36 protein-coding genes (1 of these 36 running past the window's edge) are annotated in these 57,671 nt (G+C 47.3%); 24 read left to right on the top strand and 12 right to left on the bottom strand.

Annotated features, from left to right (window positions below; all coding sequences use genetic code 11):
• The 5 genes from uxaC to kduI form a co-directional block, all read right to left on the bottom strand.
• Positions 1-465: the 5' portion of a glucuronate isomerase gene (gene uxaC, locus A8O23_RS17340; RefSeq protein WP_066623986.1), read on the bottom strand. 933 nt of this gene lie to the left of the window's left edge; only the first 465 of its 1,398 coding nucleotides appear in the window; its start codon is at positions 463-465; the stop codon falls past the left edge of the window.
• A 129-nt stretch (positions 466-594) separates the two neighbouring features.
• Positions 595-2,016 carry a tagaturonate reductase gene (locus tag A8O23_RS17335; protein WP_066623984.1) on the bottom strand — a complete coding sequence of 474 codons (1,422 nt, stop codon included), beginning with the start codon at positions 2,014-2,016 and terminating at the stop codon, positions 595-597.
• Between the two features lie 62 nt (positions 2,017-2,078).
• A complete protein-coding gene (locus A8O23_RS17330; protein WP_066623981.1) occupies positions 2,079-3,146 on the bottom strand; it encodes a LacI family DNA-binding transcriptional regulator in 1,068 nt (355 codons plus the stop codon).
• A gap of 23 nt (positions 3,147-3,169) precedes the next feature.
• Positions 3,170-3,958: a gluconate 5-dehydrogenase gene (locus A8O23_RS17325; RefSeq protein WP_066623979.1), complete on the bottom strand. Its 789-nt coding sequence runs from the start codon at positions 3,956-3,958 to the stop codon at positions 3,170-3,172.
• A 6-nt stretch (positions 3,959-3,964) separates the two neighbouring features.
• A complete protein-coding gene (gene kduI, locus A8O23_RS17320; RefSeq protein WP_066623977.1) occupies positions 3,965-4,804 on the bottom strand; it encodes a 5-dehydro-4-deoxy-D-glucuronate isomerase in 840 nt (279 codons plus the stop codon).
• Positions 4,805-5,880: 1,076 nt separating this feature from the next.
• Here kduI and A8O23_RS17315 point away from each other — a divergent pair.
• The 19 genes from A8O23_RS17315 (at position 5,881) to A8O23_RS17225 (ending at position 36,536) form a co-directional block, all read left to right on the top strand.
• Complete coding sequence (locus A8O23_RS17315) at positions 5,881-9,198, top strand: SusC/RagA family TonB-linked outer membrane protein (RefSeq protein WP_066623975.1); 3,318 nt, start codon at positions 5,881-5,883, stop codon at positions 9,196-9,198.
• A gap of 13 nt (positions 9,199-9,211) precedes the next feature.
• Complete coding sequence (locus tag A8O23_RS17310) at positions 9,212-11,068, top strand: RagB/SusD family nutrient uptake outer membrane protein (RefSeq protein WP_066623973.1); 1,857 nt, start codon at positions 9,212-9,214, stop codon at positions 11,066-11,068.
• Positions 11,069-11,098: 30 nt separating this feature from the next.
• Positions 11,099-12,697, top strand: coding sequence for a DUF5123 domain-containing protein (locus A8O23_RS17305; protein ID WP_066623971.1), 1,599 nt, complete (start codon positions 11,099-11,101; stop codon positions 12,695-12,697).
• Between the two features lie 75 nt (positions 12,698-12,772).
• A complete protein-coding gene (locus tag A8O23_RS17300) occupies positions 12,773-14,245 on the top strand; it encodes a pectate lyase (RefSeq protein WP_066623969.1) in 1,473 nt (490 codons plus the stop codon).
• Between the two features lie 138 nt (positions 14,246-14,383).
• Complete coding sequence (locus A8O23_RS17295) at positions 14,384-15,670, top strand: DUF4861 domain-containing protein (RefSeq protein ID WP_066623967.1); 1,287 nt, start codon at positions 14,384-14,386, stop codon at positions 15,668-15,670.
• Positions 15,671-15,792: 122 nt separating this feature from the next.
• Positions 15,793-17,208, top strand: a complete 1,416-nt coding sequence (locus tag A8O23_RS17290; protein WP_066623964.1) for a pectate lyase family protein — start codon at positions 15,793-15,795, stop codon at positions 17,206-17,208.
• A gap of 13 nt (positions 17,209-17,221) precedes the next feature.
• Positions 17,222-18,163 (top strand): pectinesterase family protein, encoded by a 942-nt coding sequence (locus A8O23_RS17285; protein WP_066623961.1) that lies wholly within the window; start codon positions 17,222-17,224, stop codon positions 18,161-18,163.
• 104 nt (positions 18,164-18,267) lie between these two features.
• Complete coding sequence (locus A8O23_RS17280; protein WP_066624160.1) at positions 18,268-19,515, top strand: glycoside hydrolase family 88/105 protein; 1,248 nt, start codon at positions 18,268-18,270, stop codon at positions 19,513-19,515.
• A 20-nt stretch (positions 19,516-19,535) separates the two neighbouring features.
• Positions 19,536-20,516: a pectinesterase family protein gene (locus A8O23_RS17275; protein ID WP_066624157.1), complete on the top strand. Its 981-nt coding sequence runs from the start codon at positions 19,536-19,538 to the stop codon at positions 20,514-20,516.
• Between the two features lie 168 nt (positions 20,517-20,684).
• Positions 20,685-22,364: a T9SS type A sorting domain-containing protein gene (locus A8O23_RS17270; protein WP_153042262.1), complete on the top strand. Its 1,680-nt coding sequence runs from the start codon at positions 20,685-20,687 to the stop codon at positions 22,362-22,364.
• A gap of 150 nt (positions 22,365-22,514) precedes the next feature.
• Positions 22,515-24,170, top strand: a complete 1,656-nt coding sequence (locus A8O23_RS17265; protein WP_153042265.1) for a glycoside hydrolase family 43 protein — start codon at positions 22,515-22,517, stop codon at positions 24,168-24,170.
• A 71-nt stretch (positions 24,171-24,241) separates the two neighbouring features.
• Positions 24,242-25,993: a glycoside hydrolase family 28 protein gene (locus A8O23_RS17260; RefSeq protein WP_066623946.1), complete on the top strand. Its 1,752-nt coding sequence runs from the start codon at positions 24,242-24,244 to the stop codon at positions 25,991-25,993.
• A gap of 64 nt (positions 25,994-26,057) precedes the next feature.
• The gene (locus A8O23_RS17255; RefSeq protein ID WP_066623943.1) at positions 26,058-26,861 is read left to right on the top strand and encodes a rhamnogalacturonan acetylesterase; all 804 of its coding nucleotides are present in this window, start codon (positions 26,058-26,060) and stop codon (positions 26,859-26,861) included.
• Positions 26,862-27,382: 521 nt separating this feature from the next.
• A complete protein-coding gene (locus A8O23_RS17250) occupies positions 27,383-30,403 on the top strand; it encodes a pectinesterase family protein (RefSeq protein WP_066623941.1) in 3,021 nt (1,006 codons plus the stop codon).
• Between the two features lie 615 nt (positions 30,404-31,018).
• Positions 31,019-33,034, top strand: coding sequence for an alpha/beta hydrolase family protein (locus A8O23_RS17245; protein WP_066624154.1), 2,016 nt, complete (start codon positions 31,019-31,021; stop codon positions 33,032-33,034).
• Positions 33,031-33,429, top strand: coding sequence for a VOC family protein (locus A8O23_RS17240; protein ID WP_066623939.1), 399 nt, complete (start codon positions 33,031-33,033; stop codon positions 33,427-33,429). The genes A8O23_RS17245 and A8O23_RS17240 overlap by 4 nt, the downstream gene beginning before the upstream one ends.
• A gap of 163 nt (positions 33,430-33,592) precedes the next feature.
• The gene (locus A8O23_RS17235; RefSeq protein WP_153042261.1) at positions 33,593-34,945 is read left to right on the top strand and encodes a glycoside hydrolase family 28 protein; all 1,353 of its coding nucleotides are present in this window, start codon (positions 33,593-33,595) and stop codon (positions 34,943-34,945) included.
• 140 nt (positions 34,946-35,085) lie between these two features.
• Positions 35,086-35,847 (top strand): rhamnogalacturonan acetylesterase, encoded by a 762-nt coding sequence (locus tag A8O23_RS17230; RefSeq protein WP_239693433.1) that lies wholly within the window; start codon positions 35,086-35,088, stop codon positions 35,845-35,847.
• On the top strand, positions 35,844-36,536 hold the full coding sequence (locus tag A8O23_RS17225) for a LamG-like jellyroll fold domain-containing protein (RefSeq protein WP_082883139.1): 693 nt from the start codon (positions 35,844-35,846) through the stop codon (positions 36,534-36,536). The genes A8O23_RS17230 and A8O23_RS17225 overlap by 4 nt, the downstream gene beginning before the upstream one ends.
• Positions 36,537-36,712: 176 nt before the next feature.
• Here A8O23_RS17225 and A8O23_RS17220 read toward each other — a convergent pair whose 3' ends face one another.
• From A8O23_RS17220 to A8O23_RS17200, 5 genes are all read right to left on the bottom strand, one after another.
• Entirely contained in the window at positions 36,713-38,359 is a 1,647-nt protein-coding gene (locus tag A8O23_RS17220; RefSeq protein WP_066623930.1) for a UxaA family hydrolase, read from the bottom strand.
• Positions 38,360-38,662: 303 nt separating this feature from the next.
• A complete protein-coding gene (locus tag A8O23_RS17215; RefSeq protein WP_066623927.1) occupies positions 38,663-39,634 on the bottom strand; it encodes a Gfo/Idh/MocA family protein in 972 nt (323 codons plus the stop codon).
• Between the two features lie 179 nt (positions 39,635-39,813).
• A complete protein-coding gene (locus A8O23_RS17210) occupies positions 39,814-40,440 on the bottom strand; it encodes an HD domain-containing protein (RefSeq protein ID WP_066623924.1) in 627 nt (208 codons plus the stop codon).
• A gap of 22 nt (positions 40,441-40,462) precedes the next feature.
• The gene (locus A8O23_RS17205; protein ID WP_066623922.1) at positions 40,463-41,896 is read right to left on the bottom strand and encodes an energy transducer TonB; all 1,434 of its coding nucleotides are present in this window, start codon (positions 41,894-41,896) and stop codon (positions 40,463-40,465) included.
• Positions 41,883-42,470: an RNA polymerase sigma factor gene (locus tag A8O23_RS17200; RefSeq protein WP_066623921.1), complete on the bottom strand. Its 588-nt coding sequence runs from the start codon at positions 42,468-42,470 to the stop codon at positions 41,883-41,885. Before A8O23_RS17200 ends, A8O23_RS17205 begins: the two co-directional genes overlap by 14 nt.
• Before the next feature lie 363 nt (positions 42,471-42,833).
• Between A8O23_RS17200 and A8O23_RS17195 the strand changes: the two genes are divergently transcribed.
• Positions 42,834-44,705 (top strand): vWA domain-containing protein, encoded by a 1,872-nt coding sequence (locus A8O23_RS17195; protein WP_066623919.1) that lies wholly within the window; start codon positions 42,834-42,836, stop codon positions 44,703-44,705.
• A 399-nt stretch (positions 44,706-45,104) separates the two neighbouring features.
• Complete coding sequence (locus A8O23_RS17190; protein WP_066623916.1) at positions 45,105-47,102, top strand: tetratricopeptide repeat-containing sensor histidine kinase; 1,998 nt, start codon at positions 45,105-45,107, stop codon at positions 47,100-47,102.
• 14 nt (positions 47,103-47,116) lie between these two features.
• Here the strand turns inward: A8O23_RS17190 and pbpC are convergent, their stop codons facing one another.
• Positions 47,117-49,465: a penicillin-binding protein 1C gene (pbpC, locus tag A8O23_RS17185; protein ID WP_066623912.1), complete on the bottom strand. Its 2,349-nt coding sequence runs from the start codon at positions 49,463-49,465 to the stop codon at positions 47,117-47,119.
• A gap of 342 nt (positions 49,466-49,807) precedes the next feature.
• On the opposite strand from pbpC, the gene A8O23_RS17180 reads away from it, so the two are divergent.
• Positions 49,808-50,221 (top strand): SpoIIAA family protein, encoded by a 414-nt coding sequence (locus A8O23_RS17180; RefSeq protein ID WP_066623910.1) that lies wholly within the window; start codon positions 49,808-49,810, stop codon positions 50,219-50,221.
• 228 nt (positions 50,222-50,449) lie between these two features.
• Here A8O23_RS17180 and A8O23_RS17175 read toward each other — a convergent pair whose 3' ends face one another.
• Positions 50,450-55,888, bottom strand: a complete 5,439-nt coding sequence (locus A8O23_RS17175; protein WP_066623908.1) for an alpha-2-macroglobulin family protein — start codon at positions 55,886-55,888, stop codon at positions 50,450-50,452.
• A 480-nt stretch (positions 55,889-56,368) separates the two neighbouring features.
• On the opposite strand from A8O23_RS17175, the gene A8O23_RS17170 reads away from it, so the two are divergent.
• Positions 56,369-56,647: a hypothetical protein gene (locus A8O23_RS17170; protein ID WP_066623905.1), complete on the top strand. Its 279-nt coding sequence runs from the start codon at positions 56,369-56,371 to the stop codon at positions 56,645-56,647.
• Positions 56,648-56,701: 54 nt separating this feature from the next.
• Entirely contained in the window at positions 56,702-57,610 is a 909-nt protein-coding gene (locus A8O23_RS17165; protein ID WP_066623898.1) for a YihY/virulence factor BrkB family protein, read from the top strand.
• Positions 57,611-57,671: the final 61 nt, after the last annotated feature.

Genomic DNA, 57,671 nt, shown 5'->3' with positions numbered 1-57,671 from the left:
AGTCGTGCAGATGATCTCTACGTTCATGGCTTTAAGAATGCCCCGCACGCTGAACGCGTCGGTTTGCAGCATTTCGGTGGCTTGCTCGTAAATTTCTTTAGCCGATTCTGGCTTTAATATTTTCTCAATACCAAAAGGCCGCTTCAGTTCCATGTGCGTCCAGTGGTACAGTGGGTTGCGCATGGTGTACGGCACGGTTTGCGCCCACTTCTCAAACTTATCAAAATCAGGCGCATCGCCGGTGCAGAACCGCTCGGGTATACCGTTGGTACGCATGGCGCGCCACTTGTAGTGGTCGCCCTCCAACCAGATTTGCGTCAGGTTGTTGAATTTACGGTCGTTAGCTATATCCTCCGGCGACAGGTGGCAGTGGTAGTCAATAATGGGCATGTTCTTGGCATGCTCATGGTAAAGTCTCTGGGCCGTTTTGGTCTGAAGTAAGAAGTTGTCGTCTAAAAATGACATGTACTTTGAGTCGTTTATTGGGAAATGAAACAACAAAGGCTTTTACAGCTTTTGTGTTTTAAGCATGATTTCGTGAAAATAAGTCAAAAACAGCGACCATTATAAAAATTGCCGCTGTTTTTGGAAAGATTAGCCTACCTGAACTTCCTGTTGCTGCAAAGCTTTCAGTTCCTGAGTAACGGTGGCCTCAAAACCTTCAATCAGAGTAAGGTCGGTATCCCAGAAGTCCTGATTAGAAAGAATGGCGTTTACGGTTTCTTCCGGAGTAGCTTTAGACCAGGCGGCTTTGAAAGCGTCTAAAACATCTTGGGTGTCGTTCAACGGAATTTGCTCACCATTGAATTCGCCTTTGTAGAACAGAATGAGGGCGGCCAAAGAGCGCAACAGGCGCTGGGGCAGTTGTCCCTTTCTGGCCTGAAATTCCAAAACCGAAGGCAAAACGCGCACTTTGTATTTAGACACGGAGTTCAACGCAATGGACATCAACTCGTGGCGGATGAACGGGTTCTGGAAACGCTCAATCACGTCGTTGGCAAACTGTTCCAGCTCTTCTTTTGAAAGGTCAAGCGTGGGGATAATCTCCTCAAAAATGGCTTCTTGGATAAACGTGCCGGCTTTTTCGTCTTCCACTGATTCTCGTACCGTGCGTAAACCTTGCAGATAAGCCACCGGAACCAGAGCGGTGTGGGCGCCGTTCAGAATACGTACTTTGCGGGTGCGGTAAGGAGTAAGGTCATCTACAAATTTTACTTGTAAATCAGCTTGGTCGGTCGGGAAGGCAGCGGCTACGGAAGCCGGTGCCTCAATCACCCATAGGTGGAAAGGCTCCGCTTTCACCACCAGGTTATCTTCAAATCCGATCTCCGCTTGAATCTCTTTGATGTTGTCTTTCGGGAAGCCCGGCACTATGCGGTCAACCAATGTGTTGCAGAAGATAGTGTCATTTTCTACCCAAGCTACAAAACCTTCGGGCAGGTTCCAGTGTTGGGCAAACTGCAACACTGTTTTGCGCAGGTTCTCACCGTTTTTCTCAATCAGTTCGCACGGAATAATGGTCAAGGCTTTGTCAGCGGCACCATTGAAGTGCTGGAAACGGCGGTACAGCAAAGCGGTCAGTTTACCCGGGAAGCTGGAAGGAATGGTATCTGGCGTGGTGTCATTTGCCTCAAAGCAAATACCGGCCTCGGTGGTGTTGGAGATGATGAATTCCAGTTCTGGGTTCTCACCACGCTGTAAATACGCCTGGTAATCGTCATAAGGGTTCAATCCGCCGGAAACGCAGGTGATTAAACGGGTTTCCTGGGTGGCCTCACCCCCCTGGATGCCTTCTAATAATACGTGGTACAAACCGTCCTGCTTGTTGATCAGGTGCACTATGCCTTGGTTGATAGGCTGCACCAATTCCACGGAGCCGTTGAAGTCGGTTTTTTCGTTCAGGATGTCAACAATCCAATCCACGAACCCACGCAGGAAGTTTCCTTCTCCGAATTGTAGTACTTTAACCGGGCGTAGGGCGGTGATATTGGCGGTTTGTCTATTTAGAGGTTGCATAATGCGTTGATTTGGAGTGTCTGAAATAAGTATGAAGGTTCGGATGGATCTATGTTCTGAGTTTATTTCTTAGGTCCAGTTCCTTTTAAAGAGGATCCCCTAATAATTAGCTCCGGCTTAAGTACTGTTTTTTGGGGTACTAACTTATTGTCTCCCGATTGCTTGAAATTCTCAAAAAACAGCTCGGCCGTAATGCGGCCCATGGTAAGACTGAACTGGTCTACTGTGGTAAGGGCTGGGTCAGAGAAAGAGGTAAAAGGTTCGTTTCCGAAACCTGCTAGCGCAATATCTTGCGGCACTTTCAGGCCTTGCTCTTTTGCTACCTGCATGGCCCCCATAGCTCCGTAGTCACTGGCAGAAAATACAGCGTCTGGGCGTTGTTCTAATTTCAGCAGTTGCTTCATGCTTTCCCGGCCATCTTCAAGCTGAAGATTGCTTTTAATCACGAGCGATTCATCAAACGGAATCTCATGATCACGCAGGGCATCTAGATACCCACGAAGGCGCTCCTTGAAAATGCTCACTTTTTTAGGGCTGGTGAAGTGGGCAATCCGTCGGCAGCCCTGCTGAATGAGATGTTCCACTACTTTGTAGGCACCTAAATAGTCATCAATCATAACCTGGCTTACTTCCAGATCATCAGTGGTGCGGTCAAAAAGCACCAGCGGAATGCCTTTTTCCTGAGGTCTTTTAAAGTGGTCAAAGTTCTCCGTATTCTTCCCTATGGAGGCAATGATACCGTCTACCCGAGCACTCAGTAACGCATCTACCGTCTGTACCTCCTTGTCATAGTTGTCATACGACTGGGAGATAATGACTTTATAGTTGAGTTTGTTGGCTATCTCTTCAATTCCGCGTACTACCGAGGCAAAGAAAGAGCGGTCGGCGGTAGGAATGATAATGCCAATAATATAACTCTTGCCATTACGAAGCGCAGCGGCAATATTGTTGGGCTGGTAGTTGAGTTGCTTGGCTGCTTTCAAAACAGCCTTCTTGGTCACGTCACTGATTCTGGGGTTATCGTTTAACGCCCTCGAAACCGTTGAAGCGGTAATGTTCAGCTTCTCAGCTATGTCATGGATGGTCACCTTGTTTCTTGGTGCCACGGGTGCCGGTTCATTGCTCTTCATTGGTGATCCTCCTTATGTAATGCTTACTCCTCGTTGCTCGGTTTCCCGATTGTTGCCAATATCCCTCCGTCTACATATAAAATCTGGCCATTCACAAAGTCACTGGCCTTGCTGGCCAGAAATATGGTGGCTCCGGCTAAATCGTCTGGGTCACCCCAGCGTCCGGCAGGTGTTCGGTGAATAATGAATTCGTTGAACGGGTGGCCATCTACCCGAATAGGGGCCGTCTGGTCCGTGGCAAAATACCCAGGGCCTATTCCGTTCACTTGTATATTGTACTTGGCCCACTCAGTGGCCAGATTGCGTGTCAGCATTTTCAAGCCACCTTTGGCTGCGGCATAGGCCGATACCGTATTGCGACCTAACTCGCTCATCATAGAGCAGATATTGATGATTTTACCTACTCTGCGCTCCACCATGTACTTGCCCACCAGCTTGGACATGATGAAAGGACCTGTCAAATCTACATCCAGCACCTTCCGGAAGTCTTCCACCTCCATTTCAAGAGCCGGAATGCGTTTAATCATGCCGGCATTGTTCACTAAAATAGCAATGGGGCCTACCTCACGTTCAATGGTTTCTACATGCTCTTTGGCCTGCGCTTCATTCGTGACATCAAACAAATAACCTTTGGCATGAATGCCTTCTGCCGCATAGGCCTCCAAGGCATTTTCCATTTTAGCCGGAGTATTGCCGTTCACCACTAATGTGGCCCCGGCTTTAGCAAGGGCCTTAGCCATGGCCATGCCCAACCCATGGGTGGCACCGGTAACCAAGGCAACTTTTCCGCTTAAATCAAATAGGTTCAACATGCCTGCTTATTTAAGGTCAGTAATGGGGAATTTGTCCATGTCATTGTAGTCTAGGTTTTCGCCGGCCATACCCCAAATGAAGGTATAGTTAGAAGTGCCTGCGCCGCTGTGGATAGACCATGGTGGAGAAAGCACCGCTTCATAGTTTTTCACGAAAATGTGGCGGGTCTCCTGAGGTTCTCCTAAAAAGTGGCAAACCACTTGGTCTTCTGGTAACTCAAAATAGAAGTAGGCCTCCATGCGGCGGTCATGGGTGTGAGCAGGCATGGTGTTCCAGACACTACCCGGTTGCAATTCAGTCACCCCCATCTGTAGCTGACAGGTATCTACCACTGCATTAATCAACACCTTGCGGATAGTGCGGTGGTTTGAGTTTTCCAGCGATCCTAACTCTACCGTCTCTGCTTCTGCCAATGATACTTTCTTAGTTGGGTAAGCTTGGTGGGCAGGGGCCGAGTTGAAGTAGAAACGTGTCTCGCCGTTTGGAGCAGGGTGGAAAATCACTTCTTTCACTCCCTTGCCCACATATAAGGCTTCCTTGGTGCCTACTTCTATCACTTCGCCGTCTACCGTTACAGTGCTGGGAGACGCTACATTGATAATTCCCAACTCTCTACGATCCAGAAAATTCTCTGATCGAAGGGTAGGGAAGGTTTCTAGTTTAACCGATTGGTCGACGGGGTTCACGCCGCCCACAATTAACCGATCATATAAAGTGTATACTAACTGTACAGAATTTTTCTGAAACAGATTCTCTATCAGGAAGTGCTCCCGTAGTTTTTCAGTGCCGTAGCTCTTGAAATCCTCAGGATGGATAGCGTGACGAGTAGAATGAGTTGTGTTCATAGTTCAATAGTGTAAATTATGTAATCGGTTGCGCAAAATGCAAATATTATTGCACATTTTTTTAAGTTTTCTTTAGATTTTTCTGATTTTGATCAAAATGAAAATGGTAAATGAGGGATATTGAGGAGAGGAAATTATTCAAAACAAAGCCTGTAGGTAGATAGTTTTTGCAAAAAAAGCAATTATGGGTAATAGATGATGTGTGCTGAGAGGATAAGGTGAGAAATGCAATCGGTTGCCCTTAAAGGTGTCTTGGGTTTGAACTTTGGGTATGCTGGTATAGAAGCAATGATTTGTTTTTTGGTTAATAAGCCAGTTGCTTTCCGTCATTCTTGCTGAGAATTGTGCCGCGAGCAATAGAGGTTAAAAGGTCTAAGTTAGTGAGTATAATATTAATGGAAAGTTAAAGGTGCTTAAAGATGACAGTGAAATTTAGCTGTAGTGAACAGGGTGGTATTGTTAAGAGCTCATTAATCCTTCTTTTGTATTGATATAATATAGGCAGAGAAGTGGCTTATGTTGAAATATCTAGTATTTATTGGTGGTAAAACTGTAAATGCAATCTTTTTTGTAGGCCACCAATCTACTCGGTAATAGGAAAACCAGCAGAGGGATAAATTTTAACCTGAATTGCTGGAGGAGGGGCGGGCAGAATGGAGTTGGTTGTAAGGAAAGGGTATTTGGCGCGAGGACAGATGGGGCTAGAGGCATGAGGTAGAGTTGTTCAACAATTGCGCAAGACAGGCAGTGCTGGTGTTTAAGGTGTCAGTTTTCAGGTATTTAGATGTAATCGTTTGCGCAGGCATGTATGAAAATTTGAAAATTTATCAATAAAGCACGTGTTGCTGGGGATTTGTAGTGGTTTTGAGCTATTCTTGTAGATGAGAAAGATTTGTGAGAAAATGTTAATTGAGAGCGTGTGTTAGGGTTGATTTTAAAAATATGTCAAAAAAAGCAGCTATTTTTTTGTTATTAATTTTAAATATTGGTAAATATGCAATCGGTTGCTCAGATTATAGCTGTCACCATTATTGTAAAAGAGTTAATTACTAATAAACAAAACCCAATTGTTACCTATGCAACAAGCCTTACTAAAGAAGATACGGTACCTGCTGGTGCTGCCTTTTCTCTTCGCTACCGTTTTAGGTGCTTTCGCCCAAAGCGTTACCATTACCGGAAAAGTAACCGATGAAAAGGGTGAAGGTCTGCCAGGGGTGACTGTTCTTTTAAAAGGAACGACCACAGCAAGCGCTACAGATGTTGAAGGAAACTATACGCTTTCTGTTCCTTCTGCTGCGGGCACGCTCGTGTTTTCCTACATTGGTTTTATGCCGCAAGAAGTTGCCATCAATGGCCGTACTACCGTTAACGTTTCTCTGGCCTCAGACGCTAAGTTGATAGACGAGGTGGTAGTGGTAGGATACCAGACTGTAACCAGAAAAGAGCTAACCAGTTCAGTTTCTTCGGTGAATGCCAAGCAGTTGCAGGATATTCCGGTAAGTACGGCAGGTGACGCATTGGCTGGACGGTTGGCTGGTGTGCAGGTAACTTCATCTGAGGGGCAACCCGGTGCTGAAATTTCGATCCGAGTACGTGGGGGTACCTCTATCACAGGTGATAACTCTCCATTATATATAGTAGACGGAATACAGGTAGAGAATGCCCTTAACTTCCTTTCTCCGCAGGAGATACAGTCTATAGACGTATTGAAAGATGCAGCTTCCACCTCCATTTATGGAGCAAGAGGTGCCAACGGTGTGGTGGTAATTACTACCAAAGGTGGTAAAGAAATGCCTACCCAAATTACGTATAATGCCTTTGCTGGTGTAAGAAGCATTGTTAATAAGCTGGATGTTCTGAATCCGCATGAGTTTGCCTTGTATCAATACGAGGTGCATGACCTGAGAGGAGCTGATGCAAGAAATACTTTCAGAGATCGCTATGGCCGTTGGGAAGATTTGGATATATACAGAAATATGCCTGCCAGGGACTGGCAGGAAGAATTATTTGGACGCAATGCCAAAAGCCAGACACATATTTTAGGTGTAACAGGCGGCTCTAAATCCACTTCTTTTAATTTCAACCTGAATCACGCCGATGAGGAAGGTATCATGCTTAATTCAGGTTTTACGCGTACGCTTGCCTCTTTTAAGTTTGACCATAAGGTGTCTGACCGTTTAAGAACTGGTCTTACCACTCGCTTAAGCCGTCAGGTAATTGAAGGTGTGGGGTCATCAGAAGGACAGGCTGGTAATAACAGGCTTAGAAATGCTGTTAGATATGCCCCTTTTGTAGTTCCTGGGGTGAATGATCAGATAGAAGACCTTGACCCGGAAGAGTTACGTCGGAATAACCTGGTAAATCCCTTAGATCTTGTAAGTCAGGAAATTCGTTTTGACAATAGAAACGATATAATCTTGAATGGTTGGTTCAGCTATGACCTTATAAAGAACTTGTCTTTCAAAACGGTAGCTGGTATAGCTTATACTGATAGGGAGAACAAGCGGTATAACGGACCCCTTACATCCATAGCAAGGAATAATGACCTTAACAACCAAGATCCTTCTATACCATTAGAAAACAGAACAGCTTTTGTACAGTTTGCCGGCAGTAGATCGCATACTATTACCAATTCAAACACGCTGCAATATAAAACCAAGATTGCCGAAGAGCATAGTTTGAATGTACTGGTAGGGCAGGAGATCTGGCAAAGACGCACCGAGACTACGTCTTCCACCATTGGTTGGATTCCTGCTGATTTACCGGTAGAGCAGGCGTTTGTTGGCTTGCGCCAGGCAACACCTCCTGGTTTGATTCCTCAGGATTTCCGTCCTAATGCTGGTGAATTCGAAGAAAGGCTGTTCTCATTGTTTGCGAATGCTAATTACAGCTTCCGTGACCGTTATAGAGCTTCTTTCTCACTTAGAAGAGATGCCTCTTCTTTATTCGCGCCTGAAAATCGTGTAGGTATTTTTCCATCTGTTGCTCTAGCCTGGCATATTGGTGATGAACCCTTTATGGAAGGAACCAAAAGCTGGCTGTATGATTTGAAACTAAGGGCTAGTTATGGGGCTGTTGGTAATAACAGAATAGACCCTGACCAATGGAGAACGCTGCTTGGACCATCTAATGGCTACTCATATGCGGATGGATCTATAACTCCAGGTTTTGAAGCGGGTGTATTGGCTAATAGATTCCTCACCTGGGAAACAACTATTTCCAGAAACCTAGGTTTAGACATTGCTTTATTCAACAACAGAGTAAACGTTACCATTGATGCTTACAGGAACTCTACAAATGATCTTCTGCTTCAGGCTGACATTCCACAATCTGCCGGCTACACCAGACAACAGCAAAACGTAGGTAAAACTAGAAACCAAGGGGTTGAATTGCAGTTAGACGGGGTGATTGTTGATAAACAAGCGTTTACTTGGAGTGCCAATTTCAATATTGCCTTCAACCGCAATACCATTGTAAGCTTAGGTAATAACTCATTTGGTGCTCCAAACCCTGATTACAATGTTGGTTCTGGTTGGTTAGGTAATGCAAATACCTTCCCAGACTTTAGAGTAGCCGTTGGAGAGTCAGTAGGTCAGTTTTACGGATATGTAACCCACCCGGACAAATTCTATAGAGTGGAAGACTTCGAAACAAATGCTGATGGTAGCTTCCTGATGAATGGCAGTAATTTTGTCTTGAAGCCTGGTGTTCCGAATAGCCAGTCAGCTGTACTTGGTGGCAATTACCCACGTCCCGGAGATTTGAAGTTAATGAAGACCACTGAAGGTGAAAGCATGCTGATTACAGAAGCAGACCGGACTATCATAGGTAGTGCATTACCTAAATTCATAGGTGGTTTCAATCAACAATTAACCTTTAAAAACTTTGATTTTAGCGTGTTTATGGTTTTCTCTTACGGCAACCAGGTTTACAACGCAAACAAAGTAGAATTCTCTGGCATGTATACTCAGAACAATGCCAACGTGCTGGGCTTTATGAGAGACCGCTGGAAGTGGTATGATGATAACGGGCAAAGAGTGACTGACCCACAAACATTGGCAGCCATGAATGAGAATACCCAGTATTGGACGCCTACAAGAGGTAACTATTTCCTGCACTCTTTCGCAATTGAAGACGGCTCTTTCCTTCGTATCAGTAACGTGACATTGGGCTACTCTATTCCTGAAAGCCTTGTTGCCAGAACAAGAGTATTCTCTAAGTTGAGAATATATGCTACTGTAAACAATCTCTATACATTCACCAAGTATTCTGGGTATGACCCGGAAGCGAACACAAGAAGAACAGGACAGTATGGTCCGCTCACGCCATCTGTAGACTATGCTGCATATCCGCGTAGCCGTTTTGTTTTGGGCGGTGTTAATGTGACATTTTAATTAGACTAAAGAGATGAAATTCAATAAAATAAAATCTGTCCTGCTGTCTGTTACAGTGGGTGGTATGGTAACAGTAACCTCTTGTAATGATTATCTGGAGGTAGTAAACCCATCCACCTCTTCGCAAGAGATAGTATTTTCTAATGTTAGATTTACTGAGGCGGCCCTTACAGCTACCTACAATAAACTAATGGGAGATTTCGGTTATGGTGCCCGCCTGGCCTTCTATATTCCTTCTGCCGATGATTTCTCTTTTCTGGCGGAATGGGACCAAGATAACCGTACAGCCTTCGGCCATTTTGGTGTTGGCCCTGGAAATACAGATATCTATAACTCGCTTGTGCAGCTGTATGAAGGTATAGAACGTGCGAATGTAGTTATCAAGAATATCCGGATATCGCCCCTTTATACAAATGGTACACCCCAGCAGCAAGCTACTATGCGTAAGTTTCTTGGGGAAGCGCTTACATTGCGTGCGCAGTTTTATTATGAAATTATAAGAAACTGGGGCGATGCTCCGGCAATGTTTGAACCGGCAAGTGACACTCAGAATCTGTTTGTAGAGAAAACAGACCGTGATGTCATATATGATAGGATTTTGTCTGATTTGCTCGAAGCACAGGACCTGGTGCCTTGGAGAAATGAATCTAATGATCCTGTCACTCGCGTTACAAAAGCGGCAGTAAAAGCTTTAAGAGCAAGAATTGCATTAGCTGCGGGTGGATATTCGCTTAGAAAAGAGCCAAAGGCGATGGCTCGTCGCTCAGACTATAAGAAGTACTACCAGATAGCAAGAGATGAATGCTGGGATATCATCCAGCATGGAGATAATAGACTGAATCCGTCATTTGAGAATGTATTCAGAGCGTTACACGGAGCGGGTATTCAGGATGAGACAAGGGAAATTATCTGGCGGATAGGAGCAGATGCTAATAGTGCGAGTACAGATAGTAAACTTGGAATACAGGCTGGACCACGACATTTAGCGGGTAGATATGGTGGTGCCAACACCCTGGCAGAAGCTGTTCCAACTTATTTCTATGCATTTGATTCCATTGCTGATACCAGAAGAGATGTTACCATAGCTTATTTTCAGGTAAATGCTGTAGGTCCGGAAACTGTAAAACAGGTAATCAGCCCCTGGAGACATGGTAAATTCAGAAAATACTGGGCAGATCCTAGCAAATGGGCTGGTACTAACTATGCAGGTATTGATTGGCCAATGATTCGTTATGCTGATGTTTTATTAATGTTTGCTGAGGCAGAAAATGAGATAAGTGGAGGAGCTACAGGCCCTGCCATTCAAGCCTTTGAAGAAGTAAGAAAAAGAGCTTACTCGGCAGAGTGGAGAGACAGAATGGGGGTTACTCCAACAGGCAAGGATGAATTCTTTAAGGCTATAGTAAATGAGCGTTACCTTGAATTGGGTGGGGAAGGTCTGCGCAGGTATGATTTGATCCGCTGGAACTTGTTGTCTACTGTAATACGGGAAACAAGGGAGAAATTAGTGGAAATGCGTAATCAAACTGGTCGATATGCCAATGTGCCTGCTCGTGTCTTCTACAGAGCCACACCACTAATAGGGGAGAGTACTACCGCACATCATGAGATGCAAACACTCGACTTATTGGGTGCAAGCGGAGGAAACCCTATAGCATCTGTTATGTACCAACCTGCACCAACTACATCTGCACCAGAAGGGTACACGTCTGTCAACTGGGGTCTGTCGGTGTCTGAGCAACTTGCTACTAGCCCTACCAGGATATTTGCAAGCCAATTCAGAGAAAATGACAGAGAGTTACTTCCATTCCCAACAAGGTTTCTGAATTCGAATGCGAAACTGACGCAGGATTTTGGTGTAGGGCAGTAAGTGTAGATAAAAATTAAAACAGATAGAAAAATGAAAAATCTTTTTTCAACATATCTCAAGTTACCATCCCTAGTCCTGGCACTTGTGGTTATAGGATTCGCTTCTTGTAAAGAAGACGACGAAAATCTTGCCCCCATGCGGATGTTTCAGCCCGGTGGAATCATTAGTTCCTCTAGCGGAGAATCTTCTGTACGGTTAAGCTGGAAAACACCACCTAATACTGTTGAAAGCAATGTGTCTTATACCGTAGAGGTAGCTAAAGACACATTGTTTGAAACCCCAGTTGTTTTTTCAGGGGTGACTGATACAACTTACATTGTGTTAACGGAAGATGACATCGCTGTTAAAGAAACTTATTTTGCCCGGATCAAAACCAATGCTACAGAGACATCTGGCGGTGAATCTAAATGGTTAACCAGTAACAGTTTCAGGATTAGAGGAATTCAGTTATTCTTAGACAACCCAGTAAAAGGGACAGATATTGCTGATAACGCAGTTATTCTTCGGTTTACGTCTAGAGAAGAATTAACAAGAATTGTACTTACTTCAGAATCTGGGGCTACAAGAGAAATAACTCTTACACCTACTCAAAAGGCCCAAGGAATGGTAACGGTAACTGGTCTTGAGTCACGTACAACATATACAGCCGATATTTTGGCAGGTAACAGAAACAGGGGAAGTACTACTTTCAGAACTAAAGAGCCATTGTCTGGTATTCTGATAGACCTCCGTGAAATTGAGGGTAGACCTGGTGTGTTAGAAGACACCATTACCCAAGTTCCGAACGGCAGTACTATTATCTTAAAAAGAGGTTTTACCTATACTATTTCTTCTACAACTTTATTAGATAGATCAGTTACTATTACCAGTGGTAGCGATTTAACTGTTCCAGAATTAGCTTCTATCTACTTTACAAGCAATTTCAATATAGTAGCGGGGAGCAATATTGAAAAGATTGTGTTCAAAGATGTGATTATGTCAAGTGATGACGCAACTTCACGGTATATCTTCAACATAAACAATGCTTCAGCCATTGATACTGTTTCTTTTGATAATGTTAGAGCTAGTAAATTCAGAGGAATAGTAAGGTTGCAATCTCAGCCTACCACTATCAATAACTTCAGAGTAAATAACAGTGTTATTGACAGTATAGGAAGTTATGGAGTAATCAACATAGACGTTGCTTCCTCTAAAGTTGAAAAAATCAGCATTAGAAACTCCACTATTTACAAGGCAGAAAAGTTTGTGGTTAGTCGAAACAATTCCACTTCTGTTTTACTGGAAAACCTGACTATCAATGAACTTCCAATTGCCGGACAGTATTTAGTAGATTACAATACATCTAATAATGTTTCGGATGGAATAGTACTCAGGAATGTGATTCTGGGAACTGGAAAAGCAGATAACCAGACCATTAGAGGTATTAGGGCAGGTGCTACTACTACCGTTTCAGTCAATAATAGTTATAACACTTCTGACTACGTAACAACCAACTTCTCTATTTCCGGATTAACTCCATATAACGGCACTGCTTTAAATCTGTGGGTAAACCCTAAAAATGGAGACTTCAGATTTAAAGATCAAAACTTCCCTGGCAGAAATACTGCTGGCGACCCAAGATGGAGATAAGTGCAATCTGATTTAGAATAGGTACAGCTACCATAGCTGTACCTATTCTACTTTTTTTTAAAAATTTAGTCCCCTATGAAGTATCAAAAGAAGTTGGCAAAAGTGGTAGGATTAGCGATTTGCCTAGCCTTTGCAAATTGCAGTGGTTCAGACAAAGATCCTCAGCCGGAAGACATTTCACCTGAAGGACCAACACCAACAGTAGATGAAGTAAAGGCATTCCCAGGTGCAGATGGATTTGGGCAAGTTGCTACTGGTGGACGTGGTGGTAAAGTGTACTATGTCACCAATTTGAACGACAGTGGTATTGGTAGCCTCAGAGATGCGGTGAATAGGACCGGAGCCAGATATATTTTGTTTAACATATCAGGGAATATCGAACTTCGCTCAGAACTCAAAATCAACAATCCTAACATTACCATTGCGGGACAAACCGCGCCTGGTGATGGAATCACAATTAAAAACTACCCGGTAACAATCGCTGCTGATAATGTCATTATCAGATATATCCGTTTTAGAATGGGCGATACCGGTGAGGCCGAAGGAGATGCTTTGTGGGGCCGTTACCAAAGAAATATAATTATTGACCATTGCTCTATGAGTTGGTCAACAGATGAGGCTGCTTCTTTTTATTCAAATGAAAACTTTACCCTGCAGTGGTCCATCCTCTCTGAGAGCCTGAGAAATTCGGTGCATAATAAGGGAGCGCATGGCTACGGCGGTATCTGGGGTGGCCAAAAAGCATCCTTCCACCATAACCTATTGGCCCACCATGACAGCCGTAACCCTAGGTTTAACGGAGGAGGGCGCTCCGGCATGAACGGAGGTCGGTACTCCGACGAGCACGTTGATTTCCGAAACAATGTCATCTACAACTGGGGCAATAACAGTGCCTATGGCGGGGAGAACGGGAAATACAACATGGTTAATAACTACTACAAACCCGGTCCGGCCACGCCAAGTAGTAAAAACAAACGCATTATGCAAGTATCTTTTGAAAGCAACCCTACCTGGGGGGCTGGCTATGGTACTTTTTATATAGCAGGAAATTACATGCACAACAATGCCACTGTCACGGCAGATAATTGGAATGGTGGGGTAGATTACGACAGCAGCATACCTTTGGCGCAAAGAGCTAACGTGCGGTTGCAGGCTCCTATTGAGTACCAAATTTCAACAGAACATACTGCTGAACAAGCCTACGAGAAAGTATTGGCTTTTAGTGGCGCTTCCCTGAAACGTGATGCAGTTGATCTGCGCATAGTGGAAAATGTAAAGAATAGATCGTTCACAGCCCCAGGATCAAGGGGCAGCACCAATGGCTTGATTGATAGCCAGTCAGACGTGGGAGGTTGGCCAGAACTGAAGTCTACCGCCGCACCTGTTGATACAGACAATGACGGTATGCCAGATGACTGGGAAATAGCGCATAAGCTTGACCCTAATAAGCCTGAGCCCAACGGAAGACATCTGAGCACTGCTTATGACAATGTGGAGGTGTACATCAACAGCTTGGTGAAAACAATCACTGAAGAACAAAAGAAATAGTATTTAAAGTGTGGTGAGGTAAGTCTACCTCGCCCATACACGTCAGCGCTGAGTGGTGTAGGTGAATCTGTAGAAACGGTATGGAAGGAGTGAGAAAGGTTTTCCGACATCTCTAGACCAGACACAGTTAATAGTAAGATGAACAGTAAAGTAAAATATTTGCTGCACCTGGTTGTAGCAGCCGTATTCGTTACATTCTGGGGCTGTGCCTCATCAGAGCAGGTTTCCGGTGATTTCCAGAAATCATTTAAGGTACAGGTGAAGAACCCGCTGAACCGAACCAGAGAGAACGTGATGGTCTTGCTGCAGGAAGAAGCGCTGCAAAACTTGAACTCATTCAATCCGCAGGCATTTGCCGTATTTGATGGCGACACGGAGGTACCAAGCCAGTACAATTCCCGTGACGCTGAGAACCGCGGAATTGTGCTTGTGTTAGACCAATTGGCTGCCGGTGAGAGCAGGAGCCTGACGATACGCTACAACACCAGTGGCACAATCGCTAAAAGTTACCCAAAACGTACGCAGGCTGAGCTTTCCAAAAAAGTAGGTGGCCGCTGGGAGAACCGCAAGTACATTGGCGGCGATTTCCAGAAAATAGATTCGCTGCGGGTGCCTGATGAATTGACCGACCATTCTTACTACCTGCGTTATGAAGGTCCGGGCTGGGAATCTGATAAGGTGGGTTACCGCTTTTACCTTGACTGGAGAAACGCCATTGACGTGTTCGGGAAGAAAACGGATGAAATGGTGCTTCAAAAGGCGGGCCTAGATGGCTATGATTCTTACCATAAAGAACAGGCTTGGGGCATGGATATCCTCAAAGTTGGCAAGGCTTTGGGCGTGGGAAGCTTAGCTATGTTTGACAAAGGCAAAGCCATACGGGTAGAGAAAACCGACAGCACCTACAGCAAAATAGCCCAAAACGGACCGGTATATTCCTCTATTGTCACGGACTATTATGGCTGGCAGGTAGCAGGGCACAAACTGAATGTGCAGTCACAGCTGAGCATTCATGCTGGTACACGTTTAACGAACCACCAAATAAGGGTGACAGGCGGGCAGCCGAAGAACCTTAGCACAGGCCTCACGAATGATAAATCAGCCAAACTGGTCACAGACAAAGGAGAGGCAGGCAAAAGCTTCGGGTACATGTATACTTACGGTAAGCAAAGCCTTAACACGCCACCAGATAATGTTGGAATTGCCGTTCTCTTCAGACCCCAAGATTTCATCACGTTTTCTTCTGAAGACCCCTTGAGCCATGTGGTTCAGTTAAAGCCAACCAACGGGAAGTTGCAATACTACTTTCTGGCAGCCTGGGAATTAGAGCCGAATGGCATCAAGACCGAGGAACAATTCCGGCAATACATACAGAACACTGCCGAGGAGCTGGCCAACCCGGTTCAGGTAAAAATTAGTCAGTAGAACTTACTGAAGAAAGGTGTTTTGAACCCTTTTTTCAAAAATACGCCTAAAACAGCAAAAAGGGTAAGAAGGGTCAAAAAAGCCACCTTGTAGGGTGGACAATCATTTAATTTAACCAGTACATGAGCTTACATTCACATACAGCCTTCTCAAAACTAGCCTTGCTAGGGGCCGCTTTCCATCTTTTTAGCCTCACAGGTTGCGCGCAGAAAACCTCTACCACAACAGCTTCTGCCACAACTACACCTCAGTCAGATGCAACACCATCAGAAGCTGGCAAGGCCTTGGCTTTTCCGGGGGCTGAAGGATTTGGGAAGTACACTACGGGCGGCCGTGGCGGGCAGGTGGTAGTGGTGACCAACTTGAACAATGACGGAGAGGGAAGCTTAAGGGATGCCATTCAGAAGAAGGGGCCGCGCATTATTGTGTTTGCCGTGTCTGGTAACATCAAATTGCAATCTCCCTTAGACATCAATAACGGGAATGTAACTATTGCCGGCCAATCAGCCCCAGGCGAGGGGATAACGCTGCAGAATTACCCCGTCAGCATAAAAGCTGATAATGTGATTGTGCGTTACCTGCGTTTTAGAATGGGAGATCTGGCGGCTCAGCAAGCCGATGCGGTAGGAGCTAACAAAGGGAAAAACAACATTATTGTGGATCACTGCTCTATGAGCTGGGGCACCGATGAAAGCGCCTCTTTCTATAGGAACCATAATTTTACGTTGCAGTGGAGCATCATTGCTGAAAGCCTGAACCAATCGGTACATGCTAAAGGAGAGCACGGGTACGGCGGTATTTGGGGCGGCGTGGGAGCCTCGTTTCACCATAACTTAATTGCCAGCCACAACAGCCGTACTCCAAGATTTAGTGGTTCCAGTTCAACCCAGAACTCACCAGACGAGTTAGTCGATTTCACAAACAACGTCATCTTTAATTGGGGACAGAACAACGTGTACGGGGGAGAAAAAGGCCGCTACAACATGATTAACAACTACTATAAATCAGGGCCAGCTACCACCTCGTCTAAAAAAGACCGCATTGTAAACCCGTCACAGCCTTACGGAAAGTTCTATGTGAACGGAAACTATGTAGAAGGTTTTCCTGAAATTACTAAGAACAACTGGGCCGGAGGAGTGCAGTGCGACCATCCAGATTCAACCAGAGCGGTAAATCCTTTTGAAGTGGCCGCTGTAAACTTGCAATCTCCGCAGGAGGCATATGATATAGTCCTGAAAAATGCCGGTGCCAGTCTGAAAAGAGACGAAGTTGATGCCCGCGTAGTAGCGTACGTGCGCAGCGGTAACCCTACCGCGGGTAAAAAGAACAACGGCATCATAGACTCTCAGAAAGACGTGGGTGGATGGCCAGAACTGAAGGCCTTGCCAGCTCCTGCAGATGCAGACAAAGACGGTATGCCTGATGCGTGGGAAAAGCAGCATAAATTAAACCCTGCCCAAGCGGCAGACGCAGCGGCTTATACGCTTGACAAGCAGTATACCAACATAGAAGTGTATTTGAACAGTTTAGTGAAGTAGGGGAGGGAACCGAATGAAGTGGCTTTTATTAACCGTTATTGGATTGTGCAGTTTTTTGGCGCAGGCTCAGCAGAAAATGCTGGTAGTGGCGCAAGACGGTAGCGGTGACTATACAACCATTCAGTCGGCGGTAGACGCCATTCCGGCTTTTCCGGAGAACCGGATAGAAATACACATCAAAAACGGTACCTACCGCGAGAAGCTGGTCATCTCTTCCTGGAAAACAAATGTGTCTTTCATTGGCGAAGACCGGGAGAAAACCGTGATTGTGTGGGACGATTATTCCGGTAAGGGAGACATCAACACCTTCACTTCTTACACGGTGCTGGTGCAGGGCAATGGCTTCCGGGCCGAAAACATCACCTTCTTGAACAATGCGGGCCCTGTTGGGCAGGCGGTGGCGCTGCATGTAGAGGCAGACCGCTGCGTGTTTAAGAATTGCCGCATTATCAGTGACCAAGATACCCTGTATGCGGGCGTAGACAACAGCCGCCAATACTACCTGAACTGCTACATTGAAGGCACCACCGATTTTATCTTCGGACCGGCCACCGCTTTTTTCGAGAACTGTACCGTTCACTCTAAAAAGAATTCCTACATCACAGCCGCCTCTACGCCACAGGGACAGCCACACGGGTTTGTGTTCCTGAACTGCACCTTTACTTCTAATGAAGCCGCCACCAAGGTTTACTTGGGCAGGCCCTGGAGACCTTATGCCAAAACGGTTTACCTCCATGCCAAACTGGGTGACCACATCCGGCCCGAAGGCTGGCATAACTGGAAAAAACCTGAAGCCGAGAAAACGACCTTTTACGCAGAATATAAATCTACCGGACTGGGTGCCAACCCAAAGCAAAGGGTGGCATGGTCAAAGCAACTGAAAAAGAAAGAAGCCAAGGCATACACCCCTGAAAAAGTACTGGCCGGTGATGACAACTGGAAACCAATAAAATGACCGTACCCGTTTTGGGTCTGTTTTTGCTAAAACAAACCCAAAACACAAACTACCAGTGCCTGCATTCATGGCACCGCCCCTATTACCTGAACCAAACAAAACAAATGAAGAAGATTACCTCCTATATAGCCCTAGCCCTTTTAGTGTTGACGAGCGCGTGCAGCTCCAGCCAAACTGCAATCCAAAGCGCAATACCTTCCTCTACGTCAGGAAAGCCGTGGTCGGTGTGGATGGCCGATTCTGAAATGAAACGGAGCCCACAAGGCTGGATGATTGATTTCCGTCCGGCGCCGAAGTGGGACTATACCCAAGGCCTTTTCGCCAGTGCATTGGAGCGGGTATGGAAAAAGACCGGCGACCAGAAGTACTTCACCTACATCAAAGCCTTCGCTGATACCATGATTACCGAAAATGGTACCATCAAGACTTACAAAAAATCAGACTACAACATTGACCGCGTAAACCCCGGCAAATTTCTGATTACGCTCTATAAAGAAACTGGTCAGCAGAAATATAAAATTGCCCTGGATGATTTGCGCGACCAAATGCGCACCCACCCAAGAACCGCCGAAGGTGGTTTCTGGCACAAGAAAATTTACCCGCACCAAATGTGGCTGGACGGCTTGTACATGGCCACTCCTTTTCTAGCCGAATACGGGGCAACATACAACGAGCCAGCTCTGTTCGACGAGGCTGTAAAACAAATCTACCTGATTGACAAGAATACCTGGGACGAGAAAAAAGGACTGTTTTACCATGGCTGGGATGAGAGCCGTGAGCAGAAATGGGCTGACCCACTCACAGGTTTATCACCTAACGTATGGGGCAGAGCCATGGGCTGGCTGTCAATGGCCTTGGTGGATGCCTTGGATTTCATTCCGGAAAACCACCCGGAACGTGATGAGGTGCTGCGTGTAACGCAGAAAATGGCACAAGCCATTGCCCAATACCAAGACCCGGCCACCGGCCTTTGGTGGCAAGTAGTAGACCAGGGCGGCCGCGAAGGCAATTACCTAGAAGGCTCCGCCTCCAGCATGTTCACTTACTTTTTGGTGAAGGCGGCAAAGAAAGGCTATATAGACCAGAAGTACATGCAAACTGCCCGCAAAGGCTACAGTGGCATTTTGAATAACCTTATCAGAAAAGAGGCTGACGGCACCATTAGCATCACACAGGTGTGCGCGGTGGCTGGTCTGGGCGGAAACCCATACCGCGACGGAACCTACGAGTACTACATTCATGAAGAAAAGCGTGACAATGACCCTAAAGCCGTAGCGCCTTTCATTATGGCATCTATTGAGTTTGAGGAATTAAACAAAGGCGGCGCCAAAACGGTGTCGGCATCTAAATAGGCTTAATAGTGTTGAAGAAGATTCAAAGTGTACTATTGTTTTGGTGCTTGTGGGTACTAGTGTTGCCAGTGCAGGCGCAGAAGTATGATTTTGTGGTAGCGCAAGACGGCAGCGGACAGTTTAAAACGGTGCAGGAAGCTATCAATGCTGTGCCGGATTTCCGCAAGAACACCACCACCATTTACATCAAAAATGGGGTGTATAAAGAGAAACTGGTGCTGCCTACCTCAAAAACCATGGTCACTTTTATTGGTGAAGACGTGGCCAAAACCATTCTGACCCATGATGACTATGCAGCCAAAAAGAACCGGTTTGGAGAGGAAATGGGAACTACCGGCTCTACCAGCTTTTATATTTTCGGAGACGACTTCACCGCCGAAAACATCACGTTTGAGAACTCTGCAGGCCCGGTAGGGCAGGCAGTAGCCGTAAGAATTGATGGCGATAAAGTTGCCTTTAAAAACTGCCGTTTTCTAGGAAACCAAGATACACTTTATCCGCACGGCGAAAAGAGCCGCCAGTATTACAAGAACTGCTACATAGAGGGCACCACTGATTTTATATTTGGCTGGTCAACCGCTGTTTTTGAGGGCTGCGAAATCTTCTCCAAGAAAGGCGGAAGCTACGTAACGGCAGCGTCTACTTTAGAAGGAGCGCCTTACGGTTTTGTTTTCCTGAACTGCCGCCTCACCGGAGATGCCCCAGCTGATTCTTACTACTTGGGCCGCCCATGGAGACCCTATGCTAAAACCGTTTTCATCAACAGTTATCTGGGTCAGCATATCAAACCCGAAGGTTGGCATAACTGGAACAAACCCGACGCTGAGAAAACCGCTTTTTATGCAGAGTACAACTCCACCGGTCCGGGAGCGGCTCCGGCTAAACGGGTGAAGTGGGCAAAGCAACTGACCGCCGAAGAAGCGAAGACTTATAGCTTGAAAAATATTTTCGGGGATTGGGTTCCCTTTACTACCGAAGCGGCTGCCTCGGTAGGGAAATAGCTGGAGTAAGCCACTTTCATCATTTTATAAAAGGAAGGCCTTTTGTAAAATCATTTTTAAGGCACAGAAGAGACAACTACAAAGGACATTTTGGAGCCGTTTTTCAGAAAACAGGTCCAAAACACCAAGATTTTTAACCAGGCTGAGAAGCTATCAACAGAAGTGAGTATGAGTAATTTGTTACGAGTATTATTGGTAGTTCTAGTTATTCTTGGAGGAGAACTAGTCGCTCAGGCGCAGCAATTGGCGTTCCCTGGTGCTGAAGGTTTTGGCCGTTTCACCACCGGGGGGCGTGGAGGAAGGGTAATTAAAGTTACCAACCTGAATGACTCTGGCGCCGGAAGCTTAAGAGCGGCCATTGCGCAGTCAGGACCCAGAACCATTGTGTTTGAGGTATCGGGTAATATTGTGCTGAACTCCCGCATTAATATTACCAACGGAGACCTCACCATTGCCGGGCAAACCGCCCCCGGAGACGGCATTACCCTGCAAAACTTCGAAATGAATGTAAACGCCGATAATGTGATTATTCGGTACATGCGTTTCAGAATGGGTGACTTGCGCCAGAATGAACAAGACGCCCTGTGGGGTCGGTACCGCAAAAACGTGATTATAGACCATTGCTCCATGAGCTGGTCAATTGATGAGACTTCGTCTTTCTACGCCAACCAGAACTTCACCATGCAGTGGTGCATTCTTTCAGAAAGCCTGAACCAGTCCTTCCACGAGAAGAACAACCACGGTTACGGTGCCATCTGGGGTGGCGACAAAGCATCCTTTCACCATAACCTGATTGCCCACCACAACAGCCGTAACCCGCGTTTGAACGGTTACCGTTCTGGCGTAAGCAACGGCCCGCACCCCAACGAGCATGTAGACTTCCGTAACAACGTGATCTACAACTGGCGCGACAACAGCGTGTACGGCGGTGAAAACGGGAAATACAACATCGTCAACAATTACTACAAGCCAGGACCATCTACCATTTCCAGCAAAAACAGAAGAATTTTGCAGGTTTCTTATGAAAGCGATGCCACTTATGGCGCCGGTTACGGCACATTTTACATAGACGGTAACTTTATGGCTGGCAACGCTACAGTTACCGCCAACAACTGGAACGGTGGAGTAGATTATGATAGCGCTGTTCCTTCGGCCCAGAGAGCTAACGTGCGGTTGCAACAACCCATTGACTACCACATGGAAACCGAGCACACGGCCCAGCAAGCTTATGAGGCGGTATTGGCGCAAGTAGGAGCCAGCCACAAACGCGATGCCGTAGATCTGAGAGTAATTGAAGAAGTAAGAACCGGTACTGCCACCTACAATGGCTCTAAAACCGGTTACCGCGGAATCATTGATTCTCAATCTGATGTGGGTGGCTGGCCTGTATTAGCTTCTTTGCCTGCCCCCACCGATACTGACGGCGACGGCATGCCTGATGCCTGGGAAACACAGTACGGATTAAATCCGAACAACGCCGCCGATGGAAACCAAGATGCCAACGGCGATGGCTACACGAATTTAGAGCAATACCTGAACGGAAGAACTCCTATGGGTGTGGTGTTATCAGCGAAAGAGGAAGTAGAATCTTCTGCGCTAAACGCTTATCCAAACCCATTCAGCCATAACACCACCTTTACCTTCAGCACCCAGCAAACCGGACCGGTAAGCTTGAAAGTGTTTGACTTAACGGGAAAAGAAGTAGCCACCGTAGTTAATCAGCCGCTTTCGCCGGGGCAATATTCCTTTGAGTGGAATGCCGCTGCTTTAAAACCTGGTATGTATTTCTATGCTTTGAAGATAGGGCAGAAGCGAGTGGTAAAAAGAATCGTGCTTGTGAAAGAATAAAACTGTTTCTGACCTATTTTTTTAAAAAGCAGGCCGAAAACGGCATGATATATTTTATTGTCAAAAGGCGAAATAGTGATAAGCTAATCGGGAAGGGCAGCGGTTTTAGAGATCGGCTGTCACAGTAAACAGAGTAAAAGAACACAGATGATGCGCTTCAGATCTTACACCGCAGGATTACTTTTATTGTTCTCCTGTCAGGCAGAAAAACAGTCTTCTTCTCCGGTTGCCTCGACAACTCAACTGGCTGGGGAAATCTCTAAGGTGTGGGTGTCAGATTTGGGCAACGGCACGTACCAAAACCCAATCATTGACGCCGATTATTCTGACCCCGACGTGTGCCGCGTGGGCGATGATTACTACATGACCTCATCCAGCTTCAACGCCATTCCGGGCCTGCAAATTCTGCACTCCAAAGACCTGGTAAACTGGAAGATTATTGGCTATGCCTTAGACCGTCAACTACCTTTTGACCACTTCGCTAAACCGCAGCATGGCAATGGCGTTTGGGCTCCGGCTATTCGGTACCACAACGGCGAGTTCTACATTTACTGGGGCGACCCCGACTTCGGAATTTACATGGTCAAAACCAAAGACCCCGCCGGAGACTGGGAAAAACCGGTGTTGGTGAAAGAAGGAAAAGGACTTATTGACGCTTGCCCTCTCTGGGATGATAACGGGAAAGCCTATTTAGTGCATGCTTGGGCAGGTAGCCGGGCAGGTATAAAAAGCGTACTGGCCGTCACTAAACTGTCCCCAGACGGTACAAAGGTGCTGGACGAAAGCGTGATAGTGTTTGACGGGCACGAAAACCACCCAACTGTCGAGGGACCTAAATTCTACAAGCGCAACGGCTATTATTATATTTTTGCCCCAGCGGGCGGTGTGGCTACCGGTTGGCAATTGGTGCTTCGCTCTAAAAATGTGTATGGTCCTTATGAAGAGAAAATTGTGATGGACCAGGGCAACACCGCCATCAATGGTCCTCATCAGGGCGCGTGGGTAGACACTAAAACCGGCGAAGACTGGTTTATCCATTTCCAGGACAAAGAGGCTTATGGCCGGGTGGTACACTTGCAACCTATGAAGTGGGTGAACGACTGGCCAGTAATTGGCGAAGATTCAGATGGTGACGGCAAAGGGCAACCCGTGATGACCCATAGAAAGCCGAACGTGGGAGGTACCTATCCGGTAGTAAATCCGCAGGAGTCAGATGAGTTCAATGAACCCACGTTGGGGCTGCAGTGGCAGTGGCACGCCAACCCAAAAGCTACCTGGGCGTTTACCACCAACCGCGGTGTATTGCGTTTGTACACCGACCAAATGCCCGAAGGAGCGAAAAACCTGTGGGATGTGCCTAACCTGTTGCTGCAGAAATTTCCGGCTGAAACTTTCACGGCCACTACCAAGCTGAAATTCACTACAAACCCTAAGCTGCAAACGGAGCGGGTGGGGCTATTGGTAATGGGTGCTGATTATGCGCACGTGTCGTTGGTGAGCAAAGCAGATGGATTGTACGTTGCCTATGCTTCTGCCCTGAAAGCTGATAAAGGCACTCCCGAGAAAGAGCAAATCATAGGGAAGCTGAACGGCAATGAAGTGTATTTCCGGGTGAAGGTAGGCAAAGATGCCAAGTGCCAGTTCAGCTACAGCCAAGACGGGCAGAACTTCCAGAATGTGGGCAGCACCTTTACCGCTGTTCCCGGCCGGTGGATTGGAGCCAAAGTTGGATTGTTCGCAACCCGCCAAGATAAGATTAACGACTCAGGCTTCGCCGATGTAGATTGGTTCAGAATCACCAAATAAATGAATTACCCGTTTTCGGCCTTATTTTTTAAAAACAGACCTAAAACAGCACCGACTAACTAAATTACCAAATGAAAAGAAAGTTCTTGTTTCATAACCGCTTATTCCTGGCTTTGGGCGTAGCCAGTATCTTCCATTTTTCTTGCCAGCGTCAGTCCACTGCCACGGCTACTGCCTCAACCGCGGCGCCAGTTGCTCAGGAAAAAACGTCAGAAGGTGTTCCAGCTTCTATTTATGAAGGCATTGAATTTGACATGCCTCGCGTAAAGGAAACCAGCTTCCCCAATTACAGCGTGAGCATCACTAAATACGGAGCCGTGGGCGACGGTATCACTAAAAACACCAAAGCCTTTGAACAAGCCATTAACGATGTGGCGGCCAATGGCGGAGGGCGCGTGGTAATCCCTCGCGGATTGTGGTATACTGGTCCTATTGTGATGAAAAGCAATGTGAATTTGCACGCCGAGGCCGGTTCAATGGTCATCTTCAGTAAAGATTTTAATGACTATGAACTGGTTGAAACCAGCTTTGAGGGGCTGAACACCTGGCGAAACCAATCGCCTATCTCCGGTAAGAATTTGACCAATATTGCCATTACCGGCTCAGGCACTTTTGACGGGAACGGTGATGCTTGGCGCCCTGTGAAGAAAAGCAAAATGACTGATGCCCAGTGGAAAAACCTGACCAAAACCGGTGTGTTGAGCGATGACGGCAAAATGTGGTACCCAACGGCCCAATCCAAAAAAGGCCAGGTTAATAACAACTTCAACGTTCCTGACTTCAAAACCAAAGCCGAGTTTGAAGCGGTTAAAGATTACCTTCGTCCGGTTTTATTGAGCTTTATTAACTGCAAAACCGTGTTGTTAGACGGGCCTACTTTCCAAAACTCGCCCGCCTGGAACCTGCATCCTTTAATGTGTGAAGACATCATCATCCGGAACCTGAACGTGCGTAACCCTTGGTACTCACAGAACGGTGATGGTCTGGATCTGGAGTCCTGCAAAAATGCTTTGGTGTACAACAATACCTTTGACGTAGGCGATGATGCCATCTGTTTTAAATCCGGGAAAGACAAAGACGGACGTGACCGCGGCATCCCTACCGAAAATGTAATCGTGAAGAACAACGTGGTATACCATGGTCACGGTGGTTTTGTGGTAGGCTCTGAGATGAGCGGCGGGGTCAGAAACATCCACGTGTCTAACTGTACGTTCATGGGCACCGACATAGGCTTGCGTTTCAAGAGTACCCGTGGCCGGGGAGGATTGGTAGAGAACATCTGGATCTCTAACATTGACATGATAAACATTCCAACTCAGGCCATCAGCTTTAACCTGTTTTACGGCGGTAATTCGCCTACCATGGATGCTGAGCAAGGTGGCTCAGGTACTCCAGCCGCAGCCAAGCCAGTTCCTGTTACCGAAGAAACCCCTTCGTTCAAGAACATCTGGATGAAAAACATTACCGTTTCCGGCGCTGATGAAGCCCTGGCGTTACAAGGCCTTCCAGAGATGAACCTTCAGAACGTGGTAATTGAAAACGCTTTCTTGAAAGCAAAAAAAGGAATTACCGCAGTTGACTCAGACGGCATTCAGCTGAAGAATGTGAAAGTATTGGCAGATCAAGGTCCTGCCTTGACCATCTTCAACAGCAAGAACATAACCGTGCAAGGCTTGACCTTTAAAGAGGGCCAGGGTCAGGTAGTGCGGGTGTTAGGCCCGTTGACCCAGAACGTAAAGCTGGATAGCAAGGACTTTAAAAATGCTAATACTCAAATAAACAAAGGCAAAGACTTGAAAGCCTCTGCCGTATCAGTAAAATAACTAAAAACAGCGCACCGACCGGTGCGCTGTTTTTATGCTCTTTTTTCAAAAACAGCTCTAAAACATGCTTACCAGAAGAATCATTGCCATTGCACTTTTAGTGAGTAGCCTTTCCGCATTGTCTTTCATTTCATTTAAAAAGAAGATAGTGCACGTGTATTTGGTAGGTGACTCCACCGTAGCCGATTATTCTGACTATGACGGCGAGGATTACATGAACAAGCGGTATCCGGTGATGGGGTGGGGGCAGGTGTTTCAGCCGTTCCTGCGGTCAGACAATTTGCCCAAACTAAAGCACCTGATTAAAGGAGACAGCGCCGTGGTGCTAGACAAAGCCCGTGGCGGCCGCAGTACCCGCACCTTTTTTGAGGAAGGCCGTTGGGCGCAGGTGTACAACGCTTTAAAGAAAAACGATGTGGTCATGATTCAGTTTGGTCATAACGATGCCGCCGAGAACAAGCCTGAGCGCTACGTCAACATACAGGGCTACAAAGAATACCTGCGCCTGTTCGTGAACCAAACCCGACAGAAAAGGGCTATTCCAGTGCTGCTGACGCCGGTGGCCCGTAACTACCCCTGGAAAGACGGCAGAATTGGCAATGTTCATGGCGAGTATCCGCAGGCGGTGAAAGATGTTGCCCGTGAATTGAACGTGCAACTGATAGACTTGCAGCAACTGTCTATTGACTCTTTCTCAGAGAAAGGACAGGAGTACGTGACTGCCAATTACTTTATGAACCTGCCCGCCGGTAAGTATAAGAACTACCCAGAGGGGCAGAAAGACAACACGCACTTTCAGCCAGAGGGAGCAAAAGAAGTTGCCCGCTTGGTTTTTGAAGGCATGAAAACGTTAGCGGCGAAAAAATGATTTAGTTTAGACGCTGTAGACACAGTAGATTTTAAACAGCCCTTTTTCACGTACAGGTGAGGAAGGGCTGTTTTTTTATTGCCTAAGGGGAAAGGGGTATAGCTGCTTAATTAAAGACAGATATGATTTTGTATTTTCAGTTGCTGATTTTTCAATAATTAGATGTAAGATTTATAAAAGAGTAAAAAATGCTTGTAATTATTAACTTGTTTTAAGATATTTAAATCTTGAACAGCAAGAGACAGGATAGATAATCCGATTTTTTGGCAAAGGCAGGAGAGAGCCTTTTTTTTAGTTCTCTATGCGCAATCGATTGCTCATAGTTGCACAGCTCCCAAAAACTATTGAGGAGTTGGGGAAGCTGCTCGCTGGGTGTAGGAATTTGTTCTGTTTTCCTGGCTGTAATATTCAAGATTAGTAAAGTGCAATAATGCTTTATGAGAAGTTAGTGCTTTAAAGACAATAAAACGCCGCAAGGCAAGAGTAGAAGTGCATGTATTTTTTAATTAAACCCCTCTCTTATGAAGAAAATTTACTTCTTATTAGGCTTAGCTTTGCTGATTTGCTCATTCTCTGCGCGGGTTCTAGCGCAAACATCTACAGGTTCAGTTACCTGGCCGCTGACTAACCCCGCCTCGGGCGGAACCGGCGATGCCGTGTCCACCGCTGGGCAGGTGCAGGGATCTAAAGAGCGTTTCGGAAAAATGGAGATTCACTCTTATAACACTTATTCCGGGGTAGAAGGCATCCAGAGGGTAAGAGTAGCAGGTGGCACTTGGGCCGCCACCCAAACCGATACCACTACCGGAACCTATACCCAATTCGCAATTACTCCCAGCCCCAACAATAAATTGGTGGTCAAGGGGCTCTCATATAAATTGGGCTCGGCGGGAACAAGCGCCATGCGGGCCAAAGTATTCTATTCTACTGACCCCTCGTTTGCCACCGCTACCTTAGTAGAAATGGGCACCGGATTCGCCGATGACGCCGTTTCACGAGATGCTTTGACCACGGTCACCAAAGAGATCAATGTGGCAGTGGAAGAAGGAGACAGCCTGTACCTGCGCATCTACCCTTGGGTGCACAATCAAAGCACTCCGCCCACCGGTAAATACATTTTGTTGAAAGATGTCATCATCTCGGGTGAAACAGAGGCGACCGCCGTTCCTTCCAGCATTGTTTGGAACAGCGACCAAACATACTCTGTAACGGGTGCCCTCCTTGGGCAAGCTCCCGCTTACAGTGATGCTATGAAGTATTATGGCAAAACCAACCTTACCACCACTGATACTAATCAGGAAGTAAGTGTGGCTGCCATCCAAACCGTCTCTCAAGACTGGCAGGCGGAGCCAAACCCAGTTGAAAACCTGTGGTTCCAATATGCGGTGTCTCCTAAAACCGGGGCTACGTTTACCGTTAAGAAGGTGGCAATGCACATTGGTGGTTGGTACTCAAGTAACTTGAAGGCTGCCATCTACTACTCAAAAGACCCAACGTTTGCCACTAAAACAGTTTTGTTTGAAGACCGCGATTTGGTGGGGAATAAAGTAGAGCCTATCAGTGCTGACCTAAACCAGACAGTTAACTCCGGTGAAACATTCTACGTGCGTATTTACCCGCATAACAAGAATGCTGAAGGCTGGGCCAAGCTGGTGGCTATCTACAACATGACCATTTCCGGCGAGGCAGTGGGAGTAACCGTAGACCCTGCCACCGTCACTACCAACACAGTTATTTCCCGCATATCCACCACTTCTGCTACTGCCGGAGGCAATGTGGCTTCTGACGGAGGTTCTCCGGTGACTTCCCGCGGGGTAGTGTACGGAACTTCTGAAAACCCAACTATTGAAGGTGGTAAAGCCACAGCTGGGGAAGGTTCTGGTACATTCTCTGCCGAGATGACAGGCCTTGCACCAAACACCTTGTATTATGTGCGGGCGTATGCCACCAACGCGGCGGGGACCTCCTACGGAGATCAATTGTCCTTCACCACACTGGCCGAACTAAAAGTGCCTACCGTTACTACCACTGCTGTTACAAACGTACTCACCAAGACTGCTCAAAGCGGAGGAAACGTAACCGCTTGGGGTGGAACAGAAGTGACAGCCAGAGGTATTGTCTGGAACACCACTGGTGAGCCTACCATTGCCGATAATAAATCAGAAGACGGTGCCGGTTTAGGAAGTTTCGCCAGCCTCTTGCATTCTTTAACTGCTAACACAACGTACCATGTACGGGCATACGCCACCAACAGTCAGGGAACGGGCTATGGTCCGGAACTGACCTTCACTACCCAGCCTCAGGCGCCAGATGTTACAAAAGTGGTAGCCAAGGATGGAACCGGTGATTATACCACCATTCAGGCTGCCTTCAACGCCGTTCCTGATTTCTACACCGGTAAATATACCATTATGGTGAAACCCGGAACATATTACGAGAAAGTGATTCTGGAGCGCAACAAGGTAAACGTTACCCTACGTGGTGAAGATCCAAATACTACCATTATTACCTATGATGACTATGCCGGCAAGAATAATATGGGTACCGCCAATTCTTACAGCGTAGCTATTGAGCCAGACGATTTCATTGCCGTGAACATGACCTTTCAGAACACCGTTCAGAACGATGGGTCAGTAGGTAGCCAGCAGGCGGTTGCCTTGCGCACCAACGGCGACCGTCAGGCGTTCTACAATTGCCGTATCTTAGGCTACCAAGACACCTATTACGCATGGGGCGGCAGAACAGTGGGGCGCGTGTACATGAAAGACTGCTATATTGAGGGTTCCGTTGACTTTATCTTCGGGCGCCAACCAGTGGTGTTTGACAACTGTACGTTGAGAGTAAACAGAAATGGCGGGGTGATAACCGCTGCTTCTACTGAGGCCAACACCCTACATGGCTTCGTGTTCCTGAACTCAACCGTCACTACGCCAGAAGTTGGTTTTGACGGCAACGCCATCAATGGTTTCTACCTGGGCAGACCTTGGCAGGCAGCCCCTAGAACCGTGTTCATAAACACCCACCTGCCAGCTAACCTGAACCCAGCCGGCTGGAACACCTGGAACGTGACACCTGCTTTGTATGGTGAGTTCAACAACAGTGGCCCCGGTGCAAGCATGACAAGCAGAAGCTCTATCAGCCGTGCCCTGACTGAAGCCGAAGCCGGCGAACATACTATCGCCAATATCTTCGCGAAAGAAACGCACCCAAGCTACAGTTTTGACTGGATGCCAGAGCCTGTGGAATACACCGTTACCGGAAGCAAGAAAGAAGTTCGTAACGCAGTATTCAGCTTAGGTCAAAACTTCCCGAACCCTTTCTATGGTGCCACTACCATTCAGTACGAACTGAAAAAAGCTAGCCATGTAACCATTGAAGTGTTCGATGCCATGGGCAAGAAAGTGGCTACTCTGGAAAGTGGATTTAAAACCATCGGAAGCCATGAGGTGAGACTAAATCAATCACTGAAAAGTGGTGTGTACTTCTACCGTCTAACTGCCGGCGGCTTCCATGCTACCCGCAGAATGGTGGTAGCTCCGTAAGCTTTCCTACATTGACTTATTCAGTCCCTGTTTTAGGCCTGTTTTTCTAAAAGAAGACCAGAAACAGGGACTGTTTTTTTGCGTCGTCTACGGCTGACCAATTAGTTAAAGTTATAAGTCTTATAGATAGGATGGGTGATGTGTCCTTGATGAAATCGCACCTGCTGAGGCAAAAGGTATTGCTCTGCAAATTCAAATATTCTTAATGCGTCTTTTCTCTTTAGCTCATGCTGCAGAAGAGAAGTGTTTATTTGTTTTTTACAAAAGTTATGATGAGATTTAAACAGGAAGAGTTGAGTGAAAGGTTGAGGTGAACGTAAGGCAATAAGGTTGCCTTTTTAGTATGTCTGCAAGACAATCGATTGCGCTTTGTGGCTTTCATTGAAGAAATGAACAGGCAGAAAGTTAGGCAATGATGTGGAGCAGCTGTTTGGTTCTGCAAATATTTTAATTGCTGCCCCATAGGCTACAGTGTTAAGGTGAATTTTAGAGGAGTACTTTCATGATAGAGAAAAAAAGACATGAGCCTTTGGCTCCTGTCTTTTTCTGTTATTGTAGCACAATACAACCTCTGCAAAGCACCCGACCAAAAGATTGAAGGAGAAGAAGTTTAGAATGATAGGAATAAAGAAGTCTTTCAAAAGCACAGTAACTAGCATAAGCGTTGCCGTAGCCACTCTTTTAGGTGCTCCTTCGGCATATGCGCAGTCGCCGGGGCCGGTGCTAACTTGGAAAGCGAAAACAACTTACAATGCCTATCTAGTCCGGAACCTGCATGCCGCCTATGACCAACGCCGGCAGAAATTAGAAGATGCTCTGGGCTCAGCTGAGAAAATGCGCGCCTATCAGGCGGAAGTAAAAAAAGCATATTTAGATGTTTTAGGTCCGTTTCCGGAAAAACAGCCGCTAAACGCAAAGGTAACCGGGCAAATAAAGCAGAACGGCTACCGCATTGAAAATCTGGTGTACGAAAGCCGACCTAACCACCACGTGACGGCTAACCTATACATTCCAGTGGGAAAAGGCCCTTTCCCAGCGGTGCTGCTCATGAACGGCCACGAAATGACCGCCAAAGCCACCGAAAGCTACCAGCAAACTGCTCGCTTGTTTGCCTCCAACGGGTTCGTGGTGCTTTCAGTAGACCCTTTTTCACAGGGCGAGCGGGTACAACTCACCGATAAAAACGGAAAGTCCCTTACCCGCGGTGCCACGACCGAACATACGCTGCTGAACGCCGGCGCTAATTTAGTAGGCACCAGCGTAGCCGCTTACATGCTCTGGGACAATGTGCGGGCGCTCGATTACTTAGAAACCAGACCCGAAGTAGACAAAACCAAACTCGGAGCCATAGGTAACTCCGGTGGCGGCACACAAGCCGTTTACCTGCTGGCCTATGATGACCGCATTAAAGTGGCGGCCCCGGCCAGCTATTTTACCCAACGCGCCCGCTACATTGAGTTGGCAGGGGCACAAGACGGCTGCCAATACATGCCTGGCGAAGGCAGTCTGGAAATGGCAGATTTTATAATTGCGGCCGCTCCCAAACCAGTGCTGATTTTGGCCGGAGAAAATGATTTTGTAGACCACCGGGGTACACTCAAAGGCTTTGAAGAGCTGAAGGAGGTATACACCGCTTTGCAGCAACCCGAAAAAGCGCAGCTTTTCATCTGGCCAGATGGGCACGGCATCTCAAAACCCAAGAGAGAGGCGGCAGTTTCCTGGTTCCGGAAATGGTTGTACCAAGACCCAAAGCCAGTGCAGGAAGGTGCGGTAGGTTCCCTCTCTGAGCAAAAACTATTGGCTACTTCCACAGGTCAGGTAAACACGGCCTTCCCAAATGAGGTAACGGTTCAGTCGCTCAACCATGCAAGGTTTCAGCAACTGGCTTCGCAGCGGCAAGCGTTTATGGCTGAGAAAAACCTGAACATACTAAGGGATCAGGTAAAGGAGGTTATTGGCCTTGAGCTGAATTCAAGCCCTGTTTACACGGAGGTAAGCGGAACTAGCAATAACCAGCACTATACCGTAGAAAAACGCATACTCATGCGGCAAGGCGAATTGCCTGTACCCGTAGTCATTTATTCACCCACCGGAAAAGCAAAACCTAGAAAGGTAACCATAGCACTGGCCGAAGAAGGAATGGCTTCTTTGCTTAAAACCGATAGCCTTATTCAGCAGGAGATGCAGGCAGGGAATGTATTGGTGTTGGCAGACCTCCGTGGTTTTGGTGAGAGTCAGGATGACCCGAAGCTCAATGAATCAAAGTACTGGTCCGGTGAGTACCGCAATGCCATTCTGAGCCTGCATCTGAAGAAGCCATTGTTAACCCAGCGCGTGCAAGACCTTGTTTCGGTGTTAGATTACCTGAAGGCACAGAAGCAGTGGGCAAAGATGCCAGTTCATATTACTGCTGATGGAGCGTATGGCCCAGTAGTAACGCACGCCACATTTCTGGACGACCGCATTTCAAAAGCCAACATCAAAAACGCCATTGCCTCCTACGAAAGTTTTGTGGCTAATCCCCTGCAGAAAGACATGTATTCGCACGTAGTGCAAGGCCTGTTACAGTTTTATGATTTGCCCGATTTAGTAAAGAGAAGCAACGGGCGCATACACCATACCCAACTATGAAATTAGAACATTTTGCCCTGAACGTAGAAGACCCCATTGCCATGGCCGCCTGGTATGTAGAACACCTGGGCATGACCGTGGTGCGACAGATGCCCGAGGCACCTTTTACCACCTTCCTGGCCGATGACAGCGGACGCATTATGGTGGAAATTTACCTGAACCCCGCTGACGAAGTACCCGATTATCGGAGCATGAACCCTCTGCTCGTGCACCTGGCTTATGTATCAGAAAACCCAACTGCCGATAAGGAACGTCTATGTGCTGCTGGAGCAACATTGGTGTCAGACGCACATTTAGAAGATGGCTCTCACCTTATCATGCTTCGCGACCCTTGGGGACTGGCGCTTCAGCTTTGTAAGAGAGGTACACCTATGCTCGCTGATAAGGAAGCTTAAGTGGTGCCAAGATTGGTTTCTGTGAAAAAGCCTGACAATCCTTTGGCACATCAGAGCTTTCTGTTTTTGACCTGATTTTTATAAAATGGCTCCAAAACGATATTTTGCACGCCTGCTAAGCTTTGGCTTTCTCTTATGGTTGGCCGCCTGTGGTAAGACTACTATGCAAACTAATTCCTCAGAACCTGTGGCAGACCCTTGGGAACAAGTAGAAGAGATTCTGCAGCATATAGAAGCACCTTCTTTTCCAGATAAGGACTTTCTTATTACTGCTTATGGTGCCCAAAGTGGCGGAACTGTTGACTGTTCCCAAGCTATAAAGCAGGCCATAGAAGCTTGCCACGCCGCTGGCGGTGGAAGAGTGGTGGTGCCTGCCGGGAAATTTCTTACTGGCCCCATATACTTGAAAAGCAACGTGAACCTGCATGTGCAAAAAGGCGCCACTCTGCTTTTCTCCACTAAACCTGAAGATTATTTGCCCCTGGTGCTCACCCGTTGGGAAGGAGTGGAGCTGATGAACTATTCGCCCCTTATTTATGCCTTTGAGGAGAAAAACATTGCCGTTACTGGCGAAGGAACGCTAGACGGGCAGGCTTCTAATGAGAATTGGTGGACCTGGAAGGGTAGCAAGAAATATGGTTGGCAGGAGGGAATGCCCCACCAGAACAGCCAGGGCAGCCGCCAGAAGTTATTTGAAATGGCTGAGCAGAACGTGCCAGTGGACGAGCGAAATTTTGGAACCGGCCATTACCTGCGACCCCAATTCGTTCAGCCTTACCGCTGCGAGAATGTCTTGATAGAAGGCGTCACCATCCGCAACTCACCTATGTGGATTCTGAACCCAGTGCTCTGCACAAACGTGACCATCCGGAAAGTTACCGTAGAGAGTCAGGGACCAAACTCCGACGGCTGTGACCCAGAATCTAGCAAGAACGTGCTCATCAAAGATTGCTTCTTCAACACCGGAGACGATTGCATTGCCATTAAGTCAGGCCGTAACGCCGATGGCCGCCGCGTCAATGTGCCCGCTGAGAACATTATCATTCAGAACTGCTCAATGGCCAACGGACACGGTGGCGTAGTCATTGGTAGTGAGATTTCAGGTGGGGCCCGCAACATCTTCGCCGAGAACTGTACCATGAACAGCCCAGAACTGGACCGTGCGCTTCGCATAAAAACCAACACCATGCGGGGCGGCGTGATTGAAAACGTGTACCTCCGCAACATTGAAGTTGGGCAGGTGGCCGAAGCGGTGATACGGGTGAACATGTTCTATGAAGATTCAGGTCCGTTTATGCCCACCGTTCGCAACATTGAAGTACGGGACATGAAAGTGAAAAACGGAGGAAGGGTAGGCGTGCTACTGGAGGCGCATGAGCAGTCGCCGGTACAGAACCTGCGGTTAGTGAACGTGGAAATTGACAGCGTGAAAGTTCCTTACCGTTTTTCAAATGTCAGGAACATTCACTTTGAGAACGTGACCATTAACGGCAAGAAAGTGGAGTTGGAAGAGTAATATTCTGTCGGTAAAGCCGGATTCAAGTTTACTGGCACGCTATTAGTAGCCCTTGCAGCAGTGCTCAGTCCTAATTTTTAAACCCTGTTCTAGGTATGTTTTTCAGAAAACGGCGCTAAAACAGAAATCTGAATAAAAGTATGAAGAAGTTAATGATCACCCCTTTTGCTCTGGCCTTGGCCAGCTTATTTCTGATGTCCTTTTTTATGGTGCAGAAAAAGCCCATCACAATTTATTTGATAGGTGATTCCACCATGTCTGTGAAGGAAACCAAAGCTTATCCTGAAACTGGTTGGGGAATGCCTTTCGTGTATTTCTTTGACGAGAGTGTAAAGATTGACAACCGCGCCAAAAACGGCCGGAGCACCCGCACCTTTCTGGAGGAAAACCGCTGGCAGCCCGTAGCCAAAACTTTGAAAGAAGGCGATTACGTGTTTATTCAGTTCGGGCATAACGATGAGGTGGAAACAAAGAAAAGCTATACTCCCCAAGACCAGTACCGCGCGAACCTAAATCGTTTCATAGCAGAGACCCGAGCTAAAAAAGCTGTTCCGGTGTTACTGACTCCCGCGGCCCGTCGCAAATTTGATAGCACAGAAGTGGGCAAGGTAGCAGAAACCCACGCTGTGTATTCTGACATTGTACGGTCGGTGGCGCAGCAAAACAAAGTAGCCTTTATAGATTTAGACCGCCACACGCAAAAGTTGCTGGAGCAGTTCGGTGAAGACAAATCGAAGCTGCTTTTCATGCACCTGGAACCGGGACAGCACCCCAATTATCCTGAAGGAAAAGTAGACGATACGCACTTCAATGAACTAGGCGCCCGTGAGGTGGCACAAATTGTTCTTCGGGAAATAAAGAACATGAAATTGGACTTGGCCAACCGGATTGTACAGAAATGAGCGAGTGGATCTACAGTTGGGTGAAGACTAAAAATGCAGTCTTCAGTTGTGCAGTGCTGGCGGCGTTTTGCTTATCGTCCTGCGCGTCGGTGAAGAAAGCAACCTGGCAGTTAAAATCTCTGGAGAAGATTGGCGGTCACTCCGTCACGGTTTCAGGTGAACCTAAACTTGTGTCTTCACCGGATAAATTCGGAATTGAGTTTGATGGGGTAAATGATGGCTTGCTGGTGAGTGGTAATCCATTGGCCGGAGCCGAGGAGTTTACTATTGAGGTAGTGTTTAAGCCTGCCAACGCCTGGCCTGCCAATGTGGAGCAGCGTTTTCTACACCTGCAGGAACACCCCGATGGCCCCAGACGCTTATTGATGGAACTGCGCCTGAACAACCGTCAGCAGTGGTACGCAGATTTTTTTCTTCGGCATGAAGACGGCTCTTTGGTACTGATTGATTCAACCAAGACTCACCCAGTAGAAGAGTGGGCTACCATGACATTGGTGTACAAAGACAAACAGCTGAAAGGTTACGTGAACGGAGAACTGGAAACACAGGGTGAGATTGAGTATCGCTCAATCCCAGCCTCAGCTAAAGTTTCCCTCGGCACCCGTATGGACCAGCGCTCTTGGTTTAACGGCATTATTCAATCTGTTACATTCTGGCCTAAAGCAGTTGTACCAGAGAGAAAGAACTAAGCCAGTATTAGAGGCGATAACACAATTATTATTACAATCTGGCGCAAGCGTCCGCTTGTGTCCAAATGTATTTGTTGTGCCTGTGGACACAAGCGGACGCTTGCGCCAGAGGTGTAGTGCCAACAAAAAAGGCTCCTGCTGAAGGAGCCTTTTTTGTTAGTTGGCTAAATGAGTTGTTACAGAGACACACCTCTTTTCCACGGAATGAAATCATCCTGACCTAAAATCTGTGCTTTGGTTTGGATGTTGCCGCTGGCTACTTCAATGATGAAGTCAAGAATGTCTTCGCCCATTTCTTCAATGGTTTTCTCACCGGCAATTACAGCGCCAGTGTCCACGTCAATGATATCCGGCATCCGTTCGGCTAACTTAGAGTTAGAAGCTACTTTGATTACCGGGGTAACTGGGTTACCGGTAGGGGTACCTAAGCCAGTAGTAAACAAAATAATGTTACAGCCAGAACCAGCCAATGCGGTGGTGCTTTCTACGTCGTTGCCTGGAGTACACAACAGGTTTAGACCTGGTTTGGTAATATACTCTGGGTAATCCAGTACGTCCACAATAGGGGAGGTGCCTCCCTTTTTGGCCGCACCGGCAGATTTGATAGCGTCAGTGATAAGCCCGTCTTTGATGTTGCCCGGGCTCGGGTTCATGTCAAAACCGGAACCAACAGCTTCGGCAGCGCGGGCATAAGAGCGCATCAGGTGCACAAAGCGGTCGGCGGTGGGGTTGTCTACGCAGCGGTTTATCAGGTCTTGCTCCACACCGCAAAGCTCAGGGAACTCAGACAGAACCGATTTACCACCCAAGGCTACTACTAAATCAGAGGTATGTCCGATAGAAGGGTTGGCAGAAATTCCAGAGAATCCATCAGAGCCACCGCACTCAAGGCCAATCACCAATTTACTCAAAGGAGCAGGTTGGCGGATATTTTTATCCGCTTCAATCAGTCCCAAGAAGGTTTTCCGGATGGCCTGGGAAAGCAACTCGGTTTCGGTGCCCTCTTTCTGCTGCTCCAGTATGACCAGTGGTTTATTGAAATTAGGACTGATTTTTTGGATGGCCTTCTCCAATATACTTACCTGCGCGTTTTGGCAGCCCAGGCTAAGCACTGTAGCGCCGGCCACGTTCGGGTTGTTGATATAGCCGGCTAACAAACCGCAAAGCGCATCAGAATCTTGTCTGATACCGCCGCAACCCCCTTCGTGCGTCAGGAATTTGATTCCGTCTACATTATCAAAAATTCTCTTCTTTGCCAGCGTTTCAGTGCGCTGCAGAGTAAGCGTCTCAATGGCCTCAGTGTTACCAGACTGGTACAGGTCCACCATTTGAGAAACATAAGCCTTATAGAGGTCGCGCTGTCCAAAACCCAGCTCATCCAAAAACGCCTGCTTAATGATATCTACATTACGGTTCTCGCAGAAAACCAAAGGAATAACAAGCCAGTAGTTGCCGGTACCCACTTGGCCGTCGGCGCGGTGGTACCCCATAAAGGTTTTGTTGGCCCAGCGCGACACATCTGGTACATTCCAGCCAGTGGTTTTGGTTTTACCCTCAAACCCGTGTACTTCGTGCTTTACGTTGTGGATAGTAAGAACGCCGCCGGCCGGAATCTCCTGTACCGCTTTGCCTACCAAGGAGCCATACATGAAAATCTCCTCGCCCACGTGAAGTGGTTTTTCGGCGAACTTGTGCTTTGCCTGCACATTGTCCACCAGCACAATATCCTTCCCCTCATAGGAGATAGTTTCACCCTGTGTCAGATCCGTAAGTGCTACCAGCACATTATCATTCGGATGTATTTTTAAAAATCTATGTAGCATAGCTAAATAATAGAAAATGCAATCGATTGCGCAATATATCAATAATCAAGGTACTAAAAAATATTCTTTCCTATAAATTCTAGTAAAATGATAAAATTCAACCAATCGTTCTTCCTAAAATGCGTTTTTTTAGAAGTACGAAATAAAAAACCACTTTGGTTGCAATAAAACTAACTTGCCGTCAACTTCTTTGCGGTACTAACTTTAACAAGCTAGAGCAGCTTAAGTTCCTTTTTCTACTTCGTGAATAGCGGGGAGAAAGGGTTGTGCAATTGATTGTACTACAAAAGAGCAGAATTAAAATCACTTCGTGATTTGGTCCATAACCCAGGCAGTGCGCGCAGCTGATTCTCCGGTGCTGGGGCAGGTGCCTTGGCCTGTCAATTCCTCCACTATGGTCTGGATAAACGGCTGCTGCACGTGGGGCGGGGGCGGAAGCAGGAACTCCTGAGTTCCTTGCTCATTTTCTAGTTTTACGGGTTCAAGGGCAAAAGAAGGGAAGGTGATGCGGCCTTTACTGCCTACTATTTCTATCACATCGGTATGCTGCTGAGGGTGCACCGTAAAACACCAGGTGCCGGTGCCGAGTACACCACTCTTAAAAGAGAAATGGGCGGTCACAATGTCCTCGGCGGGGTAAAGGCCTGCTTGGTTGGCGGTTTGTCCCGAGGCAGTGGATATTGGCCCCAAAAGAAAGTCTAGGTAGTCGAGCTGGTGCGGAGCAAGATCATAAAATAACCCCCCGCCGGCAATATCCGGTTGCACGCGCCAAGGCAGCTGGTCTTGCTGAAGGTTAGACTGCACCGGGTGGAAAAGCCTGATGTTCACAAACCTGATCTCACCAATAGCACCGTTATCTACCAACTCCTTCACCTTAAGAAAGGAGGGTAGGCACCGGCGGTAATAAGCTACAAACAAGGGCACGCTTGCCTCTTGACAGGCCTCTATCATTTGCTGGCACTGGGCGTAGTTCAAGGCCATCGGCTTTTCAACATACACCGGTTTGCCCGCAGAAGCCACCTGCAGGGTGTACTCCAGGTGAGAATCTGGTGGAGTAGCAATGTACACAGCGTCTACTTCGGGGTCATGAATCAGATCAGAAGCGTTGCTGTACCATTTTGATACTCCGTGCCGTTGGGCATAGTCCTGCGCTTTGTCGGCGCTGCGGCGCATGACGGCAACCAGTTCTGAGTTATCTATTTTCTGAAAGGCTGGTCCGCTTTTTACCTCGGTTACATCTCCGCAGCCTATTATTCCCCACCTAATGGTTTTCATGACGCTGTTTTTGGCTTGTTTTCGGAAAAGTAGGCCAAAATCAGCTATTTGTAAAGGGGGGCTGAAAAAGAGTAGCCGAGCGAGCTGCACTGTTCAAAGAATTGAAATGGTGTATTAGGTCTTGCAAAAATGGCCAAACTTTGTCTTTTGTTCTGAATGGTACGGTAGAGGAGGAGAAGTTAGATCAAAGTCTCCAGCTCTTTTTGCAGATTGTTCCGCGCCTTCTCTTCCCAAAGATCTCTGAAAAGTGGGGTTTTGAAAATTTGCTCCTGCCCCAGAAAATGGAGCAGCACTTTCTCACGTCCGGGCAGATACAGGAAATCGGGGTAGAGGCGGTATTCTTTCCGTATCTGTCCGCAATATTGCTGATATGCTTCCCAATCTTTCGCCAGAATGGAAAGATCCAGGTCTAGCAGCAGGTTTACATCTGGGTTTGAATGAACCTCATGTTTTTTGGTGGCGAGAATCATTTCCTGCACCTGTTGCACCTGCTCTTCTGATAAGCCTAATTGGAGCAATCGTAGTCCGGCAAACTCGGCGCTTTTCTCTTCATTGTCAGTGCGGGATGCTTTGTAGACCACATCGTGGTAAAATATAGCGAACTGCACCAGCAAAGGTCTCTGCATTGATGCTTCATGCTCCTGCGCCAATTGCAGCATGTTCTGTAGGTGCTGTAATGTGTGGTAGTGCCGGGAGGTGGCAGAGTATGCCGTTTCCAGTTCATTCCAAAGGTGGTGGATCAGTGCTTTGTCTGAGGAAAAGTGCGCGGCGAGCTGATGCCAGGTTTGCTGCAAGGAAATTTTCATTCTGACCTTTAACGTACAATACTTAGGGTAGTTTAAACCGAATGGCAACTTTCACTTGCTGTGGTGCCGGAACCCCATTGGTGGTACCTGCTTGCCAAGATGGCCCTTCTTTGATAAGCCGTAGAGCTTCCGCATCGGCGGTTGGGCTAAGTGATTTTACCACCCGTGGATTTTCAGTTTTGCCAAATCTAGAAACGGTGAACTCCACTACTACTCGTCCTTTCACCTGTTGGGCTTTGTCTGCCTCAGGGTAGCGAAGGTTTTGTTTTATGTATTTTCTAAAAGCTAACATGCCACCCGTTGGTTTTGGGGCAATGACCACATCAGGCGTTGCGGCTTTTGTCTGCGTGCCATAGCCCACCACCACTACTTCTGACAATGCTCTGTCATCAGATTGTAGCTGGACTTCCAGTGGTTTGCTGTTATTTTTCACTACTAATTCCTTCGGTATAAAACCTAGGTAGCTGAACACCAACGTCTGTTTATCAGATGGCAGAGGTAACTGAAACTGCCCATTTATGTCGGTGGAAACGACTTGGGCAGTGCCTTTGATTTGTACGGTTACCCCAGGCAAGGCCCCGCCGTCCGTAGAAACAACTTTGCCCACTATCATTGGTGCTGCCGAAACAGAGGCGGTGGAGCCTGCTAATGAAGAGTTGCCTCTGATCATGATTTTTGGAGGGGCACTGGCTTTGGCTTTTTGCCGCGACTCATCATCGGCGGCTAGCTTGTTTACGGCTATCGCCTTCTGGTCTGACTGCCAAGCAGAATCTGTCAGACGACCAGCCGAGGTGATTTTTAACGGTGCCGTTGATTCAATTTGGTTTAGGTTCTCCTCCTCTGCCAGATCTAGAAACCCGCTGGAAGTAGGTGTTTGATTCTTAGGAACTGCATCAGCCATAATTTCTTCATCCTTTTTGACTACCGGCGGAGTGAACCTGACTACTTCCTGCTGCTTCTGTTGTGCCAGGGGTTTCAGAATTGCCACGCTTTTTTCTGCTTCATGTTTTTCAGACGGAGAAGTGGGTACTTCCGGGGCAAGTATGGCCATTGGTGGCTCTGCGGGTTTGAGAACAGGTGCAGTTTCAGTAGCCAGTGTGTCGTTAAGACGGTGTTGGCTGTATTGCTGGTACACCACCACGCCTAGCGAGCAAAGCAGCACCAGTATGGCAGCGGCGGCGCGCCAATCAAACCACAAAGGTGTTGCTCTTTTTTTCTGCTCGGCAAGCCGCGCCTGCAACCTACTTTTTATGTCAGTCACGGCGGCTTGGGTAACTTCTGGAGAAGACAAAGCCATCCCTTCGGCTACATCTGAACACATCTCACAAGAAAGCAGGTGGCGCTCCACCTTGTGTTCCGCCTCTGGAGACAGCGCACCCGTTTGGTACTGCCGCAGCAGCCCCAGCGGAGGATGATCCTCCGGGCTCCAGTCTGTACCTAGGTTAGGGCTGTTCATAATTTTTCTCCAGATAATGTTTCAGGTTTCGTTTGCCGTTTTGAATATAGCTTTTCACTTTGTTAAGCTCCCACCCCGTTAGGTCGGCCACCTCTTTGTAACTTTTCTGTTGCAGGTAAAACAGTTCCAGGCAAGTACGCTGCTCTGTGCCTAGCTCTATCAAACCTTGTTCCAGAAGTTGTAGCTCCTGTTCGTGCTGTTCTTCATTAGGAGGATGCAAATGAGCCGATGATTCCACAGACAGCACCAACTTTTCATCTAAGGTCTGGGTGGTTTTGTTTTTAGCCGACCGCAGCAGCATAAGGCAGTGGTTCTTGCTGGTAGTGTGGAGCCAGCTCTTAAAGTTGGTGACCTCGTGCTTTTTCAGGGAAGTGAGCAGGTTCTCGAAAATCTGCATGGCCGCGTCGCGGCTTTCCTCTTCGACTTTCAGGTACTTCCGGCAGACAAGGTACACCATCTCGGTGTGGCGCTCAAACAAAGTACCTATGCAGTCCACGTCACCAGTTTGCTGGTACTGCTGTACCAACTCCAGGTCATCGGGAGGTTTTGCACGGGAGAAGAGTTTGAGAAACATGGTTTGGCTTAGCCAAATTGGAAATTATGAATTAAACATTAGAAGTATTGGCCGAACGGCTGGTATCCGGATAAACGGCTTCTAAAAGATTTGGCGATGCAGTTGGCTAACAGACTCCTAAAATAAATAGAATATACCGGATGTCGCTACATAATTTTCTTCAGCCTAATCTAATTCTCTTTTGCCTCCTCTGTTTTGGAGGTGTTTTCTTAAAAACAGCCTGAAAACAGAAATGCTTGAGAAACACAATTCCTTATATCTCTTAAAACTTTTGTTTAAGTAAAAAAAGATTCAAAATTTTTATGACCACCGTGTGGAATTAGCGCTAAGGCTGCATCTAACAGGAAACCAACCGCTAAAGCCATGAAAAAATTTATCTCAACTATCGCCTTTATGTTACTGGTGTTTGTGCTGCAGGCCCAAGACAGAATCATTACCGGAACTGTAACCGATGCCCAATCTAGTCAAAGAATGCCAGGTGTAACTGTGCAAGTGAAAGGAACTGCTACTGCCGTAGCCACAGACCAATACGGGGCCTATTCTATCACGGTGCCAGCGCAGCGTGATATTTTAGTGTTCACCTTTCTTGGCTACAAAAGTCAGGAGGTGAAGATAGGGAAGCAGACCAAAATCAACGTAAAACTAGCTGTTGACGGCCGTGCTTTGGAAGAAGTGGTGGTCACCGGCTATGGTACCAAGTCCAAAAGCGGAAAGATATTGATTAGAGGGGTTGCCGGCATAAAAAGTTCTGTCAAATTTACTCCACCAGTAGTGAAAAGGGATCAGGAGGTTATAGGAGATTATAATACTGAAGAATACACTACTATTCATGACAATGCCTTTCTAGAGCCAAAGAACAATCCGCTTTCTACTTTTTCTATTGACGTAGACAACGCTTCTTACAGTAACCTGCGCCGCTTTCTGCACAACGGCCAAACGCCACCCAAAGACGCAGTGCGCATAGAGGAGATGATCAACTACTTCAATTACCAGTACCCGCAGCCGCAGGGGGAGCATCCGTTCTCGGTGGTGACGGAGTTGTCTGACTGTCCCTGGAACAAAGAGAACAAATTACTGCACATTGGTCTACAGGGCAAAGAAATCCCCACGGAGAACTTACCGGCCTCTAATCTGGTGTTTCTGATAGATGTATCAGGCTCTATGGATACGCCAGAGCGGCTGCCTTTGGTGAAAGCCGGCTTCAAGATGCTGGTGGAGCAACTGCGGCCCCAAGACAAAGTAGCCATAGTGGTGTACGCCGGAGCAGCGGGTCAGGTGCTGGAGCCAACTTCCGGTGCAGAAAAGGGAAAGATTTACGCCGCCATAGAACGGCTTCAAGCCGGTGGCTCTACCGCGGGTGGAGCCGGAATCAAACTGGCTTATCAACTTGCCCAGAAGAACTTCGTGAAAGGCGGCAACAACCGCATTATACTAGCCTCCGACGGTGATTTTAACGTGGGCGTATCCAGCACCTCAGAGCTGGAGCGGCTGGTGGAGGAGAAGCGGGAATCAGGGGTGTTCCTGACGGTGCTGGGCTTTGGCATGGGCAACTACAAAGATTCGCGCATGGAAACTCTGGCTGACAAAGGCAACGGCAACTACTCCTACATTGACAATCTGCTCGAAGCCAAGAAAGTATTCGTGAATGAGTTTGGTGGTACACTTTTTACCATAGCCAAAGACGTAAAACTGCAGCTGGAGTTCAATCCAGCCGTGGTGAAAGCTTACCGGCTTATTGGGTATGAAAACCGCATGTTGAAGAGCGAAGACTTCAACAACGATAAAAAAGACGCCGGCGAGCTAGGCTCTGGCCATACCGTAACAGCTTTATATGAAATTATACCCGTAGGAGCGGCCTCATCTACCACGTTGGCCAAGGTAGATGAATTGAAGTACCAGGAGGTGAAGGCCACGACCAAAGCGGTGAACCCAGACGAGATGGTGACCATTAAGTTGCGTTACAAAGAACCCGATGGAGCCAAAAGCAAGCTACTGCAGCAAGTGGTACAAAAGAATGGAATTGCTTTTGCCCAAGCGTCTGATAACTTCCGGTTCTCGGCGGCCGTGGCCAGTTTCGGAATGCTCCTCCGTGACTCAGAGCACAAGGGTGCTTCTTCATATCCTTTGGTACTGGAGTTAGCCGAGGGTGCTCGCAGTAAAGATAAAGAAGGGTATCGGGTAGAGTTTATAAATATGGTAAAGTCGATGAGCCTGCTGAGTCAAAACAGAGATTAATTTAATATAAGAAACATTATATATTAGTTAAAGCTGTTTCAGGGTTCTTTTTGAAAAAAGAGCCCTGAAACAGCTTTTTATGTAGATACATGTATTTTGAAAGTATTATGTTTGACATGAAAAAGGGTGCTTTTTCTTTGCTTAATTTCAAATAGCCTTCAGTAGGAGCAGTCAAAAGTATATCCTAAGGATGGAGAGGATATATTAAATAAATTAAATTTATACTCCCCTCTTAATTCCCTTCTGAAATTGAGTAACTTGTACTAATTTACAGTTACTTAGGCGCAAAAAATATAAACTGGAAATTGAATGAATTTCCGCGAGCTGTTGTCTCTAAGTTGAGCTGTAGAAGATGCAGAGCAATGAGCCGGCACTAGTTATGTACCCCCTTTATTGTATATGAGATTACTCTTACTGTTTATTTTTTTATATCCATTTGCGTCTTTAGCACAGCAGTCGCAGATAGATAGCCTGTCTGCAGCGCTTTCAAAATCCTCCTCTGACTCAGCTAAAGTCATTTTGCATTGCGCCCTCAGTAAGCAATATGCTCTGTCAGATGTGCCTAAAGCCACTCAGCATGCCAAAGCCGCTGAGAAGGTGGCTACTAAAATTAATTCACTTTCTGGGTTAGCAACAGCCTTGAACCAACAGGGTCACTTGCACTTAGTACTGGGCGAGTTTGACAAGTCGTTGGCGCTGTTTTATCGTGCCCTTACGTTGGGTTTAAAAGCAAAGGATACCACGCAGTTGCTGGTTACTTACACTAAACTTGGCGTGCTCAACAAAAAGACCAAAGATCAGAAAAGAGCTTTAGAGAACTATGCCATTGCCGAAAATTTGGCAAAGAAAGCGAAAGATAATCTGGCGCTGAGCAAGGTCTACAATAACATTGGTAGCCTTCATGCTGATAACACCGAGTATAAGAAAGCATTAAAGTACTTTTACAAATCAGCCGAGATACCTAATGCCTTGTCTGATAAGCAGTCTTATGCCATTACTCTCCAGAATATTGGAGAAATGTACATTAAACTGAACCAGCCCGCCACTGCCCGTGAGTACCTTTTTAAGGCAGCTAAATTAGATGCTGAGGTGCAGAATAAGATGAATATGCCTGTGACCTTTGGCACTTTGGCCCAGTCGTACCTTGCCGAGCAAAATTATAAAGAGGCGTTGGTGTATGCTCTCAAGAGTATGGACATAGCTACCCAAACAGGCTCTAGCAAAAAGATTTCTGCCTCAGCCAAGCTGTTGCAAAGTATATATGAGGAGCAGCAAAACTTTACGCAAGCTTATAAATACCAGTCGCTTTATCTGGAACATCAGGATAAACTGGATGCAGAAAGTCAAAATAGGGCAGCCGCAGAAATTACAGCTCGTTATGAAAATGACAAGCGCGATTTAGAGACACAAAAGCTCAGGGCTGAGAAAGAAAGCCAACTTGTGAAAATAGAGCATCAACGGGTTGTATTGGGCTTATGTATCACTTTTTTGGTGCTGGCATTCATGGTGCTGGTTGAATTGGTTTTAAGAAGAAAGCATTTAAAAGCTGCCAACAATGAGCTGAAGAATGTTAGCCACCAATTAAAAAACCAAAACGAGGAAATCATTCGGCAGAAGGAAGAAATTCAGCTTCAGGCTATTGCTTTGCAAAAACAGAATGAATTGCTAGAGAAGCATAACCACTTCAAAAGCAAAGTATTTTCCATAGTGTCACATGATTTGCGTTCTCCTTTTACCACCATACAAGGAGTACTGCAATTGGGGCAGGGAAACCTTATGTCTGAGCAAGACATGAAGCGAATTTTTGGCCTGCTCAGCAAAGACGTAGACGTGGTGCTGGAAATGCTGAATAATATTTTGGTATGGTCCGGAAATCAGATGGAGGAAGACGCCCTGCAGATAAAACCTATCAGTGCATTTGATCTGGTAGAAGATTGCCTGCAGTTGGTGACGGACAAAGCTGAGCAGAAAAATATCTTATTTGAAAATCAAATTGAGCAGAATGCAGCCGTATTGGCCGACAGAGAGCGATTGGCCTTCGTGTTCAGAAACCTGCTCATGAATGCGGTTAAGTTCTCTTATCCTGGAGATAAAGTGACGCTGAAAGCCCAAGAGGAAAATGGTGCCTTGGTGATTAAAGTATCAGATACGGGCAAGGGAATATCAGAAAGAAACTTAGCTAAACTGTTCACCAAAGTGCGGTTTACCACCCTTGGTACTTCTCAGGAAGTTGGCACTGGCCTTGGCTTAATGCTCTGCAAAGAACTATTGGAAAGCATGGGAGGCACCATTTCAGTGGAAAGCGTGGAAGGAAAAGGAACTACCTTCTCTGTAGTGCTTCCTAAGGCTGCTCTTATGGTTGCCCATAAAGAGGATTCTGAGCTGGCCTGTGCCTAGAAAGTTCACTTTCTTTACCTGATAAACCGCACCTTTATGTAGGTGTTGGCATTGCGGCCTTGGTCATCGGTACAGGAAATTTTGATCTGCCCCGCCTGAGTAGGCTCAAAGAAGACCCGCTCATTGGCCGCGGCTGACTGTAAGAACTTGTCGTTCACGTACCAATACACTTTTTTTACTTCGTTGATGGTGTTGCAATGCAGCATCAGTTTCTGGTGCTCTTCACGCTCCAGAATAAATTCCATGTTGGCGGTTGGTGAAGTGATTACCGGGGCAAATTCCTGAAAAATACGCTGGCAGCTGGGGTTGTGTGGCGGAAGCTTCTGGAAGGGCAGATGCTCCGCCGCAAAGAAGGTGACAATTTCAGGGGCGTAGTTAGGGTACCATTTCTGTTTCACACCAGCGGCAGGTTCGCAGCTGGTACAATAGGCAAACTTTTCATCTACAGACACCGTCACCTTTTTCAGGTGCGAACATTTAAGAACAGTTGAAACGCCTGGAATGTAAGTATCTGGCACCAGATCTTGGCAGAAGTTGTTTGCCGGTAAGCCGCTTTCTGCGCAGACAGTCCGATAGGCGGCACCTTGCGGAGCCTTGTACCATTGGTTGGGGCTGTTGTAATCAATAGCGTTGAACAACGCAAAAAGCAGAGGAGTGGCGGTATCAGTTCCATTGAGTTCAGGTACGCCCTCGCCAGAGAAATTGCCCACCCACACGCCAATTGTGTACTGCTTGTTGTAACCAATGCTCCAGGCATCTTTTCTTCCGTAAGAGGTTCCGGTTTTCCAAGCTATCTTAGGCAAATGGGCACTGCTTTGGGAGTTGTGCGGTAAATCTGGCCGCTGCAACTGCGTCAGGATCTGGTTCACCATAAACGCCGACGCTGGGCTTAATAACTGCTTTTCTTGCCGCGCCGTGTCCTGCTGCAGCCAACGGACAGGCGCATGTTTTCCCTGATTGGCAAAAGACGCGTACAGCATGGTGAGTTCTTCCAGCGTGGTGCCACAGCCCCCTAAGATCATGGACAGGCCCATGTTGCTGGCGCGGCGCTTCATTTCAGAGAATTCTGCCTGTTGCAGTTTCTGCACAAAAGCCTCTACGCCCATTTGGTCCAGCAGTTTTACCGCCGGAATATTCAGTGAAGTAGCCAATGCCCGCTCAATGGTTACGTTGCCGCTGTAGGTACCGTAGTAGTTTTCGGGGCGGTAGCCAGAATAGTCAATGGGCACATCTGTCACTACGGCTTTAGGAGTAATGAGGCCTTTGTCAAAAGCGGTGGCGTAGAGAAATGGCTTCAGCGTACTACCCGGAGACCGTACTGCCCGCACCCCGTCTACCTGCCCCGCATGGAAATCATCATGGAAATCGGCGGAGCCAAGATAAGCTTCCACGGCCATAGTTTGATTGTTGAGGACCAGTACCGATGCATTGTGGATGTTCCGGAACTTCATCTTCTGCATATAGTTGTATGCCAGCTGGTGCACTTTCTCCTGTACCGCCGGGTTCAGGTTGGTTTTGATGTTAGATTGCTGGGAGAACTTGCGGCGCATGCGGTAGGCAAAGTGCGGGGCTATTTTCGGAGCGTCTAACCTTGCGGCATTCAGGGGTTCTGCCAAGGCATCTTCAATGGCTTGCGCAGGAAATGCTCTCTGTTCTGCGTATCGCTGCAGCCATTTGTTCCTAAAGTCTACTATGCGCGCATTTTGCACCCCAATCCGCAGCGAGGAGGGCTTGTTGGGAATTACAGTTAAGGTGACCGCTTGCGCCAGACTCAATTGTTTCGGAGACTGATGGAAGTACAGCACCGATGCCGCTTTTACCCCTTCAATGTTGCCACCATAAGGTACCAGGTTTAGGTACAACTGCAGAATTTCGTTTTTGCTGTACCGCCACTCCAGCTGCAGCGCCCGGAACATTTCCACCAGCTTATTGCCGTAAGTTCTTTCCTGGGGGTGCAGGAGCCTTGCCACCTGCATGGTGATGGTAGAGGCTCCCGAGGTTTTCCGTCCCTGGAGCAGGTTGTTCATAAACGCCCGGCCCACCGCCACCGGATTTACCCCTGGATGATAATAAAAGTAACGGTCCTCTTTCAGTAGCACCGCCTGCTTCAGAACAGGGTTTATTTCATCTTCCTCCAGCTGCATTCGCCATTTCTCATCTGCACTCAAAAAGGCGTTCATCACCGTTCCGTCTTTGGCAGTAATCACCTGTGAAAATGAAATATTTACCTTTAGCGGGAAAGCTAAATTCAGCAGAATGAACAGCAAAACAGGGAGAAGCAGAAAGCCAGCTAATAAAAACCGCCACCGTTTGTTTAAAAAAACAAATGGAAGCTTTGGGTCAAAACTTTTGGCAGGCGGCATGTGCGGGAATAAAGAAGACTATGAATTCATTTTAAAGATAAGAAGAAGGAGGGAGTTGGTCTAATTCCCTCTCAAATGGATGCTCATGAATTTGTTTTGAACCTGTTTTAGAAAAATCAGCCCCAAAACATTTAGCCATTTCTTTTACGTATTTAGTACAGTGCTTTTCCATTTATGTAAACCCAAGCCTGTGGTAAAGGCTGATATATAGATAGAAACTCCATTTGCGGTTTTACTTCTGATTTTTATTAAAACTTTGCAGGCTCCCGACAAATAGCCACAAACTATTTTAGTCACTTTTATGTTAAGCAGTTCTAGCATAGATTTGCTTTTTTACAAGATATGATGCAAGAGCTAAGAAATCCTTTTGGTCGCGTTTACCTCACTATTGATGTTGATAAAAAAAACAAATGGGTACATGTAAACTGGATGGGGTATTTAACTGAAGAAAACATCAAAACTGGTGCCGAAGCATATACTAAAGCACTGGCGGATGTTGGCTATAGTTGTGTCTTGAATGATACCCGTTTGATTTTAGGTAGCTGGAATCATTCTTTAGGTTGGGTGCTGAACGACTGGTCACCTAGAGCGGCACGTGCGGGATTAAAGCATTTTGCTTTGATCACTTCGCCAGAAACATTTGCAGAGTCTACCGCTTCCACTTTCTACTCAAACCTAAAATCTTTCGAGGCCAAAGTCTTCGATGATAAGGCAGAAGCGGAGGAGTGGCTTCGGCAGTTTTCATTGGCGAAGTAGAAAAAGCCTAACCATTTCAAGCTTCAAGATATTGCTGTTTTAGGCGTGGTTTCCTGAAAAGAAGCCTGAAACTCATATATTTCCCAAGACTAAACATCTTTTTGATAGAAGGAGAAAGCAGAGTTTCTGCCGCACCTGCCATCAATCATCTTCATTTGTTTTCGGGCTGCTATTGAGAAAACAGCCCGAAAACGAAATTCCTACCTTGTCTTCTTGCTCAAATAACTTTCATCTATTTACCCTGACCGTTCCTGCGCCGTAGTAAGAATGGTATTCTGCATTGTACATGGCATCAGCGCCAATTGGCCCCATTTGAAAGACACCGGGGCTCACGGCACGAACCTGATAAAAGAAGTACTGTGGTTTAGGTTTGGCAGTAGTGTATAGATTGATGCGGTCGTCGCGGATGTCTATGTGATCTGGCTCGGCAGGAGACATGTTCTGGAGCCACTGGAATTCACGCGACGTCATCAGGCGCGGGTTCTCAATCTCAAATCCAGCGGGTAGTAAATCAGTGATGGCTACGTTAGGCACGGTTCTGTTATCCAAAGACTGCAGCTCTACCCGCACAATCACCAGGTCGTTTTGCTTAAAGGTATGGTTGGTGATGACCGCTCCGTTGCGATCATAGAAAGTTTTGCGCACCTGCAGATGACTGTCTTCCTGTTTATAGGCGCCGCTCTGGCTGATGCCTTCCAATTCCCAGAAGTAGTAAAGGGTCCCGTTGCCGGCACTTTTTAGATTGACTGCTCCTTTGTTCAGTTGGTCTGTCAGGGTAAGGTCTTTGCCGTTATATTTCCCCACCACTTTACCATTTTGCACTGCCTGCACGGTTTGGTTGCCTTTGCTGCGGCTAGCCAGTTTGCCTAGGGCCAATAAGGCGAAAGCCCGCTCTTGGGTGTTGTACCAGTTTTTGCTGCGCAGTTCCTGCGATAGGTGCCTTGAAAGTGTGCCCACCTGCGGGTGCTCTGGGTTAGCCTCTACCAAACTATTCAAAGCAATGGCCATATCACGCACAGGCGAGTAGAAGCTGCCATCCATGGCTCTGACAGAAGTTTCTCCGGCAAAAGAGCGGGGCAAGACCTGACTGAAGCTCTGGTAACTGCCGTTCAGGGAATAGGTGCTGGCCAGCAGGTACTTTGAGTCGGTGGAGAGTTGCTCCGGCTTGGCTTTGTAGAAGTTCATGGTAGGCCAATCGGGCTTGTTGGCCAGCCCCAGCACGTAGAGCGAGTAAATGGTCTCACGTGCGGCAATGAGCTTGCTCTGCAGTTTACGGCTGGCGTTGTAGTACTTGTACTCTTCGGTGGCTTTGGTTTTCACCATCCGCTGCAGGTATTCCATAGCTCTGCCCAACACTTCTGAGCTAACCGGAAAGCCAGCTTTATTAGCTTCCAACAAGAAATGCGTGGCATAGGCACTGCTCCACCAATCTGTATGGGAACCGCCGGGCCAGTAGGTAAAGCCGCCGTCATACTGCTGCATCAACTCAATTTTAGTGATTGCCTCCTGAACCAGGAAATTAGGGTTGAAGGTGCGGGCTTTACTTCCTTGATTCAGGGTACGGGCTAAATCAGTATAGTATAGCAGCGGAAAAGCGGTGGAGGTGGTTTGCTCCAGGCAGCCGTGGGGGTATTGGAGCAGGTATGTAATGTCGTCGGTGAACTGCGCCAAAGGTGAACTGCTCACCACCAGCTTAGAAGCAACCGAAGAGGGTATAAAGTCATGTTTCGGGTTGATGGCCAGAGTAGTGGCATTTTTCATTGAGCCCGCCTCCGTTATTTTAGTTAAAGGGGCGGCCGGACGAACTGAAATGTCGGTGCTGTTGCTGAACTGCTCGCCCATGGCTTTTACAGCCACCACCACTTTGGCCTGACCAATGGCCGGAGAAGCCACAATCTGGTATGTTATTTGGCTCTCAGTGTTGCCGTTAATGGTGGTGGTTTTAGTGCTGGAACCTACTATCCTCAAAGGTCCTGAAACAGAAATGGTGCTACTGGCAGGTGCTCTTTTGGAGGTGGTATTGCTCACCGTTACCGGCACCAACAGTGTGTCTTTAGGGCTGGCAAAACGCGGTAGTGCGGTACTGATGACAATTGGGTCTGCCACCCGCATAATTTTATCGGCGGAGCCGAAAGCGTTGCCTTTGTAAGCCACCGCCATCACCCGCAAGGCTCCGGAGAACTCAGGTACTTTAACGTTCACCGTAGCTTCGCCGCTACCGTTGGTTTTAAGGTGACCACTCCAGATAGACACCAGTTTTACCCGTTTAGAGGTAAGCGGATTGATTCTTTTCTCCAGGTCATACCCGTCGCCGCCCACGCTGCTTCTGCGACCACTGATTTCAGGAAACAGGAAGGGATATAAGTCATACGTGCTGGTTTCAAGGGCACGTTTCTGGTAAAAGAAACTGTGCGGGTCTGGGGTTTGGTAATCTTTCATTTGCAGAATGCCTTCATCTACCACCGCCAGTGTTATTTCAGTGTTGGGCTCGGTTTTCACCTTCACCTGCTGCACCCGTTTAGAGCGGGTTTGGTCAGGGGCAATAACGGCTACCTCTAGTTTAGTTGATTTTTTGGTGACGTTGATGGGTTTGAAGCCACGGGCAATGGTGAGCGGCAGCTGGTTGTCTTTCATTTCCCGAATAGCTATAGCCGAAACATAAACCGTGGGCAGGTGCTCGTCTTTTATTGGCAGCGAAAGCGAGGCGGCTTTTTTATCGGTTTCCAGGTAATGGTAGCTCATGACTTTGTTCTGCTCTACGGTCACCAGAACTTTACCCGCAAACGGTGCTTTGAACAAGAGCTTGGCTTTGTCGCCCACTTCATAGCTTTCCTGGTCCATGGAAATTTCTACTTCGCCTTCATTGCTCACTTCAAAGGAAGTGCTCTCCGTGTCTCCCCAGCCGTAGGCGTAGAACCGTTGAGATACGTAATTGTAGGCGCCCGGCCGCATCACGCGCAGCTCGTATTCTCCCGAGGCCATAGGCGTAAACTGAATGGCTTTTCCGCCTACAGGAATGGCGAAAATCTCATTCATGAGTATGTTCTCTCTGCGCTGGGAATTATACCCGTAATTCTCTGAATACCGCTCAATCACCGACTCATAGGTGTACCGCACCAACTGCACCCGCACGGTAGAAGGGGTAGGCTTCCCGTCTTGGGTGAGGGCGATGAGCGGCACCTGCAAAGGTTGGCGGGTACTCACGTAAGTGTCAAATTTTCTAATGCCGTAATAGTCGTTCTGAGTATTGACAGTGAAGCGGTTTAACCGGTTGACGGGTCGGCCGGTTTCATCAAATACAGTGGTGAAAAGTGTGCCTTCCAACTGGCCTACATCCTGATGGTCGCTGAGGGTGAATTGCTCCTGCGCATTTCCTTTCTCATCGGTCTGGCCCTGCCGCACGTTGCTCTGTATGCTCACATCGCCAGAGGTCTTGATGTCGAAGTTGTAGTCATCGAAGCCCTTTGGTTCAAATGGTTTCTTTTTCAGGCTCAGCTGTACCTCATACGACCTGCCAGAGGCGGGTGGCCCAAACAAATTCATAGCGTTGATGTTCACCTGTAGTTGCTCTCCAGCTCTAAACTCAATTTTGTTCAGCACGGCCGTTACTTTCAGGCGGTCAGGCATGAATTCTTCCACACCAATTTTCTGTGAGTTCAGCAGTAGGTCATTGCCAGAGTATACTTCCAGCGTATAGGTGCCGGTAACGGCGGAAGTGGGAAGATAGAAGGTAGCACTGTGGGCGCCTTCTTTGTTGAGCGTGCCTTTCTGGCTGCGGTACTCTTTGCCGTTAGGTAACAACAGTTTCACTTTGATTGGCAGCCCGGCCACAGTTTTCCAGTCTTGGGTGCGCACAACGGTGTTCACGTGTACTGTGTCGCCGGGCCGGTACAGGTCACGGTCGCCGTAGATAAAAGCGTCATAGGGTGTGGCCGTGGTACGTTTGCCGCCCACATCAAAACGGGAGGTGTTTACCTGAGTTTGCCTGTAGGGCAGGTAGTTGAAGTCCTGGTCTTTGCGGGCGGTGATCATGCCTACTTTAAAATCAGGGGCGGTTTTGTCTATGTCAGAAAAGCGGGCTACGCCATCTGAGTTGGTAGTAGCCTTGTGCACTATCTGGTTGTTGGTGCTGATAAACCTTATTTCGACGCCCTCTAGGGCTTTGGCGTTAAGAATGGAGTTGGCAAACACCAGTACTTCGTTTTGTCCCTGTTTTGAAATAAGCCCAATGTCTGACACGGAAATAATTTTAGAGTCCTTCATCCAGTTCTTGTCGGTGCTGGTGACGTTGAGCACGTACAGGCCTTTGAACTGGCTGTCAAAATCAAGGTCGGCCAGATCGAGGTGGAGCAGGTGGCTCTGACCTTGTTTAGATAGGCTACTGGTTTCATACTCGCGCTCGAAGATGGTTCGACCATTAGATTCGTCTACTTCATAAGAGGAGAAAGAATAATATTCCTCGTTTTCCTCGTCATAATAGCCGTCGTACATTTTACCGTCTTGCAGGTAGCGCAAAATGTTATTTTCATACACTTTGCCAATGCTCACTTTTATGCGCGGCACCTGGGCTATGTTCAGGGCTATGTTGCGGGCACCCTGGCTGCTGAGGTAAATACTTTTCTGATTCACAAAAGACAGATTGGGCTGGTTGTTCTGAAACGAGACCGGATGCTGGTACGTTTGCCCCAGTGATTTGCCTACCACGCCTGCCATTTCACCCGCCACCAACAACGTGTAATTCTGACTGCTTCCAAACTCGCCTCGTAGCACCATGCCGTTTTCCAGCCGCTCTACCGTAAATTCCCGCCGCGGATTCAACGTTACAATGCTCTGTAAATCGGCGTTGGTAATCGGCTGAGAGGTGAACACATAAATGCTTTGCTGCCCTTCTTCCAGCGCCGGCAGCACTTCGGTTACCTGCATCTGTCTGCGACTGGGCAGCACCACTTCCTGCTCAGTGGGTAGTTTGGTGGCGTAAGTGCTGCCGGTAGTAGATAGGCCCGGATTTATGCGCAACTGTACCGGAAGCGCAGCCTCAGAAGTCTGATTGACATTCTTGACTTTAACGGTGAGTTGGTCGCGGTTGCTGCTCACCAGCTCCAGCGGCAGCTGAGTATTGTTTTGGATCACACTGAGCAGTTCGCGCAGTTTGGCGTAGGCCACAGGGTAGTTAAAGTCAAGAAGCAGGCTGGCCTCTAGTTGAGTAGGATTATTCTCGTTGCGCACCCAAAACGCTTTGGCTTTCTCTAGCGCCAGGTAGGCCGTATGAAAACTTACATCCTGCCCCGCCGGAATCTTCAGTTTTGCTTCTGAATGCTTTAACAGGTTCTCGGTTAAGCTGGCTTTATAGTCAGTAGAGGGGGCGAAGGGCTTAGACGGAGAAAACACCAACTCATCAGGTGAAGCCCATTTGAATTTCCCCTCTACTTTGGGGCTGAAGGTGAGGTACGGCACCGTGTCCCACCTGTTCAGGAGAGAGTCAGGTACCAGCTTTTTGTCAAAAGTGAACACCAGGTTCTGCTCCTGCGCTATTTCCGCTTCAAAATTCTTCTGCTCTAGCCGCAGTTCATCGCTTTTGCCCCGGCAACTGAACGTAAGCAAAAGGCAAATAAGCCCCAGGCCCTGCCAAATAGCACGGAGCGGAGAAGAAGTATAGAAAAGCTTCATGTGAGGTGAAGAGAGAGGTGGTATATATTCTCTTAAACATACAAATTCCCTATATATTGTCAGAGAAGTAGATGTAATTTTTTGTTCTGTCTATCAGTTGTTTGGTAGCATTTGGAGCTGGGGTGCTGTATAGGGAAATTTTACTGTTGTGCTTGTCCTTTGCGCCAGCGCTCTACGGACCTGCCGAACCGTTACACTCCCAATTAGTTCATTATGCAAGCATCTGTAACAGTTGGCTTAAGGGTTCCACCGACACTGCCAAATCGTGCAACGCTGCTAAGTCTATTAAACGAACAGAATGAATTTTGAGGAGGCGCAATACTTTGCGTTTCCCACGCTTTTCTCTTTTGGGCCTGTTTTCCTGAAATGAGGCTTAAAATGACCTGCCGGAAATAATTAGATTTTCTGTGGTGGAATCACCGCAAATAACCATGCTTCCGGCTACCCGTAAAAACAAGCTCTTACTATTCTTCCTGAAATATGAATTCATTGAAACAGATTAAATTATTGACATGTGTACTGATGCTAGGATTTCCGCTGATGGTGAGTTGCTCTGCTTTTAACAGCAGTGTGTCAAATGATCCGGCCGTGAAAACACAGCGTGAGCACGTAGAAAATCTGAGAGCAGAGGTGAGAAACGCAGAAAGTAACACGAAAGAGGCAGAACTGCGTGAGAAAGCTGCAAAGAATAGGTTGAAAGCGGCAGAAGCTGAACTAAAGGTGTTGGAGTCTGAGGTAAAACGCAGAAGCAACCAATAATTCTGGAAGCTAATTCTTTTGTAGAGTCTTTTCTGTCTGATCTTCCTTTACAGTATGACTGAGTTTTTAACCTCTACCTGGTCACTCACCAAAAAAACTTTCAAAGAATTTGCCGATGACAAGCCCCTGGACTATGCGGCTATCATTGGGTTTTACACCATTTTTTCGCTGCCCGCCCTCCTTATCATCTTAATAAGAATTGCCGGGTCTGCTTTTGGGCAAGATGCGGTGCGGGGTGAGGTGGTTAAGCAAATTGGGGGAGTAGTGGGTCAAGACAGCGCTCTGCAGATTCAGAGCATTATTGAGAACGCCAGCCAATCTTCGTCAAGTACTATAGGTACCATCATAGGAGTATCTACCATGATATTTACTGCAACCACGGTTTTTGTGGCGTTGCAAGATGCCCTCAATGCCATGTGGGAGGTGAAGGCGAAGCCCCAGAAAGCATGGTTGAACATGATTCTGAGCCGGGTGCTTTCGCTGGCCATGGTGGTGAGCTTGGGTTTCCTGCTGATGGTATCACTGTCTATAGAGGTGATATTGGGGGTGCTTAATGAATATCTGAGGAGTCAGTTTAGTGGGGTGGCTGTTTATTTGATCACCGCTGGAAATTTTCTGGTGTCTGTTCTGATCAGCATCGCCATTTTTGCTGCAATTTTCAAGGTACTGCCCGATGCTAAAATAAGGTGGCCCAACGTCTGGGTGGGTGCCACCGTGACAGCTATTTTGTTTGTGATAGGAAAATACGTGTTGAACATTTACCTGCAGTACGATCCGCTTGCCAGCAGCTATGGTGCCGCCAGTTCCATGATTCTTATTCTGGTGTGGGTGTATTATACTTCCATTATTTTTCTTTTGGGCGCCGAATTTACCCAAGTGTATTCCAGAGCGCACGACCAAGGCATTAAACCTGTTGAACATGCTGTGAAAGTAGAAACCCATGAAGTTGAAAAAGAGGATTAGCCTATGCTGCCTAAAGCAATGAGCCCCGTTTTTAGCCTGTTTTCTGAAAACAGGCTAAAAA

This window comes from Rufibacter roseus, assembly GCF_001647285.1.
In the GTDB taxonomy this organism is placed as follows: domain Bacteria; phylum Bacteroidota; class Bacteroidia; order Cytophagales; family Hymenobacteraceae; genus Nibribacter; species Nibribacter roseus.
Note: the sequence above shows the minus strand (reverse complement) of the source record. Positions and strands in the feature narration are given on the sequence as shown.

Bases quoted from the DNA above. Each gene is read 5' to 3' on its own strand.
- A8O23_RS17335 (WP_066623984.1), bottom strand. From the start codon at position 2,016: ATGCAACCTCTAAATAGACAAACCGCCAATATCACCGCCCTACGCCCG.
- A8O23_RS17330 (WP_066623981.1), bottom strand. From the start codon at position 3,146: ATGAAGAGCAATGAACCGGCACCCGTGGCACCAAGAAACAAGGTGACC.
- A8O23_RS17325 (WP_066623979.1), bottom strand. From the start codon at position 3,958: ATGTTGAACCTATTTGATTTAAGCGGAAAAGTTGCCTTGGTTACCGGT.
- kduI (WP_066623977.1), bottom strand. From the start codon at position 4,804: ATGAACACAACTCATTCTACTCGTCACGCTATCCATCCTGAGGATTTC.
- A8O23_RS17315 (WP_066623975.1), top strand. From the start codon at position 5,881: ATGCAACAAGCCTTACTAAAGAAGATACGGTACCTGCTGGTGCTGCCT.
- A8O23_RS17310 (WP_066623973.1), top strand. From the start codon at position 9,212: ATGAAATTCAATAAAATAAAATCTGTCCTGCTGTCTGTTACAGTGGGT.
- A8O23_RS17305 (WP_066623971.1), top strand. From the start codon at position 11,099: ATGAAAAATCTTTTTTCAACATATCTCAAGTTACCATCCCTAGTCCTG.
- A8O23_RS17300 (WP_066623969.1), top strand. From the start codon at position 12,773: ATGAAGTATCAAAAGAAGTTGGCAAAAGTGGTAGGATTAGCGATTTGC.
- A8O23_RS17295 (WP_066623967.1), top strand. From the start codon at position 14,384: ATGAACAGTAAAGTAAAATATTTGCTGCACCTGGTTGTAGCAGCCGTA.
- A8O23_RS17290 (WP_066623964.1), top strand. From the start codon at position 15,793: ATGAGCTTACATTCACATACAGCCTTCTCAAAACTAGCCTTGCTAGGG.
- A8O23_RS17285 (WP_066623961.1), top strand. From the start codon at position 17,222: ATGAAGTGGCTTTTATTAACCGTTATTGGATTGTGCAGTTTTTTGGCG.
- A8O23_RS17280 (WP_066624160.1), top strand. From the start codon at position 18,268: ATGAAGAAGATTACCTCCTATATAGCCCTAGCCCTTTTAGTGTTGACG.
- A8O23_RS17270 (WP_153042262.1), top strand. From the start codon at position 20,685: ATGAGTAATTTGTTACGAGTATTATTGGTAGTTCTAGTTATTCTTGGA.
- A8O23_RS17265 (WP_153042265.1), top strand. From the start codon at position 22,515: ATGCGCTTCAGATCTTACACCGCAGGATTACTTTTATTGTTCTCCTGT.
- A8O23_RS17260 (WP_066623946.1), top strand. From the start codon at position 24,242: ATGAAAAGAAAGTTCTTGTTTCATAACCGCTTATTCCTGGCTTTGGGC.
- A8O23_RS17255 (WP_066623943.1), top strand. From the start codon at position 26,058: ATGCTTACCAGAAGAATCATTGCCATTGCACTTTTAGTGAGTAGCCTT.
- A8O23_RS17250 (WP_066623941.1), top strand. From the start codon at position 27,383: ATGAAGAAAATTTACTTCTTATTAGGCTTAGCTTTGCTGATTTGCTCA.
- A8O23_RS17245 (WP_066624154.1), top strand. From the start codon at position 31,019: ATGATAGGAATAAAGAAGTCTTTCAAAAGCACAGTAACTAGCATAAGC.
- A8O23_RS17240 (WP_066623939.1), top strand. From the start codon at position 33,031: ATGAAATTAGAACATTTTGCCCTGAACGTAGAAGACCCCATTGCCATG.
- A8O23_RS17235 (WP_153042261.1), top strand. From the start codon at position 33,593: ATGCAAACTAATTCCTCAGAACCTGTGGCAGACCCTTGGGAACAAGTA.
- A8O23_RS17230 (WP_239693433.1), top strand. From the start codon at position 35,086: ATGAAGAAGTTAATGATCACCCCTTTTGCTCTGGCCTTGGCCAGCTTA.
- A8O23_RS17225 (WP_082883139.1), top strand. From the start codon at position 35,844: ATGAGCGAGTGGATCTACAGTTGGGTGAAGACTAAAAATGCAGTCTTC.
- A8O23_RS17220 (WP_066623930.1), bottom strand. From the start codon at position 38,359: ATGCTACATAGATTTTTAAAAATACATCCGAATGATAATGTGCTGGTA.
- A8O23_RS17215 (WP_066623927.1), bottom strand. From the start codon at position 39,634: ATGAAAACCATTAGGTGGGGAATAATAGGCTGCGGAGATGTAACCGAG.
- A8O23_RS17210 (WP_066623924.1), bottom strand. From the start codon at position 40,440: ATGAAAATTTCCTTGCAGCAAACCTGGCATCAGCTCGCCGCGCACTTT.
- A8O23_RS17205 (WP_066623922.1), bottom strand. From the start codon at position 41,896: ATGAACAGCCCTAACCTAGGTACAGACTGGAGCCCGGAGGATCATCCT.
- A8O23_RS17200 (WP_066623921.1), bottom strand. From the start codon at position 42,470: ATGTTTCTCAAACTCTTCTCCCGTGCAAAACCTCCCGATGACCTGGAG.
- A8O23_RS17195 (WP_066623919.1), top strand. From the start codon at position 42,834: ATGAAAAAATTTATCTCAACTATCGCCTTTATGTTACTGGTGTTTGTG.
- A8O23_RS17190 (WP_066623916.1), top strand. From the start codon at position 45,105: ATGAGATTACTCTTACTGTTTATTTTTTTATATCCATTTGCGTCTTTA.
- pbpC (WP_066623912.1), bottom strand. From the start codon at position 49,465: ATGCCGCCTGCCAAAAGTTTTGACCCAAAGCTTCCATTTGTTTTTTTA.
- A8O23_RS17180 (WP_066623910.1), top strand. From the start codon at position 49,808: ATGATGCAAGAGCTAAGAAATCCTTTTGGTCGCGTTTACCTCACTATT.
- A8O23_RS17175 (WP_066623908.1), bottom strand. From the start codon at position 55,888: ATGAAGCTTTTCTATACTTCTTCTCCGCTCCGTGCTATTTGGCAGGGC.
- A8O23_RS17170 (WP_066623905.1), top strand. From the start codon at position 56,369: ATGAATTCATTGAAACAGATTAAATTATTGACATGTGTACTGATGCTA.
- A8O23_RS17165 (WP_066623898.1), top strand. From the start codon at position 56,702: ATGACTGAGTTTTTAACCTCTACCTGGTCACTCACCAAAAAAACTTTC.